General features: G+C 65.2%; 60 protein-coding genes and 1 tRNA gene (2 of these 61 cut by a window edge). 35 read left to right on the top strand and 26 right to left on the bottom strand.

Features of this window, described 5'->3' with window-relative positions; translation table 11 throughout:
• From AC1ROK_RS24360 to AC1ROK_RS24280, 17 genes are all read left to right on the top strand, one after another.
• Window positions 1–556, top strand: partial view of an AraC family transcriptional regulator gene (locus AC1ROK_RS24360; RefSeq protein ID WP_492851774.1) — the 3' portion only. The gene continues 272 nt to the left of window position 1, outside the view; the window shows 556 of its 828 coding nt (coding positions 273–828); the start codon falls outside the window, past its left edge; the stop codon is at window positions 554–556.
• Between the two features lie 3 nt (window positions 557–559).
• Window positions 560–961: a hypothetical protein gene (locus tag AC1ROK_RS24355; RefSeq protein WP_492851772.1), complete on the top strand. Its 402-nt coding sequence runs from the start codon at window positions 560–562 to the stop codon at window positions 959–961.
• Window positions 962–1064: 103 nt separating this feature from the next.
• Window positions 1065–2339 (top strand): phosphopyruvate hydratase, encoded by a 1275-nt coding sequence (gene eno / locus AC1ROK_RS24350; protein WP_492851770.1) that lies wholly within the window; start codon window positions 1065–1067, stop codon window positions 2337–2339.
• A 48-nt stretch (window positions 2340–2387) separates the two neighbouring features.
• Window positions 2388–2993 (top strand): nucleotidyltransferase family protein, encoded by a 606-nt coding sequence (locus AC1ROK_RS24345; protein WP_492851768.1) that lies wholly within the window; start codon window positions 2388–2390, stop codon window positions 2991–2993.
• A 223-nt stretch (window positions 2994–3216) separates the two neighbouring features.
• Window positions 3217–3612, top strand: a complete 396-nt coding sequence (locus tag AC1ROK_RS24340; protein WP_492851766.1) for an FtsB family cell division protein — start codon at window positions 3217–3219, stop codon at window positions 3610–3612.
• 128 nt (window positions 3613–3740) lie between these two features.
• On the top strand, window positions 3741–4754 hold the full coding sequence (gene pdhA / locus AC1ROK_RS24335) for a pyruvate dehydrogenase (acetyl-transferring) E1 component subunit alpha (RefSeq protein ID WP_492851764.1): 1014 nt from the start codon (window positions 3741–3743) through the stop codon (window positions 4752–4754).
• A 51-nt stretch (window positions 4755–4805) separates the two neighbouring features.
• The gene (locus AC1ROK_RS24330; RefSeq protein WP_492851762.1) at window positions 4806–6200 is read left to right on the top strand and encodes a pyruvate dehydrogenase complex E1 component subunit beta; all 1395 of its coding nucleotides are present in this window, start codon (window positions 4806–4808) and stop codon (window positions 6198–6200) included.
• Between the two features lie 5 nt (window positions 6201–6205).
• Window positions 6206–6658, top strand: a complete 453-nt coding sequence (locus AC1ROK_RS24325; protein WP_492851760.1) for a nucleoside deaminase — start codon at window positions 6206–6208, stop codon at window positions 6656–6658.
• 6 nt (window positions 6659–6664) lie between these two features.
• A complete protein-coding gene (locus AC1ROK_RS24320) occupies window positions 6665–8008 on the top strand; it encodes a pyruvate dehydrogenase complex dihydrolipoamide acetyltransferase (RefSeq protein WP_492851758.1) in 1344 nt (447 codons plus the stop codon).
• A 16-nt stretch (window positions 8009–8024) separates the two neighbouring features.
• A complete protein-coding gene (locus tag AC1ROK_RS24315; RefSeq protein WP_492851756.1) occupies window positions 8025–8669 on the top strand; it encodes an SGNH/GDSL hydrolase family protein in 645 nt (214 codons plus the stop codon).
• A gap of 77 nt (window positions 8670–8746) precedes the next feature.
• Complete coding sequence (locus AC1ROK_RS24310; RefSeq protein WP_492851754.1) at window positions 8747–9190, top strand: hypothetical protein; 444 nt, start codon at window positions 8747–8749, stop codon at window positions 9188–9190.
• Window positions 9187–9789: a GNAT family N-acetyltransferase gene (locus tag AC1ROK_RS24305; RefSeq protein ID WP_492851752.1), complete on the top strand. Its 603-nt coding sequence runs from the start codon at window positions 9187–9189 to the stop codon at window positions 9787–9789. Before AC1ROK_RS24310 ends, AC1ROK_RS24305 begins: the two co-directional genes overlap by 4 nt.
• Window positions 9782–11224 carry a dihydrolipoyl dehydrogenase gene (lpdA, locus tag AC1ROK_RS24300; protein WP_492851750.1) on the top strand — a complete coding sequence of 481 codons (1443 nt, stop codon included), beginning with the start codon at window positions 9782–9784 and terminating at the stop codon, window positions 11222–11224. Before AC1ROK_RS24305 ends, lpdA begins: the two co-directional genes overlap by 8 nt.
• 56 nt (window positions 11225–11280) lie before the next feature.
• Complete coding sequence (locus tag AC1ROK_RS24295) at window positions 11281–11538, top strand: GlsB/YeaQ/YmgE family stress response membrane protein (RefSeq protein ID WP_055879759.1); 258 nt, start codon at window positions 11281–11283, stop codon at window positions 11536–11538.
• Window positions 11539–11658: 120 nt separating this feature from the next.
• Window positions 11659–11910, top strand: coding sequence for a GlsB/YeaQ/YmgE family stress response membrane protein (locus tag AC1ROK_RS24290; RefSeq protein ID WP_055877802.1), 252 nt, complete (start codon window positions 11659–11661; stop codon window positions 11908–11910).
• Between the two features lie 9 nt (window positions 11911–11919).
• Entirely contained in the window at window positions 11920–12876 is a 957-nt protein-coding gene (gene lipA / locus AC1ROK_RS24285) for a lipoyl synthase (RefSeq protein WP_492851747.1), read from the top strand.
• Window positions 12869–13303: a type II toxin-antitoxin system RatA family toxin gene (locus tag AC1ROK_RS24280; RefSeq protein ID WP_492851745.1), complete on the top strand. Its 435-nt coding sequence runs from the start codon at window positions 12869–12871 to the stop codon at window positions 13301–13303. Before lipA ends, AC1ROK_RS24280 begins: the two co-directional genes overlap by 8 nt.
• 181 nt (window positions 13304–13484) lie before the next feature.
• Here AC1ROK_RS24280 and AC1ROK_RS24275 read toward each other — a convergent pair whose 3' ends face one another.
• Together AC1ROK_RS24275 and AC1ROK_RS24270 are read right to left on the bottom strand one after the other, a co-directional pair.
• The gene (locus tag AC1ROK_RS24275; protein ID WP_492851743.1) at window positions 13485–13976 is read right to left on the bottom strand and encodes a CinA family protein; all 492 of its coding nucleotides are present in this window, start codon (window positions 13974–13976) and stop codon (window positions 13485–13487) included.
• Window position 13977: 1 nt separating this feature from the next.
• Window positions 13978–15171 carry a bifunctional 2-C-methyl-D-erythritol 4-phosphate cytidylyltransferase/2-C-methyl-D-erythritol 2,4-cyclodiphosphate synthase gene (locus AC1ROK_RS24270; RefSeq protein ID WP_492851741.1) on the bottom strand — a complete coding sequence of 398 codons (1194 nt, stop codon included), beginning with the start codon at window positions 15169–15171 and terminating at the stop codon, window positions 13978–13980.
• Between the two features lie 172 nt (window positions 15172–15343).
• Between AC1ROK_RS24270 and dusB the strand changes: the two genes are divergently transcribed.
• From dusB to hflX, 7 genes are all read left to right on the top strand, one after another.
• Window positions 15344–16345, top strand: coding sequence for a tRNA dihydrouridine synthase DusB (dusB, locus tag AC1ROK_RS24265; protein ID WP_492851739.1), 1002 nt, complete (start codon window positions 15344–15346; stop codon window positions 16343–16345).
• Window positions 16342–17478 carry a two-component system sensor histidine kinase NtrB gene (locus AC1ROK_RS24260; RefSeq protein ID WP_492851738.1) on the top strand — a complete coding sequence of 379 codons (1137 nt, stop codon included), beginning with the start codon at window positions 16342–16344 and terminating at the stop codon, window positions 17476–17478. The genes dusB and AC1ROK_RS24260 overlap by 4 nt, the downstream gene beginning before the upstream one ends.
• Window positions 17475–18923: a nitrogen regulation protein NR(I) gene (gene ntrC, locus AC1ROK_RS24255; protein ID WP_492851736.1), complete on the top strand. Its 1449-nt coding sequence runs from the start codon at window positions 17475–17477 to the stop codon at window positions 18921–18923. The genes AC1ROK_RS24260 and ntrC overlap by 4 nt, the downstream gene beginning before the upstream one ends.
• A gap of 190 nt (window positions 18924–19113) precedes the next feature.
• The gene (locus AC1ROK_RS24250; RefSeq protein WP_492851734.1) at window positions 19114–21507 is read left to right on the top strand and encodes a sensor histidine kinase NtrY-like; all 2394 of its coding nucleotides are present in this window, start codon (window positions 19114–19116) and stop codon (window positions 21505–21507) included.
• A complete protein-coding gene (gene ntrX, locus AC1ROK_RS24245) occupies window positions 21507–22886 on the top strand; it encodes a nitrogen assimilation response regulator NtrX (protein ID WP_492851732.1) in 1380 nt (459 codons plus the stop codon). Before AC1ROK_RS24250 ends, ntrX begins: the two co-directional genes overlap by 1 nt.
• 264 nt (window positions 22887–23150) lie before the next feature.
• A complete protein-coding gene (gene hfq / locus AC1ROK_RS24240) occupies window positions 23151–23399 on the top strand; it encodes an RNA chaperone Hfq (protein ID WP_291307913.1) in 249 nt (82 codons plus the stop codon).
• Between the two features lie 8 nt (window positions 23400–23407).
• Complete coding sequence (hflX, locus tag AC1ROK_RS24235; protein WP_492851729.1) at window positions 23408–24790, top strand: GTPase HflX; 1383 nt, start codon at window positions 23408–23410, stop codon at window positions 24788–24790.
• A 98-nt stretch (window positions 24791–24888) separates the two neighbouring features.
• Here the strand turns inward: hflX and AC1ROK_RS24230 are convergent, their stop codons facing one another.
• The 12 genes from AC1ROK_RS24230 to AC1ROK_RS24175 form a co-directional block, all read right to left on the bottom strand.
• Window positions 24889–25398 (bottom strand): ClbS/DfsB family four-helix bundle protein, encoded by a 510-nt coding sequence (locus AC1ROK_RS24230; protein ID WP_492851727.1) that lies wholly within the window; start codon window positions 25396–25398, stop codon window positions 24889–24891.
• A 109-nt stretch (window positions 25399–25507) separates the two neighbouring features.
• Window positions 25508–26314: a nucleoside triphosphate pyrophosphohydrolase gene (gene mazG, locus AC1ROK_RS24225; protein WP_492851725.1), complete on the bottom strand. Its 807-nt coding sequence runs from the start codon at window positions 26312–26314 to the stop codon at window positions 25508–25510.
• An 8-nt stretch (window positions 26315–26322) separates the two neighbouring features.
• A complete protein-coding gene (locus AC1ROK_RS24220) occupies window positions 26323–27060 on the bottom strand; it encodes a hypothetical protein (protein ID WP_492851723.1) in 738 nt (245 codons plus the stop codon).
• Between the two features lie 81 nt (window positions 27061–27141).
• On the bottom strand, window positions 27142–27522 hold the full coding sequence (locus tag AC1ROK_RS24215; RefSeq protein ID WP_492851721.1) for a RidA family protein: 381 nt from the start codon (window positions 27520–27522) through the stop codon (window positions 27142–27144).
• A gap of 38 nt (window positions 27523–27560) precedes the next feature.
• On the bottom strand, window positions 27561–28400 hold the full coding sequence (locus tag AC1ROK_RS24210) for an MBL fold metallo-hydrolase (RefSeq protein WP_492851719.1): 840 nt from the start codon (window positions 28398–28400) through the stop codon (window positions 27561–27563).
• Window positions 28400–29176: a TatD family hydrolase gene (locus tag AC1ROK_RS24205; protein WP_492851717.1), complete on the bottom strand. Its 777-nt coding sequence runs from the start codon at window positions 29174–29176 to the stop codon at window positions 28400–28402. Before AC1ROK_RS24205 ends, AC1ROK_RS24210 begins: the two co-directional genes overlap by 1 nt.
• A gap of 3 nt (window positions 29177–29179) precedes the next feature.
• A complete protein-coding gene (gene metG / locus AC1ROK_RS24200) occupies window positions 29180–30727 on the bottom strand; it encodes a methionine--tRNA ligase (protein WP_492851715.1) in 1548 nt (515 codons plus the stop codon).
• Complete coding sequence (locus AC1ROK_RS24195) at window positions 30724–31749, bottom strand: DNA polymerase III delta subunit-related protein (protein WP_492851713.1); 1026 nt, start codon at window positions 31747–31749, stop codon at window positions 30724–30726. Before AC1ROK_RS24195 ends, metG begins: the two co-directional genes overlap by 4 nt.
• 1 nt (window position 31750) lies before the next feature.
• Window positions 31751–32434, bottom strand: coding sequence for a dTMP kinase (gene tmk, locus AC1ROK_RS24190; protein WP_492851711.1), 684 nt, complete (start codon window positions 32432–32434; stop codon window positions 31751–31753).
• Between the two features lie 260 nt (window positions 32435–32694).
• Window positions 32695–33846 (bottom strand): D-alanyl-D-alanine carboxypeptidase family protein, encoded by a 1152-nt coding sequence (locus tag AC1ROK_RS24185; protein ID WP_492851709.1) that lies wholly within the window; start codon window positions 33844–33846, stop codon window positions 32695–32697.
• Window positions 33847–33886: 40 nt separating this feature from the next.
• Window positions 33887–34822, bottom strand: a complete 936-nt coding sequence (locus tag AC1ROK_RS24180) for a septal ring lytic transglycosylase RlpA family protein (protein WP_492851707.1) — start codon at window positions 34820–34822, stop codon at window positions 33887–33889.
• A gap of 212 nt (window positions 34823–35034) precedes the next feature.
• Window positions 35035–35730 (bottom strand): alpha/beta fold hydrolase, encoded by a 696-nt coding sequence (locus AC1ROK_RS24175; RefSeq protein WP_492851705.1) that lies wholly within the window; start codon window positions 35728–35730, stop codon window positions 35035–35037.
• A gap of 163 nt (window positions 35731–35893) precedes the next feature.
• On the opposite strand from AC1ROK_RS24175, the gene metH reads away from it, so the two are divergent.
• From metH to AC1ROK_RS24155, 4 genes are all read left to right on the top strand, one after another.
• Window positions 35894–39655, top strand: a complete 3762-nt coding sequence (metH, locus tag AC1ROK_RS24170; RefSeq protein WP_492851703.1) for a methionine synthase — start codon at window positions 35894–35896, stop codon at window positions 39653–39655.
• Window positions 39652–40026 carry a hypothetical protein gene (locus AC1ROK_RS24165; protein ID WP_492851701.1) on the top strand — a complete coding sequence of 125 codons (375 nt, stop codon included), beginning with the start codon at window positions 39652–39654 and terminating at the stop codon, window positions 40024–40026. The genes metH and AC1ROK_RS24165 overlap by 4 nt, the downstream gene beginning before the upstream one ends.
• Complete coding sequence (locus tag AC1ROK_RS24160; RefSeq protein WP_492851699.1) at window positions 40026–40343, top strand: hypothetical protein; 318 nt, start codon at window positions 40026–40028, stop codon at window positions 40341–40343. The genes AC1ROK_RS24165 and AC1ROK_RS24160 overlap by 1 nt, the downstream gene beginning before the upstream one ends.
• Before the next feature lie 380 nt (window positions 40344–40723).
• On the top strand, window positions 40724–40987 hold the full coding sequence (locus AC1ROK_RS24155) for a hypothetical protein (protein ID WP_492851697.1): 264 nt from the start codon (window positions 40724–40726) through the stop codon (window positions 40985–40987).
• 18 nt (window positions 40988–41005) lie between these two features.
• Here AC1ROK_RS24155 and AC1ROK_RS24150 read toward each other — a convergent pair whose 3' ends face one another.
• The gene (locus AC1ROK_RS24150; protein WP_492851695.1) at window positions 41006–41428 is read right to left on the bottom strand and encodes a MerR family transcriptional regulator; all 423 of its coding nucleotides are present in this window, start codon (window positions 41426–41428) and stop codon (window positions 41006–41008) included.
• 78 nt (window positions 41429–41506) lie between these two features.
• Here AC1ROK_RS24150 and AC1ROK_RS24145 point away from each other — a divergent pair, with 78 nt between their 5' ends.
• On the top strand, window positions 41507–43696 hold the full coding sequence (locus tag AC1ROK_RS24145; protein ID WP_492851693.1) for a heavy metal translocating P-type ATPase: 2190 nt from the start codon (window positions 41507–41509) through the stop codon (window positions 43694–43696).
• Between the two features lie 82 nt (window positions 43697–43778).
• On the opposite strand, the gene AC1ROK_RS24140 is transcribed toward AC1ROK_RS24145, so the two are convergent.
• Together AC1ROK_RS24140 and AC1ROK_RS24135 are read right to left on the bottom strand one after the other, a co-directional pair.
• Window positions 43779–43863 (bottom strand) — tRNA-Leu (locus tag AC1ROK_RS24140).
• A gap of 195 nt (window positions 43864–44058) precedes the next feature.
• A complete protein-coding gene (locus tag AC1ROK_RS24135) occupies window positions 44059–44292 on the bottom strand; it encodes a FliM/FliN family flagellar motor switch protein (RefSeq protein ID WP_055049144.1) in 234 nt (77 codons plus the stop codon).
• A 67-nt stretch (window positions 44293–44359) separates the two neighbouring features.
• On the opposite strand from AC1ROK_RS24135, the gene lipB reads away from it, so the two are divergent.
• Together lipB and AC1ROK_RS24125 are read left to right on the top strand one after the other, a co-directional pair.
• Window positions 44360–45106, top strand: coding sequence for a lipoyl(octanoyl) transferase LipB (gene lipB / locus AC1ROK_RS24130; RefSeq protein WP_492851690.1), 747 nt, complete (start codon window positions 44360–44362; stop codon window positions 45104–45106).
• Window positions 45107–45148: 42 nt separating this feature from the next.
• Window positions 45149–45619, top strand: a complete 471-nt coding sequence (locus AC1ROK_RS24125; RefSeq protein WP_492851688.1) for a DUF4282 domain-containing protein — start codon at window positions 45149–45151, stop codon at window positions 45617–45619.
• A gap of 72 nt (window positions 45620–45691) precedes the next feature.
• Here the strand turns inward: AC1ROK_RS24125 and AC1ROK_RS24120 are convergent, their stop codons facing one another.
• On the bottom strand, window positions 45692–46120 hold the full coding sequence (locus AC1ROK_RS24120; protein WP_492851686.1) for a DoxX family protein: 429 nt from the start codon (window positions 46118–46120) through the stop codon (window positions 45692–45694).
• A 191-nt stretch (window positions 46121–46311) separates the two neighbouring features.
• Here AC1ROK_RS24120 and rimO point away from each other — a divergent pair, with 191 nt between their 5' ends.
• The 4 genes from rimO to folK are packed head-to-tail and all read left to right on the top strand — an operon-like array spanning window position 46312 to window position 49352.
• Window positions 46312–47676 (top strand): 30S ribosomal protein S12 methylthiotransferase RimO, encoded by a 1365-nt coding sequence (gene rimO / locus AC1ROK_RS24115; RefSeq protein ID WP_492851684.1) that lies wholly within the window; start codon window positions 46312–46314, stop codon window positions 47674–47676.
• Complete coding sequence (gene folP, locus AC1ROK_RS24110; RefSeq protein ID WP_492851682.1) at window positions 47676–48521, top strand: dihydropteroate synthase; 846 nt, start codon at window positions 47676–47678, stop codon at window positions 48519–48521. Before rimO ends, folP begins: the two co-directional genes overlap by 1 nt.
• A gap of 10 nt (window positions 48522–48531) precedes the next feature.
• Window positions 48532–48918 carry a dihydroneopterin aldolase gene (folB, locus tag AC1ROK_RS24105; RefSeq protein ID WP_492851680.1) on the top strand — a complete coding sequence of 129 codons (387 nt, stop codon included), beginning with the start codon at window positions 48532–48534 and terminating at the stop codon, window positions 48916–48918.
• Window positions 48918–49352 carry a 2-amino-4-hydroxy-6-hydroxymethyldihydropteridine diphosphokinase gene (gene folK / locus AC1ROK_RS24100; RefSeq protein ID WP_492851678.1) on the top strand — a complete coding sequence of 145 codons (435 nt, stop codon included), beginning with the start codon at window positions 48918–48920 and terminating at the stop codon, window positions 49350–49352. The genes folB and folK overlap by 1 nt, the downstream gene beginning before the upstream one ends.
• A gap of 183 nt (window positions 49353–49535) precedes the next feature.
• Here folK and AC1ROK_RS24095 read toward each other — a convergent pair whose 3' ends face one another.
• The 8 genes from AC1ROK_RS24095 to AC1ROK_RS24060 all read right to left on the bottom strand — a co-directional run.
• Entirely contained in the window at window positions 49536–50312 is a 777-nt protein-coding gene (locus tag AC1ROK_RS24095; protein WP_492851676.1) for an ATP12 family chaperone protein, read from the bottom strand.
• Window positions 50312–50971 (bottom strand): HAD family hydrolase, encoded by a 660-nt coding sequence (locus AC1ROK_RS24090; protein ID WP_492851674.1) that lies wholly within the window; start codon window positions 50969–50971, stop codon window positions 50312–50314. The genes AC1ROK_RS24095 and AC1ROK_RS24090 overlap by 1 nt, the downstream gene beginning before the upstream one ends.
• A gap of 202 nt (window positions 50972–51173) precedes the next feature.
• Window positions 51174–51836 (bottom strand): HAD-IA family hydrolase, encoded by a 663-nt coding sequence (locus tag AC1ROK_RS24085; protein WP_492851673.1) that lies wholly within the window; start codon window positions 51834–51836, stop codon window positions 51174–51176.
• Window positions 51837–51913: 77 nt separating this feature from the next.
• Window positions 51914–52543 (bottom strand): hypothetical protein, encoded by a 630-nt coding sequence (locus AC1ROK_RS24080; RefSeq protein WP_492851671.1) that lies wholly within the window; start codon window positions 52541–52543, stop codon window positions 51914–51916.
• Window positions 52544–52628: 85 nt separating this feature from the next.
• The gene (locus AC1ROK_RS24075; protein ID WP_492851669.1) at window positions 52629–53615 is read right to left on the bottom strand and encodes an RluA family pseudouridine synthase; all 987 of its coding nucleotides are present in this window, start codon (window positions 53613–53615) and stop codon (window positions 52629–52631) included.
• The gene (gene crcB, locus AC1ROK_RS24070; protein WP_492851667.1) at window positions 53612–53989 is read right to left on the bottom strand and encodes a fluoride efflux transporter CrcB; all 378 of its coding nucleotides are present in this window, start codon (window positions 53987–53989) and stop codon (window positions 53612–53614) included. The genes AC1ROK_RS24075 and crcB overlap by 4 nt, the downstream gene beginning before the upstream one ends.
• A 58-nt stretch (window positions 53990–54047) precedes the next feature.
• Window positions 54048–55688: a flotillin family protein gene (locus AC1ROK_RS24065; protein WP_492851665.1), complete on the bottom strand. Its 1641-nt coding sequence runs from the start codon at window positions 55686–55688 to the stop codon at window positions 54048–54050.
• A gap of 7 nt (window positions 55689–55695) precedes the next feature.
• A protein-coding gene (locus AC1ROK_RS24060; protein ID WP_492851996.1) for a YqiJ family protein crosses the window boundary here: on the bottom strand, window positions 55696–55842 show its 3' portion. It continues 507 nt past the right edge of the window; only the last 147 of its 654 coding nucleotides appear in the window; its start codon lies beyond the right edge, outside the window; the stop codon is at window positions 55696–55698.

Genomic DNA, 55842 nt, shown 5'->3' with positions numbered 1-55842 from the left:
CCGCATCTTCGCCGAGGCCTACGGCATGCCGCCGGCCCGCTATCGCCGCGAAGGCAGCCACACTGCATTCAACCCGGCGCAGAACGGCGCCCCGACGCCGCACTACGCCGTCGAGGTTCGCCATCTGCCGGCGATGACCATCGCCACCGAGCCGCATGTCGGCGACTACATGAATATCGGCATGGCCTTCGACCGGCTGTTCGACCGCCTCGGCGCCGCCGGCCTCGTGGACCAGAACACCCGCATGTTCGGGGTCTATGGCGACGACCCGAGCGCCGTGCCCGTAGACGAGCTCCGCTCCTCGGCAGCCGCCACGCTCGGCTCTCCGCCGGCCGGCTTGCCGACCGCCACGACCCGTGCCGGCGATTACGCTGTGCTCCGGCACAAGGGGCCATATGCCGACATGCGCGCCGAGTACACTTGGCTGTTCGGCACCTGGCTGCCGCAATCGGGCCGCGACATGGCCGATGCGCCGGTGTTGGAGGAGTATCTCAACAGCCCGCGCGACACCGCGCCGTCCGAACTGCTGACCATCCTCTACCTGCCGCTGGTGTGAGCCATGGGAAAATCCTGGACCGAACGGCTCAACGCTCCAGCCGAGCCGGTGGTGAAGCCTGCCCCGATCAGCATCGCCGGCATGCGCGCCGGCCAGATCATGCTGGTGCCCACCGCGGGGATGATCGCCGACTTCATGTCGGCCATCCCGCCGGGCCAGACTGTCGATCCCAAGACCATGCGCCGCGAGCTGGCGGAGCGTCACCATGCCGAGGTGACCTGCCCGATCTACACCGGCTACCACCTCCGGACCGTCGCCGAAGCCGCCCTCGAGGCCTATGCAGCCGGCGTCCCGGTCGAGGCGATCACCCCGTTCTGGCGCGTCCTCGATGCAGCGAGCCCCACCGCCGGCCGCTTGCCGAACGGGCCGGCCTTTGTCGCCACCCGGCGGGCGGCCGAGGGCTGAGGGCGGGGGGACGCGAAATTTTCTCCCTGTCCCCCTTCACTGTGTCATGTCCGTTCTCTAACAAGGGCCGAGCAATCGATTGCACGGACAAGGGGTCACGCACATGTCTACCATCATCGACATCACCGGCCGGCAGGTCTTCGACAGCCGCGGCAACCCGACCGTCGAGGTGGATGTGGTGCTCGATGACGGCAGCTTTGGCCGCGCCATGGTGCCCTCGGGCGCTTCGACCGGCGCGCATGAGGCCGTGGAACTCCGCGACGGTGGCAAGCCGTTCCTCGGCAAGGGCGTCACCAAGGCGGTCGACTTCGTCAATACCGAGATCTTCGCCGAGATCCAGGGTCTCGACGCGCTCGACCAGATTGGCGTCGACCGCGCCCTGATCGAACTCGACGGCACCCCGAACAAGTCGCGGCTGGGCGCCAACGCCATCCTCGGCGTTTCGCTCGCCGTCGCCAAGGCAGCAGCCGAATCGAGCGAACTGCCGCTCTACCGCTATGTCGGCGGCCCCAACGCCCACGTCCTGCCGGTGCCGATGATGAACATCATCAATGGCGGCGCCCATGCCGATAACCCGATCGACATGCAGGAATTCATGATCCTGCCGGTCGGCGCCGAGAGCATCGCGCATGCGGTGCAGATCGGCTCGGAGATCTTCCACACCCTGAAGAAGGGTCTGGCGGCCGACGGCCACAACACCAATGTCGGCGACGAGGGCGGCTTCGCGCCCAACCTCAAGTCGGCCGAGGCGGCGCTCGAGTACATCGTCAAGTCGATCGAAAAGGCCGGCTACACCGCCGGAAAGGACGTCTATCTCGGCCTCGACTGCGCCTCGACCGAGTACTTCAAGGGCGGCAAGTACGCCATGGCAGGCGAAGGCAAGACGCTGTCGTCGGAAGACAACGCCAAATTCCTCGCCGGCCTCGTCGACCGCTTCCCGATCATTACCATCGAAGACGGCATGGCCGAGGACGACTGGGAGGGCTGGAAGGCGCTCACGGACCTGCTCGGCAAGAAGGTGCAGTTGGTCGGCGACGACCTGTTCGTCACCAACACCGAGCGCCTGCGCTCCGGCATCAAGATGGGGGTCGCCAACTCGATCCTCGTCAAAGTGAACCAAATCGGCTCGCTCTCCGAGACGCTCGACGCCGTCGATACCGCCCACCGCGCCGCCTACACCTCGGTGATGTCGCACCGCTCGGGCGAAACCGAGGACTCGACGATCTCCGATCTCGCCGTTGCCTGTAACTGCGGGCAGATCAAGACCGGCTCGCTCTCCCGCTCCGACCGGCTGGCCAAGTACAACCAGCTGATCCGCATCGAAGAGCAGCTCGGCACCTCGGCCAAGTATGCCGGCCGCAGCATTTTGAAGGCCTGATCTAAAACCCTGACACGCGGCGGTAGCTGAATCGGCTACCGTCGCCTGATGACCGACCACCTCCGATATGCGGGCTTGCCCGCCGCCACCCAGGCCGAAGCTCTGCGCGACATCATCCGCGCCACGCCGCTGCTGATGGATGTGCTCGAGCGGCTGCCGGCGTTGCACCTGCCCGACAGCTGGCTGGTCTCCGGCGCCATCTACAACACGGTCTGGAACCACCTGACAGGGCGGCCGCCGTTGACCGGTATCAACGACATCGACCTCTTCTATTTCGACGCCTCGGACCTGAGCTACGAGGCCGAGGACCGCGCCATCAAGCGCGCCGATCATGCCTTCGCCGGCCTGCCGCTGCCGGTGCAACTGCGCAACCAGGCGCGGGTGCACCTGTGGTACCCCGAGCGCTTCGGCGAGCCCTATCCGGCGCTGAACTCGTCGCGTGAAGCCATCGACCGCTTTGCCTCGCTCACCCACGCCGTCGGCGCGCGGCTCGATGACAGAGGGGAGATCGAGCTTTACGTCCCCTTCGGTCTCGACGACCTGTTCAGCTTCCGCCTCGTGCCGAACCGGCGGATGAACAACCGCGCCACGCACGAGAAAAAGGCGGAGCGGGCGAGGACGGTGTGGCCAGAGATTGTTGTGGAGGCTTGGTAGGCTAAATAGACTGGGCTCCCTTCGCGATGCCGCCCAATCCACCGGCGTCATCCCCGCGAAGGCGGGGACCCAGTGCGATCTCTCAGCACTCCGTTGCTACTGCAGGCATCCCACTAGGTTCCCGCCTTCGCAGGAATGACGCCGGTGGGTGCTCACCCCGCAACCACCCGTTAAGCCACGGTGAACTATAAAGGCCTGCAAGAGAACCAGGCGAAGCTCGTCCATGCCCACCCGTTTGAAACGTCCTGCCTTCTGGCGCCATGTCGCCCTCGCGCTCGGACTTGTCGCCTTTCAGGGCTATCTCGGCTACAGTGTCGTCACCGGGCAGTTCGGCATCGAGAGCCAGGATGTGCTCGAGGCCGAGATCGACGAACTCGGCGCCAAGTCTGGTGCGCTGCAGGCCGAGATCGACTCGTTCCGCCACCGGATCGACCTGTTCCAAACCACCCGGATGGACCCGGACCTGGTCTCGGAGCGGGCGAGGGCGCTGCTCTCGATGGCCCAGGCCGATGACATCGTGGTGATGGTCGATCCTCGAACCGGTAAACCGCTTTCGGGTTCATCTGCTGCATCAACCACAGATCAGTTAAGCGGAATTATCGAAGACGGCATAGACTGATAGCGCCGTTTCTTCATACGCTACGCGGATTCGCCTCCGTCACATTATTGCGCTAAGCTCCGCCGGTTCGCGGCTCTCCATGCCGTGCGACATCGATGCGGCTTATCCCTATTCCGGAGCTCTCGCCCATGGCGCGTAAAGCGGCGGCCAAAACGGCCCAGTCCAATGTCCCCGAACTCACCAAGGAACAGGAACTCGCCGCTTACCGCGAAATGCTGCTGATCCGTCGCTTCGAGGAGAAGGCCGGCCAGATGTACGGTATGGGCCTGATCGGCGGCTTCTGTCACCTCTATATCGGCCAGGAAGCCGTCGTCACCGGCGTCACCATGGCGTCGAAGAAGGGCGAGGACGCTCAGATCACCGGCTACCGCGACCATGGCCACATGCTGGTCATGGGGCTCGACCCCAAGGGCGTCATGGCAGAGCTGACCGGCCGCCAGGGCGGCCTGTCGAAGGGCAAGGGCGGCTCAATGCACATGTTCTCCAACGAGCATCGCTTCTACGGCGGCAACGGCATCGTCGGCGCCCAGGTGTCGCTCGGCACCGGGCTGGCGTTTGCCAGCAAGTATCGCGGCGATAACACCGTTTCGATCTCCTATTTCGGCGACGGCGCGGCCAACCAGGGCCAGGTCTACGAGAGCTTCAACATGGCCAAGCTCTGGAATCTGCCGGCGGTCTACATCGTCGAGAACAACCGCTACGGCATGGGTACCTCGGTCGAGCGCGCCTCAGGCCAGCCCGACTTTTCCAAGCGCGGCATCTCCTTCGGCATCGAGGGCGAGCAGGTGGACGGCATGGATGTCCGCATGACCTATGACGCCGCCAAGCGCGCCATCGAGCATGCGCGCTCGGGCAAGGGCCCCTACATCCTCGAAATGCTCACCTATCGCTACCGCGGTCATTCCATGTCCGACCCGGCGAAGTACCGCAGCAAGGACGAAGTCTCGACCATGCGCGCCGAGCACGATCCGATCGAGCAGGTGAAGCAGCGCATCCTCGAGAAGCGTTACGGCACCGAGGAGAGCCTCAAGGAGCTCGAAACCGAGATCCGCGCCATCGTCACCGAAGCCGCCGATTTCGCCACTTCCGATCCGGAGCCGGCCGCGTCGGAGCTCTGGACCGACATCTACGCTCCCGCCTGATCGGCTTTATTCCCGCGTTTCCCTTTCGATCTCCCGCTGGAGACCCCCTGAATGCCCACAATTCTCATGCCCGCCCTTTCGCCGACCATGGAAGAGGGGAAACTCTCGAAATGGCTGGTCAAGGAAGGCGACACAGTAAAGCCCGGCGACGTATTGGCCGAAATCGAGACCGACAAGGCGACCATGGAGGTCGAGAGCGTCGATAGCGGCGTGGTGAACAAGCTCATCGTCCCCGAGGGCACCGAGGGCGTGAAGGTGAACGCCCCGATCGCCGTCGTTCTAGGTGAAGGCGAGGAGCCGGGCGACGTCAGCGCTCAGCCGGCGCAGCGCGCGCCGGAGACTGTTTCCGCTGCGGCGGTTGCGGAAGCCGTGGCTTCACCGACGCCGACGGCGCCAGCGGGCGTCGCCCCGGTATCCATCCTCGAAGCCGCATCTGATCCCGATCTGCCTGAAGGCGTCGAGATGGTCGAAATGACCGTTCGCCAGGCCCTGAACGAGGCGATGGCCGAGGAGATGCGCCGCGACAAGGACATCTTCCTCATGGGCGAGGAAGTGGCCGAGTACCAGGGCGCCTACAAGATCAGCCAGAACCTCCTGCAGGAGTTCGGTCCGCAGCGCGTTGTCGACACCCCGATCACCGAGCACGGTTTTGCCGGTCTCGCCGTCGGCGCGGCTTTTGCTGGCCTCCGGCCGATCGTCGAATTCATGACCTGGAACTTCGCCATGCAGGCGATCGACCAGATCATCAACTCCGCCGCTAAGCAGCTTTACATGTCCGGCGGTCAGGTCACCGCGCCGATCGTCTTCCGTGGCCCCAATGGCGCTGCCGCCCGCGTCGGCGCGCAGCACAGCCAGGACTATTCGGCCTGGTACAGCCACGTGCCCGGCCTCTACGTCGTCGCGCCCTATAGCGCAGCCGACGCCAAGGGACTGCTCAAGGCGGCGATCCGCTCCAACAACCCGATCGTCTTCCTCGAGAACGAAATCCTCTACGGTTCGACCGGCCTCGTGCCCAAGGTTGACGACTACGTGCTGCCGATCGGCAAGGCGCGTATCGCGCGGCAGGGGAAGGACGTGACCATCGTCTCGTTCTCGATGGGCATGCGCTACGCCACCCAGGCGACCGAAAAGCTTGTCGCTGCTGGCGTCGATGTCGAGCTGATCGACCTGCGTACCCTGCGTCCGATGGACACCAAGACCGTCATCGAGTCGGTCAAGAAGACCGGTCGCCTCGTCACTGTCGAGGAAGGCTGGCCGCAGGGCGGTATCGGTGCGGAGCTCTCCGCCGTCGTCACTGCCGAGGCGTTCGACTACCTCGACGCCCCGCCGACCCGCGTCACTGGCAAGGACGTTCCGATGCCCTACGCCGCCAACCTTGAAAAGCTGGCTTTGCCGAGTGTCGACGAGGTCATCGCGGCGGTGAACGCCGTGACCTACAGGAGCTGACCCTGATGGTTGCGCAGGCAGAGCTTGATCGGAAGTTCCTCGACGCAGCCTATGAGGAGGCCCAGTTGGGTCTCTCCGAGGGCGGCATCCCGATTGGCTCGGTGCTGGTGCGCAATGGCCAGATCATCGGCCGTGGCCATAACCGCCGCGTGCAGAAGGGCGATCCGATCCTGCACGGCGAAATGGATGCGATTCAGAACGCCGGCCGGCAGCGCACCTACAAGGATGTGACCTGCTACACCACGCTCAGCCCCTGCATGATGTGCACCGGCACCATCATCCAGTTCGGTATTGCCCGCGTGGTCGTGGCGGAATCGAAGAATTTCAAAGGCTTCCAGGATGTTCTGTCACTGGCCGGCGTTGACGTGGTGGACTACCACGAGGAGCGCTGCGAGCACATGATGGCGGATTTCATCGAGAAGCATCCGCAACTCTGGAACGAAGATATCGGCGAGTAAGGCACCATGAGCATCAACATCACCATGCCCGCGCTCTCTCCCACCATGGAAGAGGGCAAGCTCGCCAAGTGGCACGTCAAGGAAGGGGATAGCGTCTCCTCCGGTGACGTGATCGCCGAGATCGAGACCGACAAGGCGACGATGGAAGTCGAGGCGGTCGACGAGGGCAAGATCGGCAAGATCGTGGTTCCGGAGGGCACCGAGAACGTGAAGGTCAACGCAGTGATCGCGGTCATCCTCACCGAAGGGGAGACCGCTGCCGACGTGAAGACCCCGGCGCCTGCCGTCGCACCCGCCGCCAAGACTCCGGAACCGGCGAAGGCCGAGGCTCCTGCCGCCGCACCGGCTCCTGCTGCGGCCCCGGCCCCCGCGCCGGTGAAGCCTGCCGCTGCTCCGGCAGCAAACGGCGCTCGCGTTTTCGCCTCGCCACTGGCCAAGCGCCTCGCCAAGGAAGCCGGCATCGAGCTCGGCGCCATCTCAGGCTCGGGCCCGCATGGCCGCGTGGTCCGTTCCGACGTCGAAGCCGCCAGATCCGGCAAGGCACCGCTGAAGGCCGCTCCGGCCCCCGCGTCCGCCGCAGCTTCCGGTGGGGGCGCGGCTCTCGCCGGCGGCATGAGCAAGGCGCAGGTCATGGCCCTCTATCCCGAGGGCAGCTATGACATCGTCCCCAATGACGGGATGCGCAAGGTCGTCGCGGCGCGCCTTACCGAGGCCAAGCAGACCATTCCGCATTTCTACCTGTCGCTCGACTGCAAGATCGACGCGCTGCTCGAAGCCCGCGAACAGATCAATGCCGCCGCGCCCGTCAAGGACGGCAAGCCCGCCTACAAGCTCTCGGTGAACGACTTCGTCATGAAGGCCTGGGCCGCGGCGCTGATGAAGGTGCCGACCGCTAACGCCACCTGGGCCGGGGACTGCATCCTCTACCACAAGCACGCCGACGTGGCGGTTGCAGTGGCCGTGCCGGGCGGGCTGTTCACCCCGGTGGTCAAGTCCTGCGATACCAAGTCGCTGCGCCAGATCTCCGAGGAAGTGAAGGATCTTGCCGGCCGAGCCCGCTCCAAGAAGCTGATGCCACAGGAATACCAGGGCGGTACCTCCTCGGTGTCGAACCTCGGCATGTATGGCATCAAGAACTTCCAGGCCGTCATCAACCCGCCGCATGGCACCATCCTCGCGGTCGGCGTCGGTGAGGAACGCGTCTATGCCGAGAAGGGCCAGGTGAAGGTCGCCAACTTTATGACTGTCACCCTCAGCTGTGATCACCGCGCCGTCGACGGCGCGCTCGGCGCCGAAGTGCTGGCGGCGTTCAAGGGCCTGATCGAAAACCCCGTAATGATGCTGGCTTGAGTGCAGGGGCTTCACCATGAAGACCATCCTCGCTTTCGGCGACAGCCTGACGTTCGGCGCCAACCCGATCCCGGGCGGCCTACGCCACCCCTACGAGGATCGCTGGCCGACCGCCCTCGAGAGCGCGCTCGACGGCAAGGCGCGGGTCATCGCCGAAGGGCTGGGCGGCCGCACCACCGTGCACAATGACGGCTGGGCAGCTGCCGATCGCAACGGCGCGCGGCTGCTGCCGACGCTGCTCGAGTCGCACTCGCCGCTCGACCTGGTCATCATCATGCTGGGCACCAACGACCTGAAGCCGTTCCACGGCCGCACGGCGCAGGAGGCCGCCAACGGCATGCGCCGGCTGGTGCAGATCGTTCGCGGCCACTACGTCAAGCCGACCGACGTGATGCCGAAGATCATCCTCGTGGCGCCGCCGCATATCCGCGATACCGATCATCCGGAAATGCTGCTGCATTTCGGCGACGCGGCGATCGGCCAATCGAAGCTTCTTGCCCATTGGTACAAGCTGCGCGCCGATGAATACGGCGCCGGCTTCTTCGATGCCTCGACCGTCGCCGAAGCGCATCCGGCCGACGGCGTGCATCTCGACGCCGCCAACACCCGCGCCATCGGCGAGGGTCTCGCACCGCTGGTCAAACAGGTACTGGGCCTGTGACTGCCCCGGTCGCCATTCGCGGTGCGGAGCCGGACGATTTTCGTCAGCCACTGCCGAGATGTGCGTGGGAGAACGGCATGTCCATGCCGGGTACAGGCGGCGGGGATCGAAAAGTCTCGACTGTGTCGTGGGCAGAGTCCAATCGTCAGAAAATTGGCATGCTCACCGGGCGTGCCGTTGAAGGCGAGGCATCACGGCCGCGGGCGTTCGTGCGGATCGAACACGGCCCGCTTGCTGAGATCGAGGCACTCGCCGCGGGTACATGGCTCATTCAGGGGTTTGGTGTCGACCCGGACTGGCTGGACCGGGGAGTGGAGCGGCTGTTGCTCGATGAGGCGGTCCGGTGTGCGAATTCGGCTCGGCTCTCCGGCGTTAGCACTATTATCGGTCGCATGGCCCAGGACCTGATTGCGTGGTTCGAGGATGAAGGTTTTACCGCTCGGGCGGAGTGTGGCGGCGCCTACGGGGCTGTGGCCGCGCCCGTGACGTGGGTGCTGCTGGTGCGGGAGACGGTGCATTGACTGCTCCGATCGCCATTCGCCCGGCGACCAAGGCTGACGCGAGCGAGATCGCGCTCTTGGTCAACATCGCGACGCATGGCGGCATCGGCATGGGCTGGGCGCACGATGCGCGCGCGAAGGGCACCTACGACCCGATCGAGGTCGGTCGGCTGGATATGCTCGACGAGCGCGATGAATTGAACTGGCGCAATGCCACGATCGCCGAAAGCGATGGCGAAGTGGTCGGCATGCTGCTCGGCTACCCTGAGCCCGATGTCATGGGCCCGTTTCCGGACGATCTCGAGGACTTCCTGGTTCCGATCGTCGAGCTCGAGTGGCTGTCTGGCGGGCACTGGTTCATTTCGATGCTGGCGGTGCATGCACCGTGGCGTGGGCACGGCGTTGGCAGCCTGCTGCTCGAGCTGGCAGAGACGAAACGCGCCGAGGCCGGCAGCAACGGCCTGGCGCTGATCACAGAAGACGTGAACGTACGGGCGAGAGAGCTCTACGAGCGCGAGGGTTTCAAGGTTTCCGCGTCGCGGCCGATGCGCAGGTACCCCACCGGTGCGGCTCGTGGCAGCGACTGGCTATTGATGATGAAGGACCAACAACATGGCTGACTCATACGATCTCATCGTCATCGGCGCCGGTCCGGGCGGCTATATCGCCGCGATCCGTGCGGCGCAGCTAGGTTTGAAGACCGCCATCGTCGAGCGCGAGCACATGGCCGGCATCTGCTCCAACTGGGGCTGTATCCCGACCAAGGCGCTGCTCCGCTCCGCCGAGATCTACGGCCACATGGGCCACGCCAAGGACTATGGCCTCACGGCCGGTGAGTTCGGCTTCGACATTGCCGCCATCGTCGACCGCTCGCGCAAGATCGCCGGGCAGATGAACAATGGCGTCCAGTTCCTGATGAAGAAGAACAAGGTCGACATCATCTGGGGCGAGGCGCAGCTGACGGCGCCGGGCGAGATCGTGGTCAAGAAGATGACCAAGAAGCCGGTCGAGCCGCAGTGGCCGCAGCCGAAGACCGTTTTGCCCGAGGGCACCTACAAGGCCAGGCACATCATCATCGCCACCGGGGCGCGGCCGCGCGTCCTGCCCGGCATCGAGCCCGATGGCGAGAAGATCTGGACCTATTTCGAGGCGATGAAGCCGGCACAGTTCCCGAAGTCCCTTGTCATCATGGGGTCGGGCGCCATCGGCATGGAGTTTGCCTCGTTCTACCGCTCGCTCGGCGCCGAAGTGACGGTGGTCGAGCTGCTGCCGACCATCCTGCCGGTCGAGGACGCCGAGATCGCGGCGCATGTGAAGAAGCGCTTCGAAAAACGCGGCATCAAGATCATCACCGACGCCAAGGTGTCGAAGGTTGACAAGACCAAGGACGGCATCACCGCGCATATCGAGCCCAAGACCGGCGACAAGCTGACCATCTCGGCCGATGCACTGATCTCCGCGGTAGGCGTCCAGTGCAACACCGAGAATCTCGGGCTCGAGAAGCTCGGGGTGAAGATCGAGCGCGGTGCCATCGTCATCGACAATTACGGCCGGACCAATGTGCCGGGCGTGTGGGCCATCGGCGACGTCGCCGGCCCGCCGATGCTGGCCCACAAGGCCGAACACGAGGCGGTCATCACCGTCGAGACCATTGCCGGCCTCAAGGGCGTGCATGGCCTCGACAAGCTCAAGGTCCCGGGCTGCACCTATTGCGAGCCGCAGGTGGCGAGCGTCGGGCTTACCGAGGCCAAGGCCAAGGAGGCCGGCCGCGAGATCAAGGTCGGCCGCTTCCCGTTCGTCGGCAATGGCAAGGCGATCGCGCTCGGCGAACCCGAGGGCCTGGTGAAGACCATCTTCGACGCCAAGACCGGCGAGCTGCTCGGCGCCCACATGGTGGGTGCGGAAGTCACCGAGCTGATCCAGGGCTTCGTCGTCGCCATGGGCCTCGAGACCACCGAGGAAGAGTTGATTCACACCATCTTCCCGCATCCGACCCTTTCTGAGACCATGAAAGAGTCGGTGCTCGACGCCTACGGCCGCGCGCTCAACATCTAGCCCGCATCGGCCAGGATCAAATGAACCACCCGGTTCCACCCGAGGACATTCCGTTCATGTCGCCAGAAATCACCTCGCTGCTTATCTTCCTTGGCATCGGCCTCGTCGCCGGCTGGATCGCCAGCCTGATCCTCGGCGGCGGCGGGTTGCTGCGCAACCTGATCGTCGGCGTCATCGGCTCGGTCGTCGGCGCCTATCTGCTGACGCTGGCCAAGGTCGAGCTGCCGATCGGCAATGCGCTCGTCAGCCAGATCGTCACTGCCACCATCGGCGCCATCGTGGTGCTGCTGATTGCACGGCTGATTACCAAATAGTGGGGACCCGCCGGGGTTGAACCCGCGATGTCGAGACGCGATATCGATTTGGGGTCAAACGGGGGTAAGACAATGGGTCTGCCGGAAAAGCAGTTTGGGGGAGAGTTTCAAATGGGTCGTATGGACACGCGCTCGCTGGTCATCTTTCTCGTCATCGGTCTCGTCGCTGGCTTCCTTGCTAGTCTCGTGGTCGGCGGCGGCGGGTTGATCACCTACCTGGTGAGCGGCGTCATCGGTTCGTTCGTGGGCGGTTATCTGTTCACTGCCCTCAATATCAACCTCGGCATCAAGAGCCCGATCGTCACGCAGATCATCACGTCGACGGTTGGCGCTATCATCGTTGTCGTCATTGCCAGGCTCATTGCCGGCTAGGAACGCCTCTTGGTCACCCTGATCGACAGTATAGACACCCGCCCGCGGCATCCGGAAAAGGCCAACCGGCCCGAAAACGAGATGCTGCGAAAGCCGGACTGGATCCGGGTCAAGGCACCGGGCTCTCCCATCTACAAGGAGACCCAGCAGATCGTGCGCGAGAACGGTCTCGTCACCGTCTGCGAGGAAGCCGGCTGCCCGAATATCGGCGAGTGCTGGAGTAAGAAGCACGCCACCATGATGATCATGGGCGAGATCTGCACCCGCGCCTGCGCCTTCTGCAATGTGCGCACCGGGTTGCCGACCGCTCTCGATCCGAACGAGCCGGAGAACGTCGCCAATGCGGTCGAGAAGCTCGGCCTTGCGCATGTGGTGATCACTTCGGTCGATCGCGACGACCTGCCGGATGGCGGTGCCGAGCACTTCGCCCAGGTCATCCGCGCCATCCGTGCCCGCACGCCCAAGACCACCATCGAGATCCTGACGCCGGATTTCCTGCGCAAGGAAGGCGCGCTGGAGATCGTCGTGGCTGCCAAGCCCGACGTGTTCAACCACAACCTCGAGACGGTGCCGTCGAAGTACCTGAAGGTCCGTCCCGGCGCCCGCTACTTCCATTCGATCCGCCTGCTGCAGCGGGTGAAGGAACTCGATCCGAGCATGTTCACCAAGTCCGGTATCATGGTCGGGCTCGGTGAGGAGCGGAACGAAGTCCTGCAACTGATGGACGACCTGCGCTCGGCCGATGTCGATTTCCTGACCATCGGCCAGTACCTGGCGCCGACCAAGAAGCACCATCCGGTGCAGCGCTTCGTCACCCCCGAAGAGTTCAAGTCCTACGCCACCGTGGCGACGACCAAGGGTTTCCTCTTGGTTTCGTCCAGCCCGCTGACCCGTTCGTCGCACCACGCCGGCGAAGATTTCGAACAACTCCGCGCCAACCGGATGGCCAAACTCGCCCATGGCTGATCTCTTCCTCGAGCGGCATTCGCCGCATTTGCCGCAGCGCATGTTCGATCTGGTCTCCGACCTCGAGGCCTATCCGCGCTTCATCCCCAACTGCAAGGCGATGGAGGTGCGCGACGACGCCACCGGCGAGGGCATCCTGGCGCGGATGACCATCCAGTTCGGCCCGATCACCCAGGCCTATACCAGCCGCGTGGTCGCCGACCCGCAGGCGCTGACCATCACCGCCAAGGCGGTCGACGGGCCATTCGCCTATCTCGACAGCAAGTGGAGTTTCGAGCCGGAAGGCGAGGGGACCCGCATCCGCTTCGATATCGACTTCAAGATCGCCAACCCGCTGATCGCTGCGGTCGCAGAACCAGCCTTCGCCGCCAAGCAGAGCGAGATCATCGACGCCTTCGAGGATGAAGCCGACCGGCGGTTCGGGTAGGGGGGCGGGAGCATCCGACCACGGACGTGCCCCGTCGGCTCGCCCAAAACTCGATGTCATCCCAGCGAAAGCGGACCCAACTCGCAGCCCGCACCGGCGGATAGATGGGGCCCAGCTTTCGCTGGGATGACACCGGTGGGTGTTGCACAATCGGAGCTTAGAAGTTGCGCGGCCGCAGCCCTTAGGCCTTCGCCGCCTTCAGCAGCAGCTTCAGTGCCTGCACCACGGTCGCGTGGCGCACCTCGTCACGATTGCCGGGGAACACCTTCTTGAGGTGTGTCGTGCCGGCCTCCGTTGCCACGGAGAAGTGCACCAGCCCGACCGGCTTGTCGGCGCTGCCGCCGTTGGGGCCGGCAATGCCGGTGACCGCCACCGCCACGTGCGTGCCGGCAGCGCCAATGGCGCCGTCGGCCATCGCCATTGCCACTTCCTTCGATACCGCACCGAACTGCTTCAACAGGCCGAACGGCACGCCGATCATCGAGATCTTGGCCTCGTTGGCGTAGCTGACGAAGCCGCCATAGACCACGTCGGACGAGCCGGAGATCGACGTCAGGGCGCCAGCGATCAGCCCGCCGGTGCAGCTCTCGGCCGTCGCCACGGTCATCCCGGCGGCCTTGAGGGCATTGATGGTCTCTTCGGCGAGGGCCGCGATATCGTCGGGCAGCTTCATCTCAATCCTCCCTGGGCAGTTCGATGCTGGCGCTGGCCATGGCGACGATCCCCTCGCCGCGGCCGGTAAAGCCGAGTTGCTCGCTGGTGGTGGCCTTGATGGCCACCCGGCTGGTGGAAATGCCGCAAACCCCGCCGATGGCGGCCTTCATGGCGTCGACATGCGGCCCCACCCGCGGTGCCTCGCAGACGATGGTGATGTCGAGATTGACGATCCGCCCGCGCCGCTCGCCGACGAGGCCGGCAGCGTGCTTCAGGAAGATCGACGAGGCTGCGCCCTTCCATTGCGGATCGGAGGGCGGGAAGTGCTTGCCGATATCGCCTTCACCCAGCGCGCCATAGATGGCGTCGGTCAGCGCGTGCAGCGCGACGTCGGCATCCGAGTGGCCCTTGAGCTTATGGGTGTGGGGGATCTCGACCCCGCCCAGCCAAACCGAACTCCCGCTGTCGAACGGATGAACGTCGAAGCCGGTGCCGATGCGGGTTTCCATGGCCGTCTCCTTGCCCAACAGGCGCTCCGCGCGCGCGAAATCCTCGGGGTGAGTGATCTTAAGATTATGCGTGCTGCCCGGCGTCAGGGCCACGCTGAGCCCCGCCCATTCGGCGATCGCCGCGTCGTCGGTGAACTCGCGCGGCAACCGGCCGGCGCGGAGGTGCGCCGAGAGAATCTGCGGGAAGCGAAACCCCTGCGGAGTCTGCGCCGCAAACAGTGTCTTGCGGTCTTCGGTCGCCGCCACCGTCCGGCCGTCGACCGACCGCTTGATGGTATCGGTCACCGGCACCACGGGCAGGGCGGCCTCGCTGCCCTTCAGTGCCTCGATCACCCCACCGATCACCTCCGACGAGACCAGCGGACGCGCTGCGTCCTGGATCAGCACCAGGTCGGGCCGCCTGGAGCTGAGGGCAGTGAGGCCGGCCAGCACTGAGGCCTGGCGCGTCTCGCCCCCGGTGACCGGCGGCAGCAGGCGCGGATCAACCAGGCCGAGTGCCGCATAGCGGTCCACCTGCTCGGAGTGGATGACCGGCACCACCCAGGTGACGTCGTCACGCCCCAGAAATGCCGCGATGCTGCGGCTTAGCACCGGCGTGCCGGCGAGGTCGCGGTACTGCTTCGGGCTCGCGTCTGCGGCGTTGCTGGCGCGTTCACCACGGCCGGCAGCGACGACGATCACGGCGATGGTTTTTGTGCCTGTCATTGTCGTTTCATATCGCGCCCCTAATGGCGCGGGCTTGGTCTACCGGCGGGTTTTCCCCGCAGCAAGCCCGGTGCCGAACATTGCGCAATCCGATGAGATATGTGGTTGCGCCGCGCCCGCTTTTGACTATTCTGCGGGCATTTCGTGGAAATGAGCAAATCTGGGGCAGGGTGTGTCTGATATTGCCTGCACATTGAGCATTGCTGGTCATGAGTTGCCGAACCGCGCCTTTCTGGCGCCGATGGCCGGGATCACCGACGCGCCGATGCGGAAACTCGCCGAGCGCTTTGGCGCCGGCCTTGTCGTCTCGGAGATGATCGCCAGCAACGCGCTGGCCACCAACAATGACGACATGGTGCGCCGCCTCAACAAATCCGGCTCGCTGCCGCATGTCGTGCAACTGGCCGGCTGCGAAGCGCAGTGGATGCGGAAGGGCGCCGAGATCGCTTATGCGGCCGGCGCCGATATCATCGACATCAATATGGGTTGCCCCTCCAAGCGCGTCACCAACGGCTATGCCGGGTCCGCGCTGATGCGGGTGCCCGACGAGGCGCTGAAGCTGATCGATGCCGTGGTTGCCGCGACACCGTTGCCGGTCACCGTGAAGATGCGGCTCGGCTGGGATGAGGACAGCCTGAATGCCGCCGACCTGGCGCGGCGCGCCGTTGATGCCGGAGCCCGGATGATCACCGTCCACGGCCGCACCCGGCAGCAGTTCTACAAGGGCGAGGCCCGCTGGGATCTGGTTCGCCCGGTGGTCGAGGCGGTGAAGGTTCCGGTCGTCGTCAATGGCGATATCACCAGTATCGCCGCGGCGCGCGAGGCGCTGGACAAATCCGGCGCCGCCGCCGTGATGATCGGCCGCGGCGCGCAGGGGCAACCCTGGGCCGTCGGGCAGATCGGTGCACAACTGGCCGGTCGTGAGCCGCAGGCCGCACCGACTGGCGCAGAGCTGGCCGAGCTGGTCGCCGGGCATTACGACGCCATGCTGACCGACTACGGCACCCAGCTCGGCGTGCGCGTCGCACGCAAGCATCTCGATTGGTATCTCGAAGCGGCCAATATCGTGCTCGACAAGCCGGTTCGCAGCCAGCTGCTCAATGCGCTGGAGCCGGCCGAGGTCAGCAGGATGATCGGCGATATCTACTCAGGCGACTGGAGGCTCGCAGCATGAGCAAGGTCCCGCCGCCGGCCCTCAGCACGGCGGTGCTGCAGGCATTGCCGCAGCCCGTCATTGTCTGTAGCGAAGACCGCACCATCGTCTTCGTCAACTACGCCGCCGAGGCGTTCTTCGGGGCCTCGCAAAGCGTCTTGTCGCGCCAGCGGCTCGATGACCTCATCGCCTTCGGCTCGCCTATTATCGGCCTGATGCAGGCGGTCGCCGATCGCCGTGGCCCGATGACCGAGTACCGCGTCCGGGTTGGCTCCTCGCGCTTCTCCGACGTCGGCGACGATCGGGTTGTGGACGTCTTCGCCTCGCCGCTCTCCGATGCCGACGGTCGTATCGCACTGCTGTTCCAGGAACGCACCATGGCCGACAAGATCGACCGGCAACTGGTCAGCCGCGGCGCGGCGCGCTCGGTTACCGGCCTCGCCTCGATGCTGGCCCACGAGATCAAGAACCCGCTGTCCGGCATTCGTGGCGCAGCGCAGTTGCTCGAGCAGAGCGTCACGGCCGACGAGTTGCCGCTGGCGCGCCTGGTGCGCGACGAGGTGGACCGCATCGTCGACCTGATCGACCGTGTCGAGGTGTTCGGCGACGATCGTCCGATCGAGCGCGAGCCGATCAATATCCACGTCATCCTCGACCGGGTGAAACTGCTCGCCAGGAATGGCGTCGCCAAGGGCATCACCTTCCATGAGGAGTATGATCCGTCGTTGCCGCCGGTCGGCGGCAACCGCGACCAGCTCATCCAGGTATTCCTCAATCTGGTGAAGAACGCCGCAGAAGCCCTTGAACGGACACCGAAACCTGAGATCCGGTTCTCGACGGCGTTCCGTCCGGGCATCCGCATTTCGGTGCAGGGCGTGTCCGAACGCATTTCGCTGCCGCTGGAGATCGTTATCGAAGACAACGGTCCCGGTGTGTCGCCGGATCTGGTGCCGATCCTGTTCGATCCCTTCGTCACCACCAAGGCCAACGGCTCCGGTCTCGGCCTCGCGCTGGTCGCCAAGATCATCGGCGACCATGGCGGGGTCGTCGACATGGACAGCCGCCCCGGCCGCACCCGCTTCCGTATCCTGCTGCCGGTCGCTGCCAAAAGCACCGTGACTGAGACTGTCCCCCAAGAGGTTCCGGCCGAATGAGCCATACTATCCTGCTCGCCGACGACGATGCCGCGATCCGCATGGTGCTGAACCAGGCACTGACCCGGGCCGGCTACGAGGTGCGCCCGACGGGCAACCTCTCGACCATGTGGAACTGGGTGAGCCGCGGGGAAGGGGACCTGCTGATCACCGATGTCGCGATGCCCGACGGCAATGCCTTCGACATCATGCCCAAGATCAAGAAGCTGCGTCCCGACCTGCCGATGGTGGTGATGAGCGCGCAGAACACCTTCATGACGGCGATCCGCGCCAACGAGGTCGGCGCCTACGAGTATCTGCCGAAGCCGTTCGACATCACCGAGGTGCTCTCGGTGGTCGGCCGGGCCCTAGCCGACGCCAAGAAGTCCTCTCCGGCCGAAAAGAAGGCCGATGAGCCGGGCGAGACCATGCCGCTGGTCGGCCGCTCGCCGGCCATGCAGGACATCTACCGCGCCCTGGCGCGCCTGATGCAGACCGATCTGACCGTGATGATCACCGGCGAGAGCGGCACCGGCAAGGAGCTGGTGGCGCGGGCGCTGCATAATTTCGGCAAGCGCCGTAACGGACCGTTCGTCGCCATCAACATGGCGGCCATCCCGCGCGACCTGATCGAAGCAGAGCTGTTCGGGCATGAGAAGGGCGCCTTTACCGGCGCGACCGCCCGCTCTTCCGGCCGCTTCGAGCAGGCCGAAGGCGGCACCCTGTTTCTCGATGAGATCGGCGACATGCCGATGGATGCCCAGACCCGCCTGCTGCGCGTGCTGCAGGAGGGCGAGTACACCATGGTCGGCGGGCGCACGCCGATCAAATCCAACGTCCGCATCGTCGCCGCGACGCACCGCGATTTGAGCCAGATGATCCGCCAGGGCCTGTTCCGCGAGGATCTCTACTACCGGCTCAACGTCGTGCCGATCCGCCTGCCGCCGCTGCGCGAGCGCGTCGACGACATCAACGATCTGGTGCAGCACTTCTTGCGCGCCGCGCAGCGCGAAGGCGAGCCGGTCAAGACCATCTCCGCCGACGCTATCCGGCTGATGCACAACTACTCCTGGCCGGGCAACATCCGCGAACTGGAGAATCTGGTCCGCCGCCTGTCGGCGCTCTACGCCGACGAGAACATCTCGCTCGAGATCGTCCAGAGCGAGCTCAACCTCGCCGATCGGCAGCCGGTGCAGAACAACAGCGGGCCGGTGGACGTTTCGACCGCGGTAGAAACCCATGTCGCCCAGGTGCTGCGCGAGTATGAACCGAACCTGCCGCCGGCTGGGCTTTACCAGCGCGTGCTCGACCGGGTGGAGGCGCCGCTGATCGCCATGGCGCTCAACGCCTGCGGCGGCAACCAGATCCGGGCCGCCGACCTGCTGGGTCTTAACCGCAACACGCTGCGCAAGAAGATCCGCGCCCACTCGATCGAGATCGTCAAGCAGTCGCGCCGCCAAGGCTGACACAGCGCGCCGATACATCACATTGCCGGGCGGGCCGCAGACGCCTGTTGCGAAAATGCATCGACGGGACTACTCAAGCCGGAGAGTTGCATTGGCGCCACGCCTTGGTGTCACATTTCAGCAACAATTGTCTTGAAGGGTGAATCAGTGGGCGAGGCCGCCCGCGATCCGTCCACAACCCGGCTTCTGGATGCACGACGCAACGCTCACCAGCGACGCACCACCCGAGTCGATTCCCGCGCCCTCGGCGGCACGGACCCGTCCGTTGCTGTTTGGCGACACTGGCCGCAAGGCCATCCGCACCATTGGCCTGATCATCGTCCTGTTGTCGGTTTTCGTGTCGTCGGGCTCGTTCCTGATCATGACCGGTGCGACGGATATCGAGCCGACCCCCGAGGTCTGGACGATCATCTGGGTGATCAACGGCCTGCTGGTGGTCTCGGTGGTAGCGCTGGTGCTGACCGAGGCGACGCTGCTGGTCCAGGCGCGTGTGCGCGGACAGGCCGGCGCCGGACTGCAGGTTCGCATGGTGGCGATGTTCGCCACAGTGGCGGCCGTTCCCGCGTTGCTGGTGGCCGTCGTTGCCATGATCTCGCTGAACCAGGGTCTCGACCAGTGGTTCTCGGAACGCACGCGCACCATGGTGGAGAGCTCGCGTCTCGTTGCACGCTCCTACCTGCTCGAGCATTCGCAGGTGCTGCGCGACGACATCATCTGGGTCGCCAACGAGCTCGAGCAGGCGCGTGGCACCTTCGAAACCGACCGTACCAAGTTCCAGCGCATCCTGACCGCCCTCGCCGTCACCCGCTCGCTGCCGTTCACCTCGCTGATCTCGGCCGATGGCGACACGCTGATGAAGGCGCAGATCAATGCGCCCGGCACGGCGCCGCGGGTGCCGGCCGGCCTGACGCAGGGCGTGGTCGAGGGAACGCCTACGGAAATCGGCCCCGGGCGGACCAATCTCGTCGGCTCGGTGGTGAAACTGCGCGGCTACGACAACACCTATCTGTTCGTGGCGCGCCCGGTCGACCCGGAGGTGCTGGAATTCACCCGGCTCACCGACGCCAACATCACCGAATACCGCAACTATGAGAGCAACCGGCTGGTTTTCCAGATCACCTTCACGCTCATGTATATCGGCATGGCCCTGGTGCTGCTGCTTGCCGCGGTGTGGATCGGCATCGCGCTGGCCAACCGCTTCGTCGACCCCATCCGCAACCTGATGATCGCCTCGAGCCGCGTCTCGGAGGGGGATCTCGACGTGCGCGTGCCGGTGCAGGAGGGCAGGGGCGACCTGCGTGACCTCACCAATCGCTTCAACACCATGACGCAGCAGTTGAAGACGCAGCGCCTCGCCCTGGTTGAGGCCAGCGAGACCAACGAGAAACGTCGCCAGTTCACCGAGGCCGTGGTGGAGGGCGTATCGGCCGGCATCGTCGGGCTCGATCCGTTCGGCGCCATCACCCTGGTTAACCTGCGCGCCGCCGAGATGGTCGGTTCCGACGAAATCTCGCTGGTCGGCAAACGCATCGATGAGGTGATCCCGGGGCTTGCGCCGGTGATCGAGCGCGCCAAGTCGGCGCGCCGCGGCACCATCCGCGACCAGATCGAGATTGGCTCAGGCCCTGACTACCGCACCTACCAGGTGCAACTCACCCGCGAAGGCACGATGACCGAATCCAAGGGGTTCGTCGTGACGCTCGACGATATCACCGACCTGCTTTCTGCACAGCGTACCGGCGCCTGGGCCGATGTGGCGCGGCGCATTGCGCACGAAATCAAGAACCCGCTGACGCCGATCCAGCTTAGCGCCGAGCGCCTGCGCCGCCGCTATGCCAGTAAGCTCGCCGACGACTTCGAAGTCTTCGACAAATGCGTCAACACCATCATCCGGCAGGTGGGCGATATCGGCCGCATGGTCGACGAGTTCTCGTCGTTCGCGCGCATGCCGGAAGCCAAGCTGGAAAAGGGCAACCTGACGGAGTCGATCCGTCAGGCGGTGTTCCTCGAGAGCGTCCGCCTGCCGGAAGTCACCATCAACATGGAGCTGCCCGAGCAGCCGATCACTGCCTGGTTCGACAACCGGCTGATCAGCCAGGTGCTGACCAACCTGATCAAGAACGCCGTCGAAGCGATCGAGGGCGCAGGGCTCGAAGGCATCAAGAATCCGGTGATTACGGTCGAAGCCGGCCCCGAAGGGGACATGGTTCGCCTGTCCATCTCCGACAACGGCAAAGGCTGGCCGAAGGAGAACCGGCACCGGCTGCTCGAGCCTTATGTGACGACGCGCGAGAAGGGCACCGGCCTGGGTCTCGCGATTGTCGCCAAGATCATTGAACAACACGGCGGCAAGGTCGACCTGATCGACGCCGAGCCGGACGAAAACGGGCGCATCGGCGCCTGCTTTACCTTCACCCTGCCGCTCAAGCGGCCAGGTGAAACAGACGACGGGGAGCCAGCAGCTTCCCAGACGGTGGCGGGGCAGCAGACCGCTACCGAGACCACAAGTGACGCAGCGGGTCGGGCAGACCCTGACAGCGGACAGCAAGAGGAGCCGCAATTGCAAGCGGTTGATAATACCTGATGGCCCTCGACATACTGATTATCGATGACGAGGACGACATCCGCGACCTGATCGCGGGCATTCTCGAGGACGAGGGCTACCAGACCCGGCAGGCGCACGACGCCGATTCCGGGCTGAACGAGATCGCCCGGCGCCGGCCGAGCCTGGTGTTCCTGGATATCTGGATGCAGGGCAGCCGGCTCGACGGCCTGCAGCTGCTGGATGAGTTCCAGAGCCAGCACCCCGATATGCCGGTGGTGATGATCTCGGGCCACGGCAACGTCGAAACGGCGGTCAGCGCCATCCGGCGCGGCGCCTACGATTACATCGAGAAGCCGTTCAAGGTGGATCGGCTGTTGCTGATCACCCAGCGCGCCATGGAGGCGGCTCGCCTGAAGAACGAGGTGGCCGATCTCCGCGAGCGCTCGAACAAGACCGTCGAGCTGGTCGGCAACTCGCAGGCCATGCAGGCGGTGAAGGGCGTCATCGAAAAATCGGCGCCGACCAACTCGCGCATCTTCATCTCGGGCTCCTCCGGCACCGGCAAGGGCCTCTCGGCGCGGCTGATTCACCAGCGCAGCGCCCGGGCCGAGGCGCCGTTCGTCGAAATCAACTGCTCGCTCTACTCGCCCGAGGAAGTGGCAGTCGTGCTGTTCGGCCGCGAGACGCGCGAGAAAACGGGAACGCTGCGCACCGAGGTCGGCGCGCTCGAGAAGGCGCATGGCGGCACGCTGTACCTCTCCGAAGTGGCTGCCCTGCCGCAGGCGGCGCAGCAGGCGCTGCTGCGGACCCTAGTCGAGAGCAAGTTCAACCGCGTCGGCGGCGCCGTCGCCGTGCCGATCGACGTGCGCATCATCTCGTCGAGCTCACAGAACGTCGCCGGCCTGATCGAGGAGGGGCAGTTCCGCTCGGACCTGTTCCACCGGCTGTCAATCGTTCCACTGCACCTGACGCCGCTGAAGGAGCGCCGCGAGGACATCCCGCCGCTGGTCGAGGTGTTCATCGAGCAGGTCTGCCGGCTGCACAACCTCAAGAGCCTGTCGATCGGCGACGACGCAGTGGCGGTGCTGCAGGGGCAGGATTGGCCCGGCAATGCCCGCCAGTTGCGCAACTCGATCGAGCGGCTGCTGATCCTCGTCAAGGACCAGACTCCGGCCGATGGCGTGATCACCGCTGCAATGCTGCCGCCCGATATCGGCGAAGTGCTGCCAACCGTCGGCGACAGCGACTCCTCGGCCCACCTAATGAGCCTGCCGCTACGTGACGCCCGCGAGGTGTTCGAGCGGCAGTACCTGATGGCGCAGATCGAGCGGTTCGGCGGCAACATCTCCAAGACCGCCGAATTCGTCGGCATGGAGCGCAGCGCTTTGCATCGAAAAATCAAGTCGCTGGGGCTCTAGGAGCGCTTTCAGGAAAAGTTGCAGACTTTTCAGGTTCGAAAGCGTGAGCAATCAGAAAACAGGGCGTTTCGACGAAACGCCCAAGCGCTCAGGTGCCATGCGCGCGTACGGGTAGGCACTAAGATTCTTCTGTGCCATACTTCAAAGGCGATGGGAGAGTAACCATAAAAGGGGGGCAGGGGCGGTGGCGGCCGTTGCTCCCACCAACAGGGCGTGGCCGGTGGCTCGCGTCCCGCCTAACATCCCGCGAGAAGAGGCCAACCAATGCCCAGCGAAAAGACCCAGAACCTCCAGGACGCGTTCCTCAACCATGTCCGCAAGCAGAAAGTGCCGGTCACGATCTTCCTCGTGAACGGCGTCAAGCTGCAGGGCGTGATCACCTGGTTCGACAATTTCTGCCTGCTGCTGCGGCGCGACGCGCAATCGCAGCTCGTCTACAAGCATGCCATCTCGACCATCATGCCGGGTGCTCCGATCCAGCTGTTCGATCCTGAGCACACCAGCGAGGACTGAGACAAAACTTGAGTGATGACTTCGACGACGAGGCCGCCCGCAAGGGCGGCCCTCAGGCATTCATAGACCAGCGTGCTGCCCCGACCCGCGTCGGCCTTGTCATACCCGACGTCCGCGGCCGCGCCGCTACCCACAGCATCGAGGCCCGCAAGGCCGAGTTCGAGGGCCTGGCCAGCGCCATCCGTGTCGAGATCGTATTCTCCGAGATCGCCAAGGTGCGCGAGATCAAGCCCGCCACCTTCATCGGCGGCGGCCATGTCGAGGAGATCGCCAAGCGGGTGAAGGAGGAGGAGATCGAGCTCCTGCTCGTCGACACCGCCTTGCACCCGATCCAGCAGCGCAACCTCGAGAAGGAAACCGGCACCAAGGTGCTGGACCGCACCGGGCTGATCCTCGAGATTTTTGGCGAGCGCGCCGCCACCCGTGAGGGTGTGCTGCAGGTCGAGCTCGCCCACCTCAACTACCAGAAGAGCCGGCTGGTCCGCAGTTGGACCCACCTCGAGCGCCAGCGCGGCTCGGGCGGTTTCGGCTTCATGGGCGGCCCGGGCGAAACCCAGCTGGAAAGCGATCGCCGCCAGCTGCAGGACCGCATCAAGATGCTCGAAGAGCGCATCGAGAAGGTGCGCCAGACCCGTGGCCAGCAGAAGGGGCGGCGCGACGCCGTGCCGTTCCAGGTGGTGGCGCTGGTGGGTTACACCAATGCCGGCAAGTCGAGCATATTCAACGCGCTGACCGGGGCAGGGGTGTTCGCCCAGGACCTGCTGTTTGCGACCCTCGATACCACCGTGCGCAAGATCGGCCTGCCGCACGGCCGCGAGGTGATGCTGTCGGACACGGTGGGGTTCGTCTCCGACCTGCCCACCGACCTGATCGCCGCCTTCCGCGCCACGCTGGAAGAGGTGCTGGAAGCCCATGTGATCCTGCATGTCCGCGACGTCGCCAACCCCGACCACGCGGCGCAGGCGCAGGACGTGCTGAAGGTGCTGGAGGAGCTCGGCATGTCGGCCGAGACCACCCCGATCATCGAGGTCTGGAACAAGGTGGATCTCCTCGAGCGCGACGCCGACGGCACCTATCCGGCGCTGGCGACGCTGTCTCCGCTCGGCAAGGTGGCTGCATCGGTGCCGGTGTCGGCGCAGACGGGAGAGGGGCTGGATAAGCTACTCGATACCATCGAGAAGGTGCTGGCCGGGCAGGGGCGCACCTACCGAGTGCTGGTGCCGCATACCGCCGGCGCCGATGTCGGCTGGCTCTACGGCCACGCCGAGATCATCGGCAAGGACGAGCCAGACGAGAACGGCCAGGTCTATGAGGTCCGGGTCGAAGCCCGGCACAAGAACGCCTTCACCGAACGCTTCGCCGGCCGCATCGAAGGCTCGGACGCCGCCTGAGCGCTCCCTGGTAGGCATCCCAGGTAGAACGAAGAGCGACCCTCAGCAGCGCTCGTTGAAAAGTTGGCTGCTGCCCGGATGACTGGACGTCTAGGCGCTCAGTTCCGGGACAGCTTTGCCCACTTCCGGAGCCGGCGCCGGGCGTTTTCGTAAGGCGACGAGGTGTTGAACTGGATCATGCGCCCCATGGTCCATTTCCCATGCCAGGGACGGCCATACAGATCGTCGTCGTTGCGCAGTGCGATCATCGATACGATGCGGTCTTTCGCGGCGCTCAGGCGATCCACGAGGGCGGGGTACGGGATCGCTTCATAGTCACGGTAGAACTTCTGTGCCAGGCGGCCCAGTTCGTTCCACCGGAAACCGGATTCCGGAAAGTCGATCGGCTCGCCGGCTGTGTCGCGGTCGAGCCACTTCAGGACCAGCTCATTCCACCCGACGAGATAAGCCGTGAGGTTGGCCACGCTCATCTGCGTGTCCTTGGCATGGCCTTCCATGCTGCATTCACCGGCCAAGGCCGGTGGGATGCCGCGCAGTTCCTTCAGCAGCTTGTCGAAGCTCCCGTTGATTGCGGTCACCAGCTCGACCTTGTCGCTTGGGATCGCCATGCGCTTTCCATCCTCACGCCTGAAGGTGCTGGCGCGTCAGGCCGTCCATTAGTGCGACGAGCCTCAGCGGCACGAAGATCAGCAGGCTGTCGCCTGGCCGCTCCGGCGCCTAACCGCGCTCCCTGGTCCTGATCTCATTCCAGTAGCCGTCCAGGCGTTCGAGGCCGGCTTCCGCCAGCGGCACGGCGTCTTCGCCGGCGCGGGTTTCGACGTAGCGGAAGCGGCGGTCGAACTTGACGTTGGCGTCGCGCAGCGCGGATTCGCCCTCGACACCGAGCTTGCGAGCGAGGTTGGCGGCGGCGAACAGCAGGTCACCCAGTTCCTCGTGGATCTCGGCGGCGTTGCCGGCTTCCGCCGCGGCAGCGACTTCGTCGAGTTCCTCGCGAACCTTGGCCAACGTCTGTCGCCAATCCGGCCAGTCGAACTGCACTGAAGCGGCTCGTCGGCTGAGCTTTTCTGCACGGGCCAGCGCGGGCAGGGCGTGCGGCACGTCGTCGAGAATGGACGAGGGGACCTGTCTGCGCTCAGCCTTCTTCGCCCGTTCGTCGGCCTTCACCTCGTCCCACTTGGCTTTTGCGCCCCCGGCGTTGCGGGCCGCTTCCTCGCCGAACACATGAGGATGCCGGCGTATCAGCTTCTCGGTAATAGAAAAAACCACGTCGCCGATATCGAACAGGCCTTTCTCTGACGCCATCTGGGCGTGGTAGACCGGCTGCAGCAGCAGGTCGCCCAGCTCCTCGCGGAGGTCGGCATAATCCTCGCGCTCGATGGCGTCGGCGACCTCGTAGGCTTCCTCGATGGTGTAGTGGCGGATGCTGGCGAAATCCTGCTCCAGGTCCCACGGACAGCCGCCATCCGGGTTACGGAGGGCGGCCATGATCTCGATGAGGCGGGAAATATCGCGCGACGGCTGCATGGCGGGTCTCAGGTGATGTCGAAACTGACGGCGTGGTTGCCGAGGCGGCCGACCACGTGGCCGGCGCCGGTAATCGGCACGAGGCCGCAGAGCGAGCCGGTTGTGACCACCGTACCGGCCTTCAGCGGGAATGCCGGGTTCTGGTTCTTGGCGTAGGCGATGAACGAGTTGAGCACGGTGCCGAACGAGTGCTTGGCCGGCGCCGACCAGATCTCTTTGCCGGCGAACTCCAGGTGCACGTCGTAATTGCCGATCTCGGCGCCGGCGTCGCGATGCGAGGGGTCGATCACATAGCCAAAGGCCGAGGCGTTGTCGGCAAGCCCACCATAGACACCGGCCAGCGAGCGATCGGCATAGCGCGTGCCGCAGACCTCGATGCCGACGAAGTAATGGCTGATCGCCTCGATGATGTCGATCTCGTCGCGGTTGGCGGCCTCGGTGCTGAGGTCGCTAGCCAGCACCAGGCCGACTTCGACCTCGAGCCCGGTGAGCGTCGGCGACGACAGCTGGAACGCACCGCTGTTGCCGACGCGCGAGCGGTAGATCGGCGCACAGGCGCCAAGCCCATCCGGCATAACGAGCGTCTTGAGCAGCGCCGGAGCTTCACCGAGCGCCGCCATCGTTGCGGACTGGATGCTGAGGGCGGCAGCGCGATCGAGCGCCGCATAGGGGACAGCATCGACATCATGCCGGCCGGCACGCTGGGCCTCGATAAGCTGCTGGGTGAGGTCGGCTTCGGTCGGCATTTTGCTATTCCTCCATTCGCATAAGATATATTATGGAACTATCGCATTGACCCAATGGCTCAGCCGGTGGCCTTAGCGGCTCTATCCCAGTACCGCCGTTGCAGTGATCTCGATCCTCAGCCCCTTGGCCAGAAGTTCCTTGACCACCACTGTGGCACGGATCGGGTACGGCTTGGTGTTGAAGAACTCGGCATACACACGGTTCATGCCCGGCGCGTCGGCGCTGTCGACGAGGAAGATCTGCACCTGGACGATGTTGGTGAGCTCGCCGCCGGCGGCGTTGATCGCCTGCCTGAGGTTCATCAGCGCCTGGCGCGTCTGCACCTCGATGTCGCCCTCGGTGATCTTGCCGGTCTTCGGATCCTCGGCCAGCACCACCAGCCAGACATGATTGCCGGCACGGACACAGTCGTTGATTGGGCCGCTGGATGGCGCGATGCCGGTATCGATGACTTCAATCATTGGCGGCTCCGTAGCGTCGTACGACGATGATGGCGCAGCTAGCGAGGGCTGATGATCTCGCCGGCGGTGATGTCGATCTGTAGGCCGTCAAACGCCGGCCGGACGTGCTCCGGCGTCATGGCGTCGGTCTGGACATAGTCGAGATCGATATGGAGGTTGGTCAGCACGGCGTGGCGCGGCTTCAGGTCTTCGACCAGCTCGAGCGCTTCGGACAGGCTCAGGTGGCTCGGATGTGGCGCCGGCCGCAAGGCATCGAGCACCCAGGTGTCGAGCCCGCTGACGGCCTCGCGCGAGACCTCCGGGATGCCGCTGAGATCGCACGAATACGCAAAGCCCCGTACCCGAAAGCCCAGCGAATAGATATCGCCATGGTCCTGACGGAACGGCAGGATGGTGATCGAGCCGCCCGGCCCGTCCACCGTCAGCGGCTTACCGGCTTCGATCAGGTGCTGGTTGAGGATCGGCGGATAGCCCGAGCCCGGCGGCGCCGTGAAGCAGTACGCAAAGCTCGGCACGATCCGGTTGGCGGCCTCGGCGCTGAAATAGACGTCGACGCGCTTGCGATTGTTCAGCGCCAGCACCCGAAGGTCATCGATGCCGTGCGTGTGGTCGGCATGCTCGTGCGTGTAAAGCACTGCTTCGACCCGATCGACCTCGGCCCGCAGCAGCTGTTCGCGCAAGTCGCAGCCGGTGTCGACGATGATGCGGGTCGGCTCGTCCGAGCCGGCCGAGAAGCCTTCGATCAGCAGCGAACAGCGGCTGCGGCGATTCCTGGGGTTATCGGGATCGCAGACGCCCCAGTGGCCGCCGATGCGTGGCACGCCACCGGACGAGCCACATCCCATGATCGTCGCTACAATATGTTGTGCTTCAGGCATTACGCCTTAGCCTTTGAGAATAAACGGAAAAAACTGTCGGTTGTTTCGGCGCCCAGTTGCTCGAGGCTGATGCCGCGGACCTCGGCTACCTTGGCGGCGGTATGGGCGACATAACTCGGCTCGTTGGTGCCGCCGCGATGCGGTACCGGAGCCAGATACGGCGCATCTGTTTCAACCAGATAACGGTCGGCTGGGACGAACTTCGCGACCTCGCGGATTTCCTCGGCATTCTTGAAGGTGATGATGCCGGAGAACGAGATGTAGCCGCCGAGCTCCAGGGCCTTGCGGGCCAGATCGGCGCCGGCGGTGAAGCAATGGAGCACGAAAGGGAAGGCCCCCTGCCCCATTTCATCGCTCAGCACCGCCGCCATATGAACGTCAGCCGAGCGGGAATGGATGACCAGCGGCAGGCCCGTGAGGCGCGACGCGGCGATGTGCCGGCGCAGCCCGGTCTCCTGCGCCTCCTTGGGCGCGTTGTCGTAGAAATAATCGAGCCCGGCTTCGCCGATGGCGACGCATTTGGGGTGCGCGCTCAGCCGGACCAGATCCTCGGTGAAGATGTCGAGCTCTTCGTCGGCGTGATGCGGATGAGTCCCGACCGAGCACCAGACTTCGGCATGCGCTTCGGCAATCGCCTTGATCTCGTCGAAGCGCTTCACCCGGGTCGAGATGGTGACCATGCCATCGATCCCCGCCGCCTTGGCACGCGCCAGCACACCGGCGCGATCGGCGGCGAGCTCGGGGAAATCGAGGTGGCAGTGCGAGTCGATCAGCATGGCCTATGCCGTCTTTGGGTGCTCGAACTTCTTGAACACCGGTTCGGGCGGCGGCAAGACCGTGCCTGCGGGAACGCCGGACGCGCTGAGCGCATGGCTCAACAGGCGCTGGTCGGCCGGTACCGCCAGCGCATCGAGAAACTTCGCGGCCGAGCCCGGGACGAACGCTTGCGCTGCGATGGCAGCGCGACGGACGATATCGGCGGTGGTCGCGAGGATCGTGCCCATGCGCGGCAGGTCGGCCTTCAGCCCCCAGGGCGCCTGGTCGGCGAAATAGAGGTTGGCAGCGTTGAGCAGCGTCGTCAGCTCGCCGGCCGCTTCGTGGATCTGCTGCGTCTTCATGGCGAGGTCCATCTTGCCGATGGCAGCGATGGCCGTGCCGACGATGGCGCGCTCGGCCTCGGTCGGCTGCGCCTCGGGCAGCGCCCCGCCAAAGTTCTTCTGGATCATCGACAGCGAGCGCTGTGCCAGGTTGCCGAAATTGTTGGCGAGGTCGGAGTTGTTGCGGTTGATGAACTTCTCGCGGCCCCAGTCGCCGTCCTGACCGAAGCTGACTTCGCGCAGGCAGTACCAGCGCACCGGATCGGTGCCGTAGAGGTCGAGCTGCTCGTGTGGGTCGACGATGTTGCCGACCGACTTCGACATCTTCTTGCCTTCCGAGGTCAGAAAGCCGTGCGCGAAGACGCGGTGCGGCACCTCGATGCCGGCGCTCATCAGGAAGGCCGGCCAGTAGACGGTGTGGAAGCGGATGATGTCCTTGCCGATCACGTGCAGGTTCGCCGGCCAGAACTTCTTGAACTGCTCGGAGGCGCCATCGGGAAAGCCGACGCCGGTAATGTAGTTGGTAAGCGCATCGACCCAGACATACATCACATGGCCGGAGGCGCCAGGCACCGGGATGCCCCAGTCGAAGGTGGTGCGGCTGATCGAGACGTCGCGCAGGCCCGCCTTCACGAACGAGACGATTTCGTTGCGCCGCTCTTCCGGCGCGATGAAATCCGGGCGGTCGGTGTAGAGCTGCAGCAAGCGATCCTGATAGGCGGAGAGACGGAAGAAATAGCTGTCTTCCTCGACCCACTTCACCTCGGCGCCGGTCGGCGCGAACTTCTTGCCGTCCTCGCCGTCGGTCAGCTCTTCCTCGTCGAAATAGGCTTCGTCGCGGACCGAGTACCAGCCCTTGTAGGTCGATTGGTAGATGTCGCCATTATTGCTGGCGGCCATCCGGCGCCAGATTTCCTGGCTCGACTCGTAATGGCGCGGCTCGGTGGTGCGGATGAAATCGTCGTTGGAGACGTCGAGGCGCGCCGCCAGCTCCTTGAAGCGTGCCGCGTTGCGGTCGGCCAGCTCGCGGGCGGTGATGCCTTCTGCTGCCGCCGTCTGCACCATCTTGATGCCGTGCTCGTCGGTGCCGGTAAGGAAGTAGGTTTCCTTGCCCGAGAGCCGCGCCCAGCGGGCGATGGCATCGGTCGCGATCATCTCGTAGGCGTGCCCGATATGCGGTGCGCCGTTGGGATAGGCAATGGCGGTGGTGACGTAGAACGTGTCGGTCATGGTGTCGGCTGGACGCTCAGGAGCTGGTGTTTCCGGATCGCATCGAAAAGCGCGACCAAGGTCTGCCGCATGTCGAGGTTGTATTCATCGGCATCGGCGAGTGAAGTTCGCGCCTTCTCCCATAGCTCGTTGGCTGAGGCAAGGCGAACCCGGTCGCCCGCATTTGCTGCGGCTTTGGCGGCATCGGCCAACCAGTCATTGAGTATGTCGCGGGCGAAGCGCAGTTCGGCGGAGTCGCGATCGGCGCCGAGCGCGTCGGCCAGCGCGATCCGGGCCGCCGATGGCGCGCCGGCGGGGTCGGCGAGCCACGCCTGCAGCAGCTGCAGGGCGCCCCCCTCCCCCAGCAGCAGCGCCTCGAAGCCGCGGCGCGGACGCCCGCCGGCGAGCGATACGGCGCGATCGATGGCGAGCGGCTGGCCGCCGACCTGGTCCAGTACGGTGCGCACGTCGCTGTCGGCGATCGGCCGCAGTGCCACCTGGAAGCAGCGCGACTTGATGGTGGGAAGCAGCGACCCCGGCCGGTGCGAGACCAGCAGGAACGTCGTGTCGGCCGGCGGCTCCTCGAGGATCTTCAAGAGCGCGTTGGCCGACGAGGTGTTGCAGTCGTCGATCGGATCGACAATGGCGATGCGGTGCCCGGCGCGGCCGCGGGTCATCCGCATCTCCTCGATGAAGCGGCGGACCTCCTCGACACGGATGGCGGTGTAGTAGCCCTTGCCGGTGTCGCGTACCGATTTGCGCATCACGAACAGGTTCGGATAGGCGCCGGCGGCAACCTGCGCCGCGATGTGGTCGGCCGACTCATCACCGGTCTCTTCGAAGATCTTTCTGGCGAGGTCGAAGGCCAGCGTCGCCTTGCCGATGCCGCGCGGGCCGTGAATCAGGATGCCGCCGGGGAGCCGCCCCGCATCGAGCCGGTCGAGCAACGTGGCGCGCGCCGCATCGTGACCGGAAACGCCGGTCTGGAACTCGGGCAGCGGGACGCCTTCGAGCTGGTCGGGTTCGCGTTCAGGATAGTCCAATTCAGTCGGCCTTTGCCTCGAGCTCGGGGAAGCGCCGGATCAGCGTATCCCAGATCTCCTGTTCCAGCGCATCCTCCGATTGGCCGGCGGGCAACACGACGCAGCGCTCCGGGTTGGCCTTGCCGATGGCAAGGAAAGCCTGCCTCAGGCGGCGGTGCCACTCGAGATCTTCCTTCTCGAAACGGTCGCCGGTTTCGGCCAGCGCCTTCTCGATCTCGCGATTGTTGACCCGCGCGAAGGCGATGGCGGGATCCATATCGAGGATGAAGGTGATGTCAGGCTGATGCCCGTCGAGCGCCAGCGTCTCGAGCCCGCGGATCAGCTTGTCGTCGACGCCGCCGGTAAGGCCCTGATAGGCCCGGGTCGAATCGTGGAAGCGGTCGGAGATCACCCATTTGCCACTGTTGAGGCTGGGAGCGATGAGCGAACTGACATGATCATAGCGGGCCGCGGCGAACAGCACCGCCTCGGCGCCGGCGCCCCAGCTCTCGGACCGCCCTTGCAGGATGAAGGCCCGGACGGCTTCTGCCTTGGGCGTGCCGCCGGGCTCGCGGGTGCGGACGGCTTCGATATCCATGCGGTTCAGCCGCACCAGCAGGCGCTTGACCTGCGTCGACTTGCCGACGCCCTCGCCGCCCTCAAAGGTGATGAAACGGGCGGCGGGTTTCGCCGGCACATCGAGCATTCGTCAGATTCCCCGCGTTGTGACTCTCGTATTACCCGCGATGTCATCCCAGCGAAAGCTGGGCGCTGGCAGCTTGGTCCCTTCTCCCCTGAGGGGAGAAGGTGGCGCGAAGCGCCGGTTGAGGGGTGAAGCGGCGCAACGAGTGCTCGCTGAGAAGCTAAGCCCCTCACCTTAGTTCCGCTACGGACCTTCCGGTCCTAGCTGCTCTGCCCTCTCCCCTCAGGGGAGAGGGGAAGACCCGAACGGTCTCTGGCGGGCCGTCAGAGCCAGCCGAGCGCTAGTTCCTTGAGCGCGTCGGTCGCCTTGCGGACGATATCGCCATCGGCGACGTCCTCGCCAGCGTAGAGCGGGGTGACCTGTACCACGGCGCCGTTGCACATGACATTGAGCTGGGCCAGTTGATCGCCCTTCTGCACAGGCGGGCGGATCGGCGCCTTGTAGGTGACGGTGGCCTGCGGGCAGTTCTGCGCGCCTTTGGGCAGGAACAGGTCGATGCTCCCCTTGCCGACCAGCGACACCTGCCCGGCGCTGCCGCCGTAAACATCGGCATGTGAGATCGCGGTACCCTCCGGAAGCACCGGGATCAACTCGAAGCCGCGGGTGCCCCAGGTGACGAGCTTGCGCGCCTCTTCGGTCCGCTCGGTCATAGACTTGAGCCCATGCAGCACAGCGATCAGCCGGCGACCGGTTGCAGCGGTCGAGACCACCTCACCATAGCCGGCGGCCTCAGTGTGCCCGGTCTTCAGGCCATCGACGCCGATGCCGATTTCGAGCAGCGAGTTGCGGTTCATCTGGCGGATCTTGTTCCAGGTGAACTCCTTCTCCGAGAAGATCGGGTAGTACTCGGGGAACTGCGCGATGATGAAGCGGGCAATGGTCGCGAGGTCGCGCGCGGTCGAGAACTGCGCCGGATCGGGCAAGCCCGTGGCGTTGACGAAGTTCGAGCCGCTCAGCCCGATCTCCTTGCCCAGCTGGTTCATCATCTGCGCGAAGCTGAGTTCGCTGCCGGCGATGCCCTCGGCCAGCGCGATGGCCGCATCATTGCCGGACTGGATGATCACCGAGCGGACCAGATCCATCACCGGGATTTTCGAGTTCAGCTCGGCAAACATGGTCGAACCGCCCGAAGAGGCGCCGCCGTCGCGCCAGGCATGCTCGGAAATGAAGAACTCGTCGGTCGGCTGGAGCTTTTTCGACTGCAACTGGTCGAACACCACGGCCAGCGTCATCAGCTTGGCCATGCTGGCGGGCTCTAGCTGCTCGTCACCCGCCTTGTTGAAGAGGATCGTGCCGGACTCGTAGTCCATCAGCACGGCGAACGGCGCCTTGGTGTCGAAATCCTGCGCGTGTGCGGAAGCCGCCCAGCAGACGGTGAATAGAGCGACCAGCAGTTTCAGGCCAAAATTCCGCAATCTCAACCCCGATCGCGGTCAATGCTCGACCGCTCTCAAACTAATAGAGCACCAGGTCCTTGAGTCCAAGTTGCCTGGCGAGCGACATCACATCATCCCGCGCCACGCCCGGCTTAAGATGAGTGAGTGTCAGGCGTGTGGCATCGGCGCCGGGGATGCGCACCGCATCCTCGTCGACCGCGCCCAGCATGGCGAACTGCAACGCCACGTCGTCGGCCCTCGTGGCATCGGGAAACACGCCGAGCTCCAGCTTGATGGCGCGCTTGTCTTCATCGACCGTCTCCACCCAGGATTCGAGCGAACCCGAGCGGGTGGCCATGGCGTTGGCGGCGGCGTGAGCGCCGGTAATGGCCTCGTCGGCCGCGCTGCTGTCGACATAGCCGAACATGTCGATGATGCCGCCGATGAGGTTGGGGCGCTCTTCGTTCATGGCGAGGCGCGTCGTGCCCTGCTCCATGCGCGTCGGCTTGTCGACGCTGGCGAGCAGCATGCGGGTGTCGTCGCCATTGAGCGGCGCCGGGCCGATATACTGCACTTGGATATTGCCGACACCATTACCCGCATAGCCGAGGATTTCGGCGGTGCGGTAGCTGAGGTCCATCACCCGGCCATGTAGGTACGGGCCGCGATCGTTGACGCGGCAGACGATCGAGCGGCCGTTGTCGACATTGGTGACGCGGACATAGCTCGGAAGCGGCAGCACCGGACTGGCGCAGGAAATGGCGTTGGCCGAGAAGATCTCGCCATTGGCGGTGCGCCGGCCATGGAAGTCGTTGCCGTACCATGAGGCGCCGCCGGAGGCGACGTAGCCGATCGGGTTCTCGATCGGCTCATAGACTTCGCCCCGCACCGTATAGGGCTTGCCGACCAGGTAGCGGCCGCCGCCCTTGGGCGGGTTCTTGGCATTGGTGACGCGCGGACTGACGGCGACGCCGAACTCCTTGGAGCTGAAGGCGGCGCGCTTGATATGCGGCACCCCTCCCCCGTCGCTGCTGCAGGCCGCCACAACCGGCGCCAGGAGCACAGCAAGAGCAAGCAGCCGGGCGGCCGCGCGAAGGTCGCGAGAAAACACTGCCAAAACCAGATCAACCCATCGAGAGATTTCCGCACCATACCGAAAGCCGTGCGGGGATGATCGCATCGAAGCGCAACGTGGTTGCAGCCGGGTTAATTTGCTTCAAATGCCAGCTATTTAGCCGCCCATTCCAAGAGTTCTGCGGTAACGGTGGCGTGCTGCTCGACCAGCGCCATGTGCCCTGCCCTGGGGACCACGACGAGCCTGGCGTCGGCAATCCCGGCGGCCATCTCGCGAGCAGCCTCGGGAACGGTGATCGCGTCCTTGTCACCGACCAGCACCAGCGTCGGCACATCGATGGTACCGAGCTCCGGACGGGAGTCGGGCCGACCGATGATGGCAGTCTGCTGCCGGATATAGGTTTCGCCGCCATTCGTGGTGGCCATGCGCACATGCAGCGCCTTGAGCCCAGCGTCGCCGACGTGGTCGGGATGGACCGCGTTCGGGAAGGATTGCGCGACGGCGAGGTTGAACTTCCCCTGCTCCGTCAACGCGATTGCTGCGCGCCGTTTCTCGATCGCCTCAGGAGTATCCGGCCGTGCCGAGGTGTCGAGCAGCGCCAGCCTCAGCACCCGCCCCCTCGCCTGTCGGAGAATTTCGAACGCCAGGTAGCCGCCCATCGAGAAGCCGACGAGAGCGAACTGCGGCGGGGCATCGCGAAGGATCGATGCTGCAATCTGCTGCATCGAACTGCCCTCAGTGTGGTTGGCGATGGTCACCGGCCCGAACTGCCACAGTGCCGGCACCTGATGGGCATAGATTTCGGCGGTGCAGTTGAGACCGGGAACGAGGAGGATCGGCATTGTCATGAGACGGAAAGTCCTGATCGATTGTTCCGGTTCCGCCGGCCTGGCAGAAACGGGCTTGCTTGCCGGCCGGTCGGCACTCATATAAAGATATCTTTATATCCCGCCATGCGACTGTGCCGGCGGTGAACGCATTTTGGCGTGACAGACGGTGGAAAGTCGAGCGATGGCTGAAGCTCAACACATTGAGATCGATAGAAATTCCTTGCCCAAGGGCGAGGAGGTGCGGGCAGCCCTTGCCCAGGCGGCCTCCGAACGCATCCTGATCCTCGATGGCGCCATGGGCACCATGATTCAGCAGTTGAAGCTCGATGAAGCCGCCTATCGCGGCGAGCGCTTCAAGGATTGGCACAAGGATGTCAGGGGCAATAACGACCTGCTCAATCTGACCCAGCCGGACGCGATCCGGGCTATCCACCTGCAGTATTATCTCGCCGGCGCCGACATGGTGGAGACCAACACCTTCTCCTCCACCGACATCGTCATGGCCGATTACGGCATGCAGGCCCTCGCCTATGAGCTGAACCTCGAGGGCGCCCGGCTGGCGCGCGAGGCGGCGCAGCAGGCCTTCGACATCGATGGCAAGCGCCGCTTCGTGGCCGGTGCGCTTGGGCCGCTGAACAAGACGGCGTCGATGTCGACGGACGTGAACTCCCCGGGGCACCGGGCGATCACCTTCGACGAGATCGTCAAAGGCTATGCCGAGCAGATCAATGGGCTGATCGACGGCGGCGCCGACCTGCTGCTGTTCGAGACCATCACCGACACGCTCAACACCAAGGCCGGCATTTTCGCGGCGCAGCGCATCTTCAAGGAGCGCGGCGACGAGCTGCCGGTGATGATCTCCGGCACCATCACCGACCTCTCCGGCCGTACCCTCAGCGGACAGACGCCGACGGCGTTCTGGTACTCGGTACGGCACGCCAAACCCTTCACCATCGGGCTCAACTGCGCGCTCGGCGCCAATGCCATGCGCGCCCATATCAACGAGCTCTCCGATGTCGCCGACACGCTGATCTGCGCCTATCCCAATGCGGGCCTGCCCAACGAGTTCGGCGGATATGACGAGACGCCGGAATTCATGGCGCGCCAGCTCGAGGGCTTTGCGCGGGATGGCTTCCTCAACATCGTCGGCGGCTGCTGCGGTTCGACCCCGGACCACATCCGGGCGATCAAGGAAGCAGTTGGAAAGTACAAGCCGCGCAAGATCCCCGAGGTGCCGACCTTCCTGCGGCTGAGCGGGCTCGAGCCGTTCACGCTGACCGGCGACATTCCGTTCGTGAACATCGGCGAGCGCACCAATGTGACCGGCTCTGCGAGGTTCAGGAAGCTCATTACCGCCGGCGATTACACCGCCGCGCTCGAGGTGGCGCGCGACCAGGTGCAGAACGGCGCCCAGGTCATCGACATCAACATGGACGAGGGCCTGATCGACTCCGAGAAGGTGATGGTCGAGTTCCTCAACCTGCTCGCCGCCGAGCCCGATATCGCCCGCGTGCCGCTGATGATCGATAGCTCGAAGTTCGAGGTGATCGAGGCTGGCCTCAAATGCGTGCAGGGCAAGGCGCTGGTCAACTCGATCTCCATGAAGGAAGGAGTCGAGAAATTCCTCGAAACCGCCCGCCTGGTGCGCAGCTATGGCGCCGCCGTGGTGGTGATGGCGTTCGACGAGCAGGGCCAGGCCGATACCTATGAGCGCAAGGTCGAGATCTGCTCGAAGGCCTACAAGCTCCTGACTGAGGAAGTCGGCTTCCCACCAGAGGACATCGTCTTCGACCCCAACATCTTCGCCGTCGCCACCGGCATCGAGGAGCATGTCGGCTATGGCATCGCCTTCATCGAAGCGACGAAGACCATCCGGCAAACCCTTCCGCACGCACACATTTCCGGCGGCGTGAGCAACCTCAGCTTCTCGTTCCGCGGCAATGAGCCGGTGCGCGAGGCGATGCACTCGGTGTTCCTCTACCACGCCATCCAGGCGGGCATGGACATGGGCATCGTCAATGCGGGGCAGCTCGCGGTCTACGACACGCTGGAGCCGACGCTGCGCGAGGCCTGCGAGGACGTGATCTTCAACCGCCGGGCGGATTCGACCGAGCGACTGTTGGAGATCGCCGAGCGCTTCAAGGGCCAGGCCGGCGGCGAGCAGAAGGCCAAGGACCTGACCTGGCGGACCAAGCCTGTGGCGGAGCGCATCTCGCACGCGCTGGTCAACGGCATCACCGAGTTCATCGACGCTGACACCGAGGAGGCCCGGCTGGCTTCCGAGCGGCCGTTGCACGTCATCGAAGGACCGCTGATGGCCGGCATGAGCGTGGTCGGCGACCTGTTCGGCTCGGGAAAGATGTTCCTGCCGCAGGTGGTGAAATCCGCCCGGGTGATGAAGCAGGCCGTGGCGCATCTCCTCCCTTTCATGGAGGCGGAGAAGAATGCCGACGGCAACGCCACCGGCCGCCGCAGCGCCGGCAAGGTGTTGATGGCGACGGTGAAGGGCGATGTGCACGACATCGGCAAGAACATCGTCGGCGTGGTTTTGAGCTGCAACAACTACGAGATCATCGACCTCGGCGTGATGGTGCCGACGGCCAAGATCCTCGAAGTAGCGAAGGCCGAGAATGTCGACGTCATCGGGCTCAGCGGCCTCATCACCCCGTCGCTCGACGAGATGGTGCATGTCGCCTCCGAGATGGAGCGCGAAGGCTTCCACGTGCCGCTGCTGATCGGCGGGGCGACGACATCGCGCGTCCACACCGCGGTGAAGATCCATCCGCAATACCATGGCGGCCCGACGGTGCACGTGCACGATGCGAGCCGCGCTGTCGGCGTGGTCTCGTCGCTGCTGTCGCAGGAGCAACGCCCAGCCTATGTGCAGGACGTGAAGGCCGAATATGAGCGGCTGGCCGAGAAGCATCGGCAGAGCGAGGCGGAAAAGCAGCGGACATCGCTGGCCACCGCCCGCGCCAACCGCTTCCAGCCGAAATGGGATGGCTACGTGCCGCCCAAGCCGAGCTTCCTCGGCACGCGGGTGTTCGAAAACTACGACCTGGCCGAGATCGCCAGGTACATCGACTGGACGCCGTTCTTCCAGGCCTGGGAGCTGAAGGGCCGCTTCCCGGCGCTGCTCGAGGACAAGGACCAGGGGCCGGCAGCGCGCCAGCTCTGGGACGACGCCCAGAAGATGCTGAAGGAAGTGATCCAGAAGAACTGGTTCCGCCCCAAGGCGGTGATCGGCTTCTGGCACGCCAACCAGGTCGGCGACGATATCCGGCTCTATACCGATGCGGACCGCAAGGACCAGCTGGCAACCTTCTTCACCCTGCGCCAGCAGCTTTCGAAGACCGGTGGCAAGCCGCACATGGCCCTGGCCGATTTCGTTGCGCCCGAGGGTATCCCGGACTATCTGGGGGGCTTCGTGGTCACGGCGGGGCTCGAGGAGAACATCATCGCCGAGCGCTTCGAGCGGCGGAACGACGACTACTCGTCGATCCTGATCAAGGCGCTGGCCGACCGCTTCGCCGAGGCCTTCGCCGAGCTGATGCACGAGCGGGTGCGCAAGGAATTCTGGGGCTATGGCGCCTCCGAGACCTTCGCGCCCAACGAGATGATCGGCGAGCCCTACCAGGGCATCCGCCCTGCCCCGGGCTATCCGGCCCAGCCCGACCATACCGAGAAGACGACGCTGTTCCACCTGCTCAACGCCAAGCAGCGCATCGGCGTCGAACTGACCGAGAGCTACGCCATGTGGCCGGGCTCATCGGTGTCGGGCATGTATCTGAGCCACCCCGACAGCTTCTATTTCGGCGTCGCCAAGGTGGAGCGCGATCAGGTTGAGGACTATGCCCGGCGCAAGGGCATGGCGATCCGTGAGGTCGAGCGCTGGCTCGGTCCAATCCTCAACTACACGCCCAGCGCGGACAAGGCGGTATGACCTCGCCTGCCCCCTTCGCCCGCCGCGCCACTTCCGTGCCGGTGACCGTGGTCACCGACAAGGCGGCGCTTGGCCGCTTCGGCGGCCGCGACACGGCCGTCGTGCATCTCGATCCGCCACTGCATGCCCATGAGTCGGGCACCGAGTGCATCGCCTGCGAGAGCCGCGGCAATGTGCGAGTGCTGCTGTTCGAGCTGCAGGAAAGGGTGCGGCTCGGTATGGCCCAGCCGTTCGTGCGGGTGGTGGTCGACGCCACCGACGTCGAGGATCGCGCTGCCGTGGCCGATGCGATCGTCCCCGGCAAGCTCCCGGCCTTCGGGCTCCGCGACTTCACCGTGGCCCGCAACTTTCATCTGGCGGAGGTGGTCTGATGGCCGCGCTTGATCTCTTCATCCGGCCCGCGGCCGACAATGTCCACCCGATCAGCCGCGCGGCGCTGCTGGCGCTCGACGCGACCGAGCGGGCAGAGCGGCTCAACGTGCAGCAGGCAGCGATCCGTTCGCGGCTGGCGACGGCGCCGGACACGCGCGACTGGCACAATCAGGTCGGCATGATCGTCGCCGAACTCCGCCGTGCCGGTCATGCCCTCAGCCGCGACGGCGAGACCCACAGTTGGGTGAGCGAGTCCGGCCAGCTCGGCGTCAGCTTCTGCCGGGCCGGCAATACCGTGCTCGCCTGGCAGGGCTAGAGCGCCTTCAGGAAAGCCTGTCCCCGCGAAGGCGCATAGGGCGCTAAGTTAGGGCCGTGCCCACCCACCGGCGGGGCTGTCATCCCCCATCTGTCCGCAGGCGCAGGCTGCAAGTTGGGTCCCTGCTTTCGCAGGGATGACACCGAGTTGGGGCGCTGCCTGGTGGCAAGTTCGCCGATGGCGCCGTATTTGAGCAGCAGGAACCCCTAACTTAGCGCCTATGCACCAAGGCGGGGATTGCAGACGTTTCCGATTCGAACGCGCGATCAATCACGGCCCCGCCAAACCTCAGTATTGCTTGCAGCAGGACGTCGCCACGCTAAGCTGACAGTGCCACCACGACTGGTGGCGGAGACTGTACGCTTGAGGGGGCGTGGCAAATGGTTGAGCATCCGGATCCGTTCTCGGTGAATGTCGGAAGCAAGCTGCTCTTCGGCGCCATCATGCTGGTGGGGCTTGGCGTCATCGGCGCCATCTTGGGCCCGGTGTTGACGGCGTTCGGCCCGGGCGCCAATCCTGCAGGAATCGGAGCGGCGGTGGGCCCTGGGCTCATGCTGATTGGCGGCGGCGTGGTGCTCGGTATTATCGCCGGCATCTTCCTCGGCTACGCCAACGGCAAGTACCCGCCGTCAGCTCGCCGGTAGCGAGATCTGAGCAAGATCCTAGTGCGCGTGCTCGGTCACGCACTCGCCGTGGTCGGCCAGCACTTCGATGATGCGACAATCGCAAATCCGGCCATGGCCGCATTCCTCCACCATGCGCGCCAGTTCGCCACGCAATGCGGTGAGGCTGGCGATGCGGCGGTCGATCTCGGTCAGGTGGTTGCGGGCGATGCTGTCCGCCTGGTGGCATGAGGCCTGCGGCGACGCGGCCATGTCGAGCAGCTCGCGAATGTCCTCGACCTCGAAGCCGAGTTCGCGCGAGTGGCGGATGAAGTTGAGCCGCTCCACCTCCGGCTTGCCGTAGCGGCGCTGGTTGCCCTCGGTGCGTGGCGGTGCCGACAGCAGGCCGATCTGTTCGTAAAAGCGAATGGTCGGCACCTTGACGCCTGTCCGTCGTGACAATTCGCCGATCGGCAAATTCATTGCATTCACCCCTTGATCCTCTAGTGGCTAGAGGTCCTAGATGTATGCGGACATGATGAAGAATCCAAGGAGTGCCGCATGTCCGAGGCCGCCGAGAAGCTGAAATTCCGCGTTGGCGGCATGGATTGCGCCGCCTGTGTGACCAAGATCGAGAACGCCGTCGGCCGGCTGCCGGGCGTTGGCGGAGTCGGCGTGTCGCTGCCCAATGGGACGATGACGGTGACCCGTTCGGGCGCAATCGCCACCGGGGCGATCGAGCGGCAGGTCAAGGCGCTTGGGTACCAGATCGCTCCTGCCCAGGCGGGCGCACCCGCCACGACCGACCACGCTCACGCCGACCATGGCCATGGGCACGACCATGCTCATGACCACGACCATGCTGTCGGCCACGCCGAAGTGATCGACGGTCCGTGGTGGAAGACGCGGAAGGCGGTGCTGACCTTCATCTCCGGCGGGGCGCTGCTCGCAGCGTACATTGTCGGGCAGTTATTCCCTCAGACCGGCCACTGGGCGTTTCTCGTCGCCATGGCGGTGGGCCTGATCCCGGTGGCGCGGCGCGCCATCGTTGCCGGCATGACCGGCACGCCGTTCTCCATCGAGACGCTGATGACCATCGCCGCCATCGGCGCCGTGTTCATCGGCGCCACCGAGGAAGCAGCGACCGTGGTGCTGCTCTTCCTCGTCGGCGAATTGCTCGAAGGTGTCGCCGCCGGCCGGGCCCGCGCTTCCATCCGCGGTCTCGCCGACCTGGTGCCCAAGCTGGCGCTGGTCGAGCGGGATGGCGCGACCAGCGAGGTTCCCGCCGCGCAGCTGGTCGTCGGCACGGTCATCCTCGTTCGCCCCGGTGACCGCATCGCCGCCGATGGCGTCATCGTCGATGGCAACTCGGCCATCAATGAAGCCCCGGTGACCGGCGAGAGCGTGCCCAAGACCAAAGGCCCCGGCGACGATGTATTCGCTGGCACCATCAACACCGATGCCGTGCTGCGCGTCCGGGTGACCGCGGCCGCCGCCGACAACACCATTGCCCGGGTCGTGCGGCTGGTCGAGGAAGCCCAGGAGAGCAAGGCGCCCACCGAGCGGTTCATCGACAAGTTCTCGAAATACTATACGCCGGCCGTGCTGCTGGTGGGGGCCCTGGTCGCCATCCTGCCGCCGTTGCTGGCCGGCCAGCCCTGGGACGAGTGGATCTACAAGGGGCTCGCGATCCTGTTGATCGGCTGCCCCTGCGCGCTGGTGATCTCGACCCCGGCGGCGATCGCCGCGGGCCTCTCGGCCGGAGCCCGTCGCGGGCTGCTGCTGAAGGGCGGCGCCGTGCTCGAGCAGCTGCGCAAGATCGATACCGTGGCGCTCGACAAGACCGGCACGCTCACCGAGGGCAAGCCGCAGGTCACCGACATTGTCGGCATCGGGCGTAGCGAAGCGCAGGTGCTGTCGCTGGCAGCGGCGCTGGAGACCGGCTCGAGCCACCCGCTGGCGGTGGCGGTGCTGGCCCGTGCCCAAGCCGACAAGGCGTTCGTGCCGCCTGCGGCGGGCGCCAAGGCCGTCCCGGGCAAGGGCGTCACCGGCAAGGTCGGCGGCGAAGTGCTGTTCCTCGCCTCGCCCAAGGCAGCGGGGGAGCTCGCGCCGTTCGACGCAGCATTGCGCGACCGGATCGGTGCGTTCAACGATGCCGGTAAGACCGTCTCGGTGCTGTTGGTGGGCGATCAGGTCGCCGGCCTCCTTGCCATCCGCGATGAACCGCGCCAGGACGCGGCCGATGGTCTGCGCCGCCTCGAGGCCGAAGGCGTCACCACCGTGATGCTCACCGGCGACAACGAGCGGACCGCCACGGCCATCGGCGCCGACCTCGGCATCGCGGTGCGCGCCGGTCTCCTGCCGGAGGACAAGCAGCACATCGTACGCGAATTGCAGGAACAGGGCCGTGTGGTGGCCAAGGTCGGCGACGGCATCAACGACGCCCCTGCCCTCGCCGCCGCCGATATCGGCATCGCCATGGGCGGCGGCACCGATGTGGCGCTCGAAACCGCTGACGCCGCCATCCTCCACGGCCGCGTCGCCGACATCGCCAACATGATCGGACTGTCGAAAGCCACGATGGGCAACATCGCCCAGAACATTACCGTGGCGCTGGGCCTGAAGGCGGTGTTCCTCGTCACCACCATCATCGGTATCACCGGCCTGTGGCCCGCGATTCTCGCCGATACCGGGGCGACCGTTCTGGTGACGCTCAACGCCATGCGATTGCTGGCGTGGAAGGGCAAGTAGCAGTTCTGCTGCGAAGGCCACAAACAACAACGGCTCCCCGAGGGGAGCCGTTTGTTTTGGACTGCAGGATCTGATGAGAACCTGGTGCGGTCGAGAAGACTCGAACTTCCACGCCTTGCGGCACAGCGACCTCAACGCTGCGCGTCTACCAATTCCGCCACGACCGCACGCCGAGGTAGGAGCGACGCCGAAGCGGCGAAGCGAGGCAGCGTGTAGCAACGCTCGTTGGCGGGTGCAAGCGATTAATTGCCGTTATGCAAACGCTCGCCACGAAACCGCAAAGCGCTGGTTCGGTCGCGTGATCGAACCGGAAAAGTCTGCAATCCCCACCTGCGTGGGGACGGGCATTTTCCTGATCCCGCTTATGCCGGGCGGCGGACTTTTTCGGTGAGCTCGACGCTGAGGCGGCCGTCTTCGACCTTCACTTCGCCGCGTGCGATCAGCGTGTTGTTGGCATAGACGCGCAGCGGATCGTTCTCGCCGGTATCGAGCTCGATCACCGCGCCGCGACCCATGCGCAGCAGGTGGTGCACCGGCATGATCGCCGCGCCCAGCTCGACGGTGATATCGACTTCAATATTGTCTAGAGTGTTCATACATAAACCGCGACCGACCATCCCGGCTGAATCGCGCGGGCCCCTTGTGAGAGAGCATTGGACACCCATGCTTACCGAAGCGTTAACGACTGACCCAACTTGCGACACCGGGACCAAGCTGTTCCGCGCCGATGGGGTGCCGGTCGAGTGGCGAATCTCGGAGGGGTACGTGCCCTACCCCGAAGCGCTGGAGGCGATGAAGGCGCGGGCGGCAGCGGTGGCGGACGGTACTGCGAGCGAGCAGGTATGGCTGCTCGAGCATCCGCCGCTCTATACGGCGGGCACCTCTGCAGCGCCCGAGGACCTGCTGTCGCCCAACCGCTTCCCGGTCTATGACGCCGGCCGCGGCGGGCAGTACACCTATCACGGCCCCGGCCAGCGGGTGGTCTACTTCATGCTCGATCTACGCCAGCGCGGCCGCGACGTGCGCTGCCTGGTGCAGGGGCTCGAGGGGTTGATCATCGATACCCTCGCCGCCTTCAACATCCGAGGCGAGCGGCGCGACGGCCGGATCGGCGTCTGGGTGGCGCGGCCGGACAAGGGCTTTGGCCGCGAGGACAAGGTGGCGGCAATCGGCGTGCGGGTCAGCCGCTGGGTGACGTTCCACGGCATTGCGATCAATGTATCGCCGACCCTTTCACACTTCGATGGCATCGTGCCGTGCGGCATCTCCGACCAGGGCGTGACCAGCTTCGAGGATCTTGGACAGCTGGTCTCGATGGCCGAAGTCGATGCCGCGCTGCGTACCGCCTTCGAGCGCCGCTTTGGCGCCACTGCAGATCTGCGCCCGGAGGCCCTTGTCAGTGCCGCGTGACCCACGCATTTTCTCGGTGACCGATTCCATGGGGGTGAGGCCATGACGCTCGACGATCTCAAGAAAATCTTCCTCAGCCCGACGCTGTTCCGGCTCGAGACCATCCTCTCGCCGCGACTGGTGCCGGTGCTCTACGCCACCGGGCTGGCGGCGCTGCTGCTCTGGTCGGTGGGGCACCTGTTCGTCAGCTTCGGCCGCAATTTCGGCGATGGCCTGTGGGGCATCCTGGAGATCGCAGTCTATGGCGCACTGTTCCTGATCGTGCTGCGTATCGTGTGCGAAGTGCTGCTGGTGTTCTTCAAGGCCAACGAGACGGTGACCCGCACCGTAAGCCTCAGCCGCGTGCCGACCTCGCTGATCGACGAAGTGCGCGACGCTATCCACGATATCGCCGAGGACGAACCCTACGAGGACCAGACGAGCGAAGGCGCTGCAGCCGCGGAGCCCGGCACGACGGCGGTACGACGCACCGCGAGGCGCTCCCCGCCACCGACCGAGAAGCCCGACATCTGAAACAAGAAGGCCGCCCGAGGGCGGCCTTTTCGTTTGGGCGGGTGGCTCGCCCGCTTCGATGACCTCAAGGGATCAGGCAGCAGCGAAGGTGCGGCGCGACTTCAGGATTTCGTCGACGCTCCAGGCGCCCGGGCCGGCGAAGACGAGGTAGAGGAACACGAAGCAGAACAGCACCGCGCCGTCGCCGCCATTGGCGACTGGGATGATGTTGCCCTGCCCCATCATCGGCACGTGCACGAACCAGAACGCATAGGCCATCTGGCCGGCGAGGATGAAAGCCACCGGGCGGGTGAAGACGCCGAGCAGGATTGCGAGGCCGCCGAACACTTCGAGCACTGCCGCGAGGCCCATCAGCGAGAACAGCTCGAACCCGCCGCCGCCGCCCGAGGCCGGGAAGCCGAACATCTTCTGCGTGCCATGGGCCATGAAGCAGAGCGCTGTGACGATGCGGAGGACGGCCAGCGCCTGCGGCTGGTACCGGTTGAGGGCTTCGAGATTCATGGGTCTTTTTCCTGCTGGACGCCTCGGAGGTGGGCGCATCCGAAATAAGAGCACGAGGCTCAGGATTCGGGTCAACTGAAGGTTTGGTAACCTGACAAGCTCGTGATCAGTAGTGATCAGGGCTGCCCTGCTTCCATCGCAGAGTGCCGATCATTGCTTTTTTCCCGAGTTTGGCGCATAGGCACGCGCCAATGACACAAGCTCCGAAAATCGGCCTGGTCAGCCTCGGCTGCCCCAAGGCTCTCGTCGACTCCGAACGCATCATGACGACGCTGCGTTCGCAGGGCTACTCGTTCTCGCGCGACTACGAAGGCGCGGACGTCGTGCTGGTCAATACCTGCGGTTTCCTCGACAGCGCCAAGAAGGAAAGCCTCGAGGCGATCGGCGAGGCGGTCGGCGCCAATGGCCGCGTCATCGTCACCGGCTGCCTCGGCGTCGAGGAAGAGATGATCCGCGCCACCCATCCGAGCGTGCTCGCCGTCACCGGTCCGCACCAGTACGAGGATGTGGTCAACGCGGTGAACACGCATGTGCCGCCGGTGCCGAACAAGTTCGTCGACCTGGTGCCGGAAGCCGGCCTGAAGCTGACGCCGCGCCACTACGCCTACATGAAGATTTCCGAGGGCTGCAACAACCGCTGCACCTTCTGCATCATCCCGCAGATCCGTGGCGATCTGGTCTCTCGTCCGATTGCCTCTGTCCTCTACGAGGCAGAGCGGCTGGTGGCGACGGGCGTCAAGGAGATCATGGTGATCTCCCAGGACACCTCGGCCTATGGCCTCGACGTCAAGTACCAGAGCTCAAAATTCCGCGGCCGCGATATCGAAGCCCGCTTCCAGACCCTCGCCGAGGAACTGGGCAAGATGGACGTCTGGACCCGGCTCCACTACGTCTACCCCTACCCCCACGTCGACAGCGTCATCCCGCTGATGGCCGAGGGCAAGATCCTCCCCTATCTCGATATCCCGTTCCAGCACGCCGCCCCGTCGGTGCTGAAGTCGATGCGCCGCCCGGCCAACCAGGTGAAGACGCTCGACCGGATCAAGGCCTGGCGCGCCGTCGCTCCCGACCTGGCCATTCGCTCCAACTTCATCGTCGGCTTCCCCGGCGAGACCGAAGAGGATTTCGAGTTCCTGCTCGATTGGCTGGAAGAGGCCGAGATCGACCGGATCGGCTGCTTCGAGTACGAACCGGTGACCGGCGCGCCGGCCAACGACATCGAGGGCATCGTCCCCGATGAGCTGAAGCGCGAGCGCTATGAGCGGCTGATGGAAGTGGCGCAGGACATCTCGGCACACGTGCTGTCGAAGAAGGTCGGCCGCACCATCGACGTGCTGGTCGACGACGTCGAGCCCGATACCGGCCGCGCCATCGGTCGCAGCCAATGGGACGCGCCCGAGATCGACGGCACCGTGATCATCCACGAAGCCGACGGCATCAAGGTCGGCGACAAGGTGTCGGTGCTGGTGACCGAGTCGGACGAGTACGACCTGTTCGCCGTGCCCTCTGCGGTGGCCGCCAAGGACGACAGCAAGCCCGCCGCCGTCGCCGGCTGATGCCTGGGCATCGCGAATATGAGCTGGCGCCCGCGGGCGCCGCCCTGCGGCTTGGGCGCACTGCCCGGCTGATGGGCATCCTCAACGTCACCCCCGACAGCTTTTCCGACGGCGGCCGCTTCGATGCGGCGCCGGCGGCATTGGCGCAGGCGCGGCTGATGCTGGCTGAGGGGGCCGATATCATCGACATCGGCGGCGAGAGCACGCGGCCGGGGGCCGAAGAGGTCTCGGTGGCGGACGAGCTGGCACGGGTGCTGCCGGCGATCGAGGCCCTGCGCGCCGACGGGATCACCGCGCCGATCTCGATCGACACCTACAAGGCGGAGGTGGCGGAGCGCGCAATTGCCGCCGGGGCGAGCATCATCAACGATGTTCATGGGCTGCAGCGCGAGCCGGAGGTGGCGGCGGTGGCGGCCCAGCACGGCACACCGCTGGTGGTGATGCACTGGGACAAGGCGCGCGACACCAGCCGTGACGTGATGGCCGAGATGGCCAGGTACTTCGACGTCACCCTCGATATCACCGACAAAGCCGGCGTGGCGCGCGACCGCATCGTGCTCGACCCGGGCTTCGGCTTCGCCAAGTCGCTGAGCGAAAACTACGAGATCCTGCGGCGGCTGCCGGAATTGGTGGCACTGGGGTTTCCGGTGCTGGTCGGCACGTCGCGAAAATCGATGATCGGCAAACTGCTCGACATTCCGGCCGGCGAGCGGCTGGCGGGGACCGTCGCCACCTCGGTGCTTGGCTACACTGCCGGCGCCCACATCTTTCGGATCCACGATATCCGGCCTAACCGCGATGCCTTGCGTGTCGCCGAGGCGGCGCTATATGGGCCCCGAGATTAGGAACCTAGACGTGACCACAGACTTCGACGGCGACCGCATCATCCTCAGGAACCTGGGGTTCTTCGGCTATCACGGCATGATGCCCGAGGAAGCCGTACTGGGCCAGCGCTTCTTCGTCGATCTCACCTGCGGCGTCGACCTCGGCCAGGCTAGTCGCAGCGACGAGCTCGCGCACTCGATCTCCTACGCCGAGATTTACGAGGTGACGAAGGCAGCGTTCGAGGAGCAGCGGTTCAAGCTGATCGAGGCCGTAGGCCAACACATCGTCGACAGGCTGTTCGAGGCGTTTCCTGCGATCGGCTGGATCCAGGTGAGGGTGAAGAAGCCCTCGGCACCGATCGCCATGGTGGCCGGCGAGGCCGCCATCGAGCTCCACCGTCGCCGGGATGATCGCTGATGGCACGCGCGTGGCTGGGCCTCGGGGCCAATATCGGCGATCCCTCAGCGCAGGTGCGCGAGGCAGTGGACCGGCTGAACGCCTGGCCAGGCATTGCCGTCGTGGCGCAGTCCTCGATGCTGATCACCAAGCCATGGGGCAAGACCGACCAGCCGGATTTCTCCAACATGGTGGTCGAGATCGAGACCAGCCTCGCGCCGCTTGAGCTGCTCGACGCCTGCCTCGGCATCGAACGCGAGATGGGGCGGATCCGCGACATTCGCTGGGGACCGCGCCGCATTGATATCGACGTGGTGGCCTACGAGCGCCTGGAGCTCGATAGCGAGCGCCTGCATGTGCCGCACCGCCACGCCCACGAGCGCGACTTCGTACTCGATCCACTGCGCGAAATCGCGCCTGAGGTGGCGGAGTGGATCGTGGGGCGCAAGCTCTAGTGCCACAGCCACAGGGTCATTCCCGCGAAAGCGGGAACCTCTGTTTTCTTGGCCTTGGCGCGATCGCAAACAGAGTTCCCCGCTTTCGCTGGGATGACACCGAGTTTGGGGTGCTCGCACAGCGTCGATCCTCCCACCAGCACCCCATTGGGGCCCCGGGCGGGAAGGGGCCGGCGAGCGAGCCTAGCCCCAGACGATCTCCAGCACTCGCACCGCCGCGTCGAACTCCATCCGGCGTTTGGCGCGGCGTTCCGTGGCTTCCTCGACCTCGCCCCACAGGCGCACGTTGTGGTCCTCGTCGACATGGGCAGCGGTCCACACCTCTTCCGGCGCCAGCAGCCCCTCCCGCAAGGCGATGCTGAGCAGGCCCGAGCCGGTGATGCCGGTGAGGGAGTTGAGCGCGACGGCTTCGATGAGTGCCGCATCGGCCAGCGCGGCGCGGAGGCGCTCCAGCGTCGGCGCCGGCTGCGGCTGGTGCACGATGCCGATGGTGGGCTGAAAGCCGATCTCGAAGTGGCGAGCGAGCTTGACCAGCACCGCATCCCACACCCGCTCCTGCTCGGCCACCAGCTCGCGTGGTGTGTCGGCGCGGTAGAGCAGCAGGTCGTTACCGGAATATTTGACGATCTCCTCGCGCAGCGCCTCGAGGCGCTCGTCGCCGGCCTCGACCGCCGAGTTGATCAGGCGGACCACCGGCATGGTCTTGGGATCGATGAACTGCTGCTGCGCCGCCCATTCCTCGGCCATGGCGGCGGCCACCGCCTGGTACGGCACCACCACCGGCTTCTGCGCCGGGGTGCGCGGCGTCTTGCCATCGAGCGTCACTGCGTAGCCGCCGCCGGCCGCACCCACGCCGACTTCCTTGTAGAAGCGCTTGGGCAACTCGACCTTGTTGAGGTGCTGGGCCCGGCCGTAACCGTCGTCCCGGTGCTTATCGGCGTCTTCGAGGAACTCGCGCATCAGGCCTCCAGCAGCTTGTCCACGGCGTCGACCAGTTGATCCATGCGGTGGATGACGAGGTCGGCGCCTGCGGCCTCGAGATCGGCCGCCGAATGATAGCCCCAGGACACGCCGAGCGCTTTGACGTCGGCGTTTCGGGCCATCTTCATGTCGTGAGAGGTGTCGCCGATCATTACGGTGGCTTCGCGACCAATGCCGGCCTTGTGCATCGCTGTCTCGATCATCTGCGGATCAGGCTTGCCGCGGTTGTGGGCGGGGGTCTGGATCGAGTTGAAGCGACCGATGATTTCGTGACGCTCCAGCAGGGTGATGGCGCCGGCGTGGCCCTTGCCGGTGGCCACGGCGAGGATCGTTTCCGGGTCGGCCTGCAGGCGATCGAGCGCATCGAGCGCGCCCTCGAACATCGGCTCGCGGGCGAGGCCAGCCTTCTGCTGGTAGGTGGAGCGATAGGCGTTGAGGATCACGTCGATCCGGTCACTGTCGGCATCGGGCGCGAGAATCCCCATGGCATCGCGTGCGGTGATACCGGAGATCGAGCGGATCGCGTCGTCGCTGGGGATCGCCTGCCCCACCGAGGCGAAGGATACGCGGACCGTCTCGATGATCAGCGCCTCGGAATTGATCAGGGTGCCATCGAGATCGAAGACGACGAGCCGCATCGGGAGAACTCCTGCCCAGAGCGAGATCAGGAAGGTTGCAGACCTTTCCGGTTCGATCTCGCGACAAAACAAAGACTTGGAGCGGGAGTGCGATTCAACGAAACGCAATCCCGCTCCAGGCCCGCTCAGAACCATAATTTGCGGGGCGTGTCACGCCCCGTGAGAGGCATAGCTCGATCACGGAAGACTGCACCGGCTGGTGCTATTCCAGCACGCGCTCGATGGCGGCATCGAGCTCGGAATAGTCGTGGATCAGGGTCCCTGCCCCGGCTTTGAGCAGCTCGGCGGCATCGTGATAGCCCCAGCTGACGCCGATGGAGCGCACCTTGGCAGCCCGCGCCAGCTCCATGTCGAACACCGTGTCGCCTACCATCACCGTCTGATGGGGCGCAGCGCCAGTTTCCTCCATGGCGCTCAGCAGCATGCCGGGATGCGGTTTCGACGGATTGTGGTCGGGCGTCTGCAGGGTGGTGAAGTGCGCGGTGATCCGGTGGTTGTCCAGGATGCGCGCGACGCCCGTCAGCCCCTTGCCGGTGGCGATGCCCAGGATGGTGCCCTTCTGGTCGCGCAGCCGATCCAGCGCTTCCCGGGCGCCCGGGTAGAGCGGCTCACGGTCGAACTCATGCTCGAGCGAGGCCTTGTAGAAGCTCTTGTACTGCCCAACGATACCTTCGATCACATCGATGTCGTTGGTGCCAGCGAGCTGACCGACCGCCACCGGCAGCGACAACCCGATGATCTGTCGAACCTGCGCCGAGGTGGGCGCTGGCAGGTCGAGCGAGCGGAACGCCGACCCCATGTGCTCGGAAATGAGCGCCTGGGTATCGATCAGTGTTCCATCCATATCGAAGACGATGAGCCGCACGGGAATTCCCCCTGAATTCGGCCCGTTGAGAACCATAAAACGCAGGGCATGTCACGCCCTGCGCCACTGGTTGAAGTCTACATCGCTGCAAAGCAGTAGAGAAGCCCTGCCCCACCCGTACCGACGAGGTTCTCCTGACTGCAGCCGCGCGACGGATGCGAGGAGTTCCATGACTTGGCCGCGTCGGACTCATCGAGACCAGTCCGATCGGAATGACCGACAATGGCGCTGCCCTCGCCGTTCAGCGTCCAGTCGCCGCAGGTCTGTCCGGCCGCCAGCGTCCCATCCGGATTGGAGCCGGTGAGGATGTCATGCTGGTTCGGATCGTCGCCACGCCCGTTGATCGGGGTCCCGGTCTCGGAAAGCGCGGTCGCCTTGGTCAGCTTGTTGTCGGCGCTGTGCAGGTTGGCGACATCGGTGGCGATCACGTCGCCCTTGAAGTTCTGCCACGGGCCGGCGCCGATCCGGTCCTTGGCGTTGACGCCTTCGGCACTGAGATAGGCCTTCCAGGTCTTGCCGGTGGAGCCGGCGGCTTCCGCCAGCTTGGCGCAATGCGCGTCGGCCCCCTCGAGGCCGCCGAGGTTGGCGCCATCTCCGGCACCCACGCTGGTGACGAAGAAGGTCATGGTGGTCGCGTCCTGCGCAATGGCCGGTGCAGCAATGGCGAGGGTTGCCGCGGTGGCGGCGGCGAGAACGATCGTTTTCATTGGCATCTCCCTGTGCGCCCGGAATAGGGCCGCAACAGGTGAACACGCGAGCCCCGAATTTCGTGCGGCGCTCGCGGCGATTTGATCAGTCCTGTTCCGGATCCTGATCCTGCACGTCGTAGCGATCGGCATCGAAGCCGAGCACATCGAACGTCGCCTGCATATGCGGCGGCAGCGGCGCCGAGACATCGAGCAGCTGGCCGTTGCGCAACGGCAGCCGGATGCGACGCGCGTGGAGATGCAGGCCTTTGCTGATCTCGTCCGGCGGCGTCCAGTTCTCGATGTTGAAATAGCGCGGATCGCCCATGATCGGGTTGTGCAACTGCGCCATGTGGACGCGCAACTGGTGCGTGCGCCCGGTCACAGGCTTCAGCGTCACCCAGGCGAAGCGGCGAGCAGCCGTGTCGGTGGTCGAATAGTAACTCATCGAGTGCTGTGCGCCTGGCGTCCCCTGAGGCACCACCACCATCTGCTCGCCATCGGTGGTCGCCTGCTTGGCGAGGAAACACGAGATCGAGCCCTGCTTGGGGTGCGGGTTGCCCCAGACCACGGCCCAATAGATCTTCCGCGCCTGGCGCGACGAGAACACCTCGCCGAAATACGCCGCCGCTGCCTTGGTCTTGGCGACGACGAGGCAGCCTGAGGTATCGCGGTCGAGCCGGTGTACCAGCCGCGGCGCCTCGCCCTTCTTGTTGGGGAGACTCTTCAGCAGCCCATCCATATGGCGCTTGGTGCCCGAGCCGCCTTGCGAGGCGAGGCCGTGCGGCTTGTTGAAGACGTAAAGCTCGTCGTCCTCATAGAGGATGATGTCCCTGAGGAAATCGGCGTCCCTCGAATTGATCTCCCCTTCGGCACGCTCGGGCGCAGCCTCGATCGGCGGCACGCGGACCACCTGCCCGGCCACAAGGCGGGCGTTGGCCTTGACCCGACCGCTGTCGACGCGGATCTGGCCGGAGCGCAGGAGCTTCTGCAGGTGCCCGAACGTGACTTGCGGGAAGTGCGTGGCGAACCAGCGGTCGAGCCGCATGCCGTCTTCGTCGCGGGCGACGACCTGTTGCCGGACGCCGCTCATGCAATCACCCGCATGGCGAGCATGCCCATCCAGAGCCCGGCCAGCGACAGCAGCACCGAGCCGACGATGTAGACCGCGGCGAGCAGGATATCGCCGCGCTCGATCAGCGTGATGGCGTCGAGCGAAAAGCTCGAGAAGGTGGTGAAGCCGCCGAAGACGCCGACCGCCACGAACAGCCGGATCTCGTTCTGGTGCTGCGGCGTGAACTTGGCGAGCACGCCGATCAGCACGCCCATGGCGATCGAGCCGACGATGTTGATAAGCAACGTCGCGACCGGAAAGCCGTTGGGCAGGCTGCCGATCCAGTTCTGGGCGCCAAAGCGCGCCAAGGCGCCGAGCGCGCCGCCGATTCCAACGAGAAGATAAGCTTGCATGGGCTGACTTCTACGGGCACCGCCCGCGGAAGACCAGCCCCATGCATCGCGCCTCGCGTCAGGTCGCCGGCACGCTTGCCTCGTCGTCCTCTTCGTCGATATCAAGCGCCGGCGCCACCGCCGACGAGACGAGGCCGTTGAGCGAGCCGCCCTTGAGTCCGAGCTCGGCCAGCAGCGCATCGATCAGCGGGGCCTGGCTGCGATAGCGTAGCGCCGCGTCGACCGCCTGGTCGGCGATCCCGCCTCCGCCATGACCGTTCATTGCATGGCCACCGGAGCCACCCCCGGACAGCCCGTCGACGTGCAGGATCTTGATGCCCTCGATGTTTTCCATCGGCTTCACCGATTCCGCGATGATCGAGGGTAGCGCCTCGATCAGCGCCATGCGGATATTCATGGCGATCTGCTCGGGTGACAGCCGGTTGGCGGCCTCGTTGAGCTTCTGCTTGCCCTCGGCCTCGACAGCGTAGGTCACCTCGGTGGCGGCGGCCTTCAGCTTGGCGGCTTCCGCCTCGCCCTGGGCCAGCGTGCGGGCTGCCTCGGCCCGGTTCTTGGCCGCCTGCTTTTCGGCATCCGACGAGATGACGATGTTGATCGACGCCTTCTGGGCTTCCTGCTCGGCTTCGATCAGCTGGATGCGCTTGGTCCGCTCGGCGATTTCGGTCAGGCGCGCGGTCTCGACTTCTTCGGCCGCCTTGGCGGCGAGCGCACGGGCCACGTCGGCCTTGGCTTCCGCCTTCGACTGCTCCTCGGACTTGGCAGCGATCGCCGTAGCGCTGATCTGCTCGGACAGCGCGATGGCCTGGTCGGCCTTGATCGCCGCCTCCTTCACCTGCTGGCGTGATAGCGTACGGGCCGCCTCGGCCTCGGTGGCGCGCTGGGCCCGCAGGCTCTCGATCTCGGCATTCTGCTGGTCGATGCGGATGGCAATCTCGCGCTCATTGTTGAGGCGGGCATACTCGGAGTCACGGGTAATCGTGAACTGCTCCTGCTGCGCCTCGAGGTTCTTCCGCGCGATCGCCACCTGGGTGTTCTGTTCGATGTCGTTACGGGTCTTGCGCCGATCCTCGATCGACTGGGTCATCTTGGTCAGACCCTCGGCGTCGAACACGTTGTCGGGATTGAAGAACTCCCGGTTCGTCTGGTCGAGGCCGGTGAGTGACACGGATTCGAGCTCGAGGCCGTTCTTGAGGATATCCTCGGAGACCGCGGCCTGCACTTTCTGCACGAAGCTGACCCGCTGCTCGTGCAGCTCCTCCATCGCCATCTCGGCGGCGACGGCACGGAGCGCATCGACGAACTTGCCTTCGACCAGTTCCTTCAGCGCCTGCGGCTCCATGGTGCGGCGGCCGAGCGTCTGGGCGGCGTCGGCGATGGCCTCGGCCGTCGGCTGCACGCGGACGTAGAACTCCGCCTGCACGTCGACGCGCATGCGGTCCTTGGTGATCAGCGCCTGCTCGGCGGTACGCACCACCTCGAGGCGGAGCGTGTTCATGTTGACCGGAATGGTCTCATGCAGCACCGGAAGCACCAGGGCGCCCCCGTTCATGATCACCTTCTGCCCACCAAAACCGGTTCGGACAAAGGACACTTCCTTGCTGGCACGACGGTAGAGCCGCGCGATGATCATGCCGATCACGAAGATCGCGACGATGATGATGGCGGCCATGATCAGGATCGAAATGAGCTGGTCGTACATTGCGGAGCTATTCCTGTGGCGGGGTGAGGCGCGTGATGGCGCGATAGACGTTCTTGTCGCGGCCGACGAGGAAGACCCGGTCGCCGGCGCTGTAAGTCATGCCGGGCTCGCCCGGCTCAAGCAGGATGTAATGGGTGCGACCGCGAAGGTCGGT

This window comes from Devosia sp. GW821-FHT12F11 (assembly GCF_058806655.1).
Note: the sequence above shows the minus strand (reverse complement) of the source record. Positions and strands in the feature narration are given on the sequence as shown.

Coding starts and splice junctions, on each gene's coding strand:
- AC1ROK_RS24355 (WP_492851772.1), top strand. CDS start 560: ATGGGAAAATCCTGGACCGAACGGCTCAACGCTCCAGCCGAGCCGGTG.
- eno (WP_492851770.1), top strand. CDS start 1,065: ATGTCTACCATCATCGACATCACCGGCCGGCAGGTCTTCGACAGCCGC.
- AC1ROK_RS24345 (WP_492851768.1), top strand. CDS start 2,388: ATGACCGACCACCTCCGATATGCGGGCTTGCCCGCCGCCACCCAGGCC.
- AC1ROK_RS24340 (WP_492851766.1), top strand. CDS start 3,217: ATGCCCACCCGTTTGAAACGTCCTGCCTTCTGGCGCCATGTCGCCCTC.
- pdhA (WP_492851764.1), top strand. CDS start 3,741: ATGGCGCGTAAAGCGGCGGCCAAAACGGCCCAGTCCAATGTCCCCGAA.
- AC1ROK_RS24330 (WP_492851762.1), top strand. CDS start 4,806: ATGCCCACAATTCTCATGCCCGCCCTTTCGCCGACCATGGAAGAGGGG.
- AC1ROK_RS24325 (WP_492851760.1), top strand. CDS start 6,206: ATGGTTGCGCAGGCAGAGCTTGATCGGAAGTTCCTCGACGCAGCCTAT.
- AC1ROK_RS24320 (WP_492851758.1), top strand. CDS start 6,665: ATGAGCATCAACATCACCATGCCCGCGCTCTCTCCCACCATGGAAGAG.
- AC1ROK_RS24315 (WP_492851756.1), top strand. CDS start 8,025: ATGAAGACCATCCTCGCTTTCGGCGACAGCCTGACGTTCGGCGCCAAC.
- AC1ROK_RS24310 (WP_492851754.1), top strand. CDS start 8,747: ATGTCCATGCCGGGTACAGGCGGCGGGGATCGAAAAGTCTCGACTGTG.
- lpdA (WP_492851750.1), top strand. CDS start 9,782: ATGGCTGACTCATACGATCTCATCGTCATCGGCGCCGGTCCGGGCGGC.
- AC1ROK_RS24295 (WP_055879759.1), top strand. CDS start 11,281: ATGTCGCCAGAAATCACCTCGCTGCTTATCTTCCTTGGCATCGGCCTC.
- AC1ROK_RS24290 (WP_055877802.1), top strand. CDS start 11,659: ATGGACACGCGCTCGCTGGTCATCTTTCTCGTCATCGGTCTCGTCGCT.
- AC1ROK_RS24280 (WP_492851745.1), top strand. CDS start 12,869: ATGGCTGATCTCTTCCTCGAGCGGCATTCGCCGCATTTGCCGCAGCGC.
- AC1ROK_RS24275 (WP_492851743.1), bottom strand. CDS start 13,976: ATGAAGCTGCCCGACGATATCGCGGCCCTCGCCGAAGAGACCATCAAT.
- AC1ROK_RS24270 (WP_492851741.1), bottom strand. CDS start 15,171: ATGACAGGCACAAAAACCATCGCCGTGATCGTCGTCGCTGCCGGCCGT.
- AC1ROK_RS24260 (WP_492851738.1), top strand. CDS start 16,342: ATGAGCAAGGTCCCGCCGCCGGCCCTCAGCACGGCGGTGCTGCAGGCA.
- ntrC (WP_492851736.1), top strand. CDS start 17,475: ATGAGCCATACTATCCTGCTCGCCGACGACGATGCCGCGATCCGCATG.
- AC1ROK_RS24250 (WP_492851734.1), top strand. CDS start 19,114: ATGCACGACGCAACGCTCACCAGCGACGCACCACCCGAGTCGATTCCC.
- ntrX (WP_492851732.1), top strand. CDS start 21,507: ATGGCCCTCGACATACTGATTATCGATGACGAGGACGACATCCGCGAC.
- hfq (WP_291307913.1), top strand. CDS start 23,151: ATGCCCAGCGAAAAGACCCAGAACCTCCAGGACGCGTTCCTCAACCAT.
- AC1ROK_RS24230 (WP_492851727.1), bottom strand. CDS start 25,398: ATGGCGATCCCAAGCGACAAGGTCGAGCTGGTGACCGCAATCAACGGG.
- mazG (WP_492851725.1), bottom strand. CDS start 26,314: ATGCAGCCGTCGCGCGATATTTCCCGCCTCATCGAGATCATGGCCGCC.
- AC1ROK_RS24220 (WP_492851723.1), bottom strand. CDS start 27,060: ATGCCGACCGAAGCCGACCTCACCCAGCAGCTTATCGAGGCCCAGCGT.
- AC1ROK_RS24215 (WP_492851721.1), bottom strand. CDS start 27,522: ATGATTGAAGTCATCGATACCGGCATCGCGCCATCCAGCGGCCCAATC.
- AC1ROK_RS24210 (WP_492851719.1), bottom strand. CDS start 28,400: ATGCCTGAAGCACAACATATTGTAGCGACGATCATGGGATGTGGCTCG.
- AC1ROK_RS24205 (WP_492851717.1), bottom strand. CDS start 29,176: ATGCTGATCGACTCGCACTGCCACCTCGATTTCCCCGAGCTCGCCGCC.
- metG (WP_492851715.1), bottom strand. CDS start 30,727: ATGACCGACACGTTCTACGTCACCACCGCCATTGCCTATCCCAACGGC.
- tmk (WP_492851711.1), bottom strand. CDS start 32,434: ATGCTCGATGTGCCGGCGAAACCCGCCGCCCGTTTCATCACCTTTGAG.
- AC1ROK_RS24175 (WP_492851705.1), bottom strand. CDS start 35,730: ATGACAATGCCGATCCTCCTCGTTCCCGGTCTCAACTGCACCGCCGAA.
- metH (WP_492851703.1), top strand. CDS start 35,894: ATGGCTGAAGCTCAACACATTGAGATCGATAGAAATTCCTTGCCCAAG.
- AC1ROK_RS24165 (WP_492851701.1), top strand. CDS start 39,652: ATGACCTCGCCTGCCCCCTTCGCCCGCCGCGCCACTTCCGTGCCGGTG.
- AC1ROK_RS24160 (WP_492851699.1), top strand. CDS start 40,026: ATGGCCGCGCTTGATCTCTTCATCCGGCCCGCGGCCGACAATGTCCAC.
- AC1ROK_RS24155 (WP_492851697.1), top strand. CDS start 40,724: ATGGTTGAGCATCCGGATCCGTTCTCGGTGAATGTCGGAAGCAAGCTG.
- AC1ROK_RS24150 (WP_492851695.1), bottom strand. CDS start 41,428: ATGAATTTGCCGATCGGCGAATTGTCACGACGGACAGGCGTCAAGGTG.
- AC1ROK_RS24145 (WP_492851693.1), top strand. CDS start 41,507: ATGTCCGAGGCCGCCGAGAAGCTGAAATTCCGCGTTGGCGGCATGGAT.
- AC1ROK_RS24135 (WP_055049144.1), bottom strand. CDS start 44,292: ATGAACACTCTAGACAATATTGAAGTCGATATCACCGTCGAGCTGGGC.
- lipB (WP_492851690.1), top strand. CDS start 44,360: ATGCTTACCGAAGCGTTAACGACTGACCCAACTTGCGACACCGGGACC.
- AC1ROK_RS24125 (WP_492851688.1), top strand. CDS start 45,149: ATGACGCTCGACGATCTCAAGAAAATCTTCCTCAGCCCGACGCTGTTC.
- AC1ROK_RS24120 (WP_492851686.1), bottom strand. CDS start 46,120: ATGAATCTCGAAGCCCTCAACCGGTACCAGCCGCAGGCGCTGGCCGTC.
- rimO (WP_492851684.1), top strand. CDS start 46,312: ATGACACAAGCTCCGAAAATCGGCCTGGTCAGCCTCGGCTGCCCCAAG.
- folP (WP_492851682.1), top strand. CDS start 47,676: ATGCCTGGGCATCGCGAATATGAGCTGGCGCCCGCGGGCGCCGCCCTG.
- folK (WP_492851678.1), top strand. CDS start 48,918: ATGGCACGCGCGTGGCTGGGCCTCGGGGCCAATATCGGCGATCCCTCA.
- AC1ROK_RS24095 (WP_492851676.1), bottom strand. CDS start 50,312: ATGCGCGAGTTCCTCGAAGACGCCGATAAGCACCGGGACGACGGTTAC.
- AC1ROK_RS24090 (WP_492851674.1), bottom strand. CDS start 50,971: ATGCGGCTCGTCGTCTTCGATCTCGATGGCACCCTGATCAATTCCGAG.
- AC1ROK_RS24080 (WP_492851671.1), bottom strand. CDS start 52,543: ATGAAAACGATCGTTCTCGCCGCCGCCACCGCGGCAACCCTCGCCATT.
- AC1ROK_RS24075 (WP_492851669.1), bottom strand. CDS start 53,615: ATGAGCGGCGTCCGGCAACAGGTCGTCGCCCGCGACGAAGACGGCATG.
- crcB (WP_492851667.1), bottom strand. CDS start 53,989: ATGCAAGCTTATCTTCTCGTTGGAATCGGCGGCGCGCTCGGCGCCTTG.
- AC1ROK_RS24065 (WP_492851665.1), bottom strand. CDS start 55,688: ATGTACGACCAGCTCATTTCGATCCTGATCATGGCCGCCATCATCATC.